This window comes from Embleya sp. NPDC059213 (assembly GCF_042754445.1).
Lineage (GTDB): Bacteria > Actinomycetota > Actinomycetes > Streptomycetales > Streptomycetaceae > Embleya.
The window spans coordinates 1-56707 of the sequence record NZ_JBHZAV010000007.1 but is presented as its reverse complement, the minus strand read 5'-3'; the positions used below and the strand labels follow the sequence as shown (position 1 = coordinate 56707).

Genomic DNA, 56707 nt, shown 5'->3' with positions numbered 1-56707 from the left:
GGACGGCGGGCGCCGCGCCCAGGTCGAGCGTGCGGTTGGTGATGTGCTCGATGATGCGTCGCCCGGTGGCGACCACGTCCTGGTGCTTCAAAGGAGTGACTCCGATGTCTGGGAGATGTCCGGGATGGGGAGATTCAGTACTCCGACCACGTCTCTGTTACACCGTTACATTGTTGGCCGGGGTCGATACCCCGTCAATGACCCCCGGGGCGATGTGGTCTCATCAGTGGGCAATCGCACGTGGAGGTCAGCACCATGCCCGGCCGGGTCGAGAACGTTGGTTATGACATCGCGGGCATGACCCTGTCGGGTCTGCTCGCCCGCCCGAAACCCGGCGTACGGCCGCGCGGACTGCTGTTCGCGCTGCACGGCGGCGGCTCGCGCGCGGACTACTGGCACCGCCCCGGCGCGGCCGAGGACTCGCTGCTCGTGCCGGCCGCGGCGCTCGGCTGGACGGTCCTGGCGATCGACCGACCCGGCTACGGCGCGTCCGTGGGCCTGGCCCGGGAGCGGCAGGGGCTGGACGCGCAGGTGGACGTGTTGTTCGCCCTGCTCGACGAACTCGGCGCGACCGAGGTCGGTGCCGAGCCGGACGGGTCGGGCCCGGCGCCGGTGTTCCTCGCCGCGCACTCGATGGGCGCGCTCGTGGCGCTGCGGATGGCGGCCGACAAGCGCGGCCGGGACCTGCTCGGGGTCGCCGTCGGCGGCGCGCCGCTGCGCTACACCCCCGAGCGGCTGGCCGAGTTCGCCGCCGTCCCCACCGAGGGCGCGTTCGTGCCGTCGATGGGCGGTGGCACGCCGGACACCTTCTTCGGGCCGCCCGGGTCCTACGATCCGGCGCTGCTCACCCGGGCCGGGCGGGTGGCGGCACCGGTGCCGATGGCCGAGTTCCTCGACGTGCGGGAGAGTCCGTACACGCTGCCCGGCGTGCTGGCGCGGGTGTCGGCGCCGGTGCACTGGACCGTGGCCGAGTTCGAGCGATCCCAGGTAGCCGGCCCCGAAGTGCCCGCCGAGGCACGTGAGTTGCTCGTCGGCGCGCGGTGGGTGGAGACGCACACCCAACGCGGCGTCGGGCACAACATCAGCCTGCACCACGCGGCGCGCGCCTACCACCTGCGCGTGCTGGCCTTCGCCGAGGAATGCCTGCTCGCCCGAGCCGCCGACGCCGACACCGCTCCGGAGGCGATCGGCCCGTCCGACGGCTGACCGCCGGTGGTCGCGGGCCGCAGCGGTCCCGGCCCGCCCGGCGGTCGGCCGTGCGGTCCTCGATCACACCGAGTCGGCCACCCGGCGTCGCTCGCACGACGCCGGTCGCGCGAAGTCGACTCCGGGGGATCGATCGCAGGAGGTCGGGCGCACGATGTCCGGCAGGGTGAACCACACCACCTTGCCCGGCGGCAGGCGGTCGGCGCCCCACGCGTGCGCCAGGCCGTCGATCATCCGCAGGCCCCGACCCGACTCCTCGTCCCACGTGCCGATCCGGGCGACCGGCAGGCGCGGTGACGAGTCGCGCACCTCCACCCGCAACAGGTCGCCGTCGTGCAGCAGGGTCAGGGCGTGCCAGGCCCCGGGCCCGACGTGGACGAGGACGTTGGTCAGCAATTCGGTCAGCAGCACCTCCGCGACGTCGACCAACTCGGCCAGGCCCCAGTCGTGCAGGACCTTGCCGGTGGCCCGGCGGACTCGCCCGACCCCCACGGTCGAGGCGGCGAGCTGAACGCAATAGTGACGGACGTCCTCCGCCATCACCGGCATGTCGACCTCCGGACGTGCGGGCAGGGGGTCGCGCGATCCGAGGCAGGCACTCAGAGCGACCCGTGAACAACAGTAAGTCATGGCCGACATGGAGCGTGCCCGGCTGTGAACGAGTGTGCAACTCCCAATCTTGGATCGACGGGAAGTTTCCGGTAGTCACCACACTTCCACCCGCAGTAGGGCACACTGTCCCCCGATCGGACGCGCCGACGTTCCGGTTCGGTGCGTGAACAGCGTGTAAGTGGAGGTGCGGCGTGGCCATGGCGCCCAATCCGACCGTCCGGCAGCGCAGGCTCGGGACCGAGCTGCGCCGGTTGCGCGAAGCGCGCGGCCTGAGTCTCGAAGATGTCGCCGTACGCCTGGAGTGCTCGGATTCCAAGGTCAGTCGGATCGAATTGGGCCGCAGCGGTGTGCGACCGGTGGACCTGCGGATTCTGCTGGATCTGTACCGGGTCGAGGACGAACAGGAGCGCGATTCGCTGCTCACCCTGGCCCGGGAGGCCAAGAAGCGCGGCTGGTGGCACAGTTACTCGTCGATCCTGCCCAGCTCCTACGCCGAACTGCTCAGCCTGGAGGCCGAGTCCTCGGGCATGCGCGGATTCGAACTCTCGCTCATCCCGGGCCTGTTGCAGACCCCGGACTACGTCCGGGCGGTGATCGCCGCGGTTCGCGAGGACATGTCCGCCGAGCAGGTGGACATGCTGGTCCGGGTCCGCCAGGAGCGGCAGGCGGTGCTCGATCGGGTCGGCCCGCACGGCGAGGCCACGTTCCGGCTCACCGTGGTCATCTCGGAGTCCGTGCTGCGCACCGTGGTGGGCGGCCGGGAGACGATGCGGGCCCAGTTGGAGCACCTGATGGCCGCCGCGGTCCGGCCACACGTGCGGCTACAGATCCTCCCGTTCTCGGCGGGCGCACACCCCGCGATCGAGGGTTCATTCGCGATCATCGGATTCCCCGCGCTTTCCGATCTGGATGTGGTCGTACTCGACACGCATACGAGTAGCCTCTATCTGGAGGAGCCCGAACACGTCAGTGTCTATGAGCGTTTGTTTGAGGACATCCGCGCTTCGGCACTGTCGTACGGTGAATCCTTGTCCATGATCGAGCTCGCAGCAAAGGAATTGTCTTGAGCAACACAAACCCGGGTTCACATTTCCGGTTCGATTCCCCGAGTATCACCGAAGATTCCCACGACGACCTCAAAGCCGCAGGTCACAGCGCTTTCGCCGGTCACGCTTGGCGGCGGAGCACATACAGCGGCGCCACCAGCAATTGCGTCGAGACGGCCCCCGTCGCGAGTGCCGTCCTGGTGCGCGACTCGAAAGTTGCCGCAGGTCCGGTGCTCCATCTGGAAGCCGGCGCGTGGCAGACGTTTATCGGTGGGATCGACTCCTGAGTCGAGTCCGTTCCGATACCGAACGGTTGATTGTTCGCGCTCCTCACTCCCACGAGTGGGAATTAATCCCACGAAAGAGTGAATTCTCCCGATGATCGTCCCGGGTTCCCGTGCCCCGGGGCGCTCCCAAAGCGCAACTCTCCGTCGCCGACCCCCTACTTCACTCCGTGCGCTGCTGCGGTTCGCTCCGGCAGCGCATCGGGGTGGAAGAGTGGTGGGGTGCAGATTTCGGTGCTTGGCCCGCTCCAGGTGTGGGACGACGATGGTCGATCCGTGACGATCGGCGGCGCGCGACTGCGTGCGCTGCTGATCCGACTCGCCCTGGACCCCGGCAGGCCGGTCTCCGCGGACCGGTTGATCGCGGCCGTATGGGGCGACGAGCCGCCTGCGGGGGCGGGCAACGCGTTGCAGTCGTTGATCTCCCGGCTGCGCCGGCAGTTGCCCGTCGAACTCGACTCGGGGCCGGCCGGCTACCTGCTCCGCGTCCGGCCCGAGGACGTGGACGCGCACCTGTTCGGCACGCTCGCGGTCCGCGGTCGCCGCCGGCTCGGCGAGGGCGACCCGGCGGGCGCCGCCGAGACCCTGGGCCGCGCGCTCGCGTTGTGGCGGGGGCCGGCGCTGGCCGACGCCGCCGACGCCTCGTTCGCGATCGGATCCGCCGCCCGGCTGGCCGAGCAGCGGCTCGGCGCGATCGAGGACCGGGCCCAGGCGCAGCTCGCGCTCGGCCGCAGCCGGGGCCTGGCCGCCGAGCTGGAACAGCTCACCCGGGAGCATCCGCTGCGCGAGCGGCTGTACGGACTGCTGATCCGCACGCTGCACGAAGAGGGCCGCCGAGCCGATGCGCTGACGCTGTATCAGGGCCTGCGCGAGCGGCTCGCGGACGAATTGGGCATCGACCCCTCGCCGGACCTGGAGGCGGCCTACCTGGCGGTGTTGCGCGGCGGCGACTCGCGCCCGGCGACCCCGGCCGAGCCGTCCGTCGACCGGGCCTCGGGCGGGGCCCGACCGACGCCGGGCAATCTGCCCGCGCGGCTGACCACCTTCGTCGGGCGCGAGGACGAGGTGGTCCGGGTGGATCGGCTGCTCGGCGAGTCGCGCCTGGTCACCGTGGTGGGCCCGGGCGGCGCGGGCAAGACCCGGCTGAGCACCGAGGCCGGTGCCCGGATAGCGGCCGCCGGCGAGGGGGTGGACGGCGGCGTCTGGTTCGTCGAACTCGCTCCCGTGCTGGACCCGTTGGACCTTCCGCAGGCGGTGCTGACGGCGCTCGGGCGGCGTGAGGTGGGCCTGCTCGACACGTACGTGCCCGGGTCCGGCCGCGACATCGTCGAGCGGATCGTCGAAGTGCTCGCCGGCCGACCCAGCGTGCTGATCCTGGACAACTGCGAGCACCTGATCGCCGCCGCGGCGGCCTTCGCCGGCCGGCTGCTCGCCCGCACGCCGACCCTGCGCATCCTGGCCACGAGCCGCGAACCGCTGGGCATCGACGGCGAGATGTTGTGCCCGCTGGGCCCGCTCGCGCTGCCGCCGGTGGGCATCGACGCGGCCCAGGGCATGCGCTACGCGTCGGTGCGGCTGTTCGCCGATCGGGCCCGCGCGGTCCGCCCGGGCCTGGCGATCGACGCCGACGTCATCGGCGCGGTCGCCGAGATCTGCCGGCGCCTGGACGGACAACCACTCGCCATCGAACTCGCCGCGGCCCGCACCCGCTCGCTCACCCCCACCCAGATCGCCGTCCGGCTCGACGATCGCTTCCGACTGCTGACCGGCGGGAGCCGGACCGCGCTGCCTCGGCACCAGACGCTGCGCGCGGTCGTGGAATGGAGCTGGGACCTGCTGGAGAAGCGCGAACGCGTCGCCCTGCGCCGACTGTCGGTGTTCGCCGGCGGCACCACCCTCGAAGCCGCCGAGGCGGTGCTGCCCGGCACCGATTTCGCCGCGGCCGACGTGCTGGATCTGCTCGCCGGGCTGGTGGACAAGTCGCTGGTGGAGGTGATCGGCACCACCGAGACCCGCTACCGGCTGCTGGAGACCATCCAGGCGTACGCGGGTGAGCGACTGGTGGACGCGGGCGAGGCGGAGGAGACCGGGACCCGTCACGCCCGGTGGTTCACCCGCTTCGCCGAGGAGGCCGACGCGCGGCTGCGCGGGCCCGAGCAGATCGAGACGATCAACCGGCTCGCCGCCGAACACGACAACCTCGCGGTGGTGCTGCGCTACGCGGTCGACCACGCGGACGCGGACCTGGCGATCCGGCTGGTCGAGGCGCTGTCCTGGTTCTGGGCGATGCGCGGCAACCACGGCGAGGCGCACGCGTGGGGCCGCGAGGCGCTCGCGGTGCCCGGACCCGCGCCGCAGGACAAGCTCGCCGGCGCGCTCGCCTTCCACGCGCTGCACGCCTTCTCGTCCGGCGAACGATGGGACGCGATCCGCGCCTACGCCCGGGCCCGGCTGATCATCCGGCGACTGGGCGCGGACGCGCCGGCGCCGCTGCCGGTGTTCATCGAGATGCTCGCCGCGGTGGTGCGCGGGGACAACCCGGCACTGCACGAGGCGCTGATCGCGGCGGACGGGATCGCCGACGGGTGGATCCAGGCGATGGCCCGGCTGATGCGTGGGCATTTCGCGGTCAACCTCGGCCACCCGGAGGAGGCGGTCCACTTCCTCACCGACGCCCGCGACCGGTTCGCCTCCATGGGCGACCGCTGGGGGCGCGCCTCCGCGATCTCGGGTCTGGCCGAACTGCTGATGTACACGGCCGACTTCGAGGGTGCGTTGGTCGCGGTGGACGAGGCGCTGGGGCTGCTGCACGAGCTCCGGGCCGAGGACGAGATTCCCCAACTCATGCTCCGCCGGGGCATGATCCACGCGCGGGCCGGCAACGTCGACCTCGCGCGCGAGGTGATGACCGATCTCGCCGCGCGCGGCGATACCCGGGCGACCCCGATGGCACACCTGTTCGCCGACCTCGGACTGGGCGAACTGGCCCGCTACCTGGGTGACTTCGAGGAGGCCGAGCGGCGCTACGAGAGCGCCTTGGCGATTCTGCCGAACGCCAGCCTGCTGCCACCGCAACTGACCGGCAGCCTGCACATCGGTCGGGCGCACGTGGCCTGCGGACGCGGCGACCTGGTGACGGCACGCGCTCATTTCGAGGCCGCCGTCCCCTACGCGTTGGACGGCAAGGACATGCCGGTGCTCGGCATGTGCATCGAGGGCTTTGCCACGCTGGCCCTGGAGACCGGCGATCTCGAACGCGCGGCACTCCTGCTCGGCGCGGCGCAGGTGGTCCGCGGCCATCCCGACCTGAGCGACATCGACGCGGACCGGGTGGCGGCCCGGTTGGGGGAGCGGATGGGAGCCGAGGAGTTCGCCCGGGCAAAGGCGATCGGGGCGGCGCTGGAGATGTCCGCGGCGATCGAGCTGATCCAGCCGCAACCGCCGGTGGCCCCGACCCCCTGAGGGTGTCGGGGCACTCCCGGCGGCCGGGTGGCGCATCGGGCGAATCCCCGGGTCAGACCCGGCGGTTGTACTGGCGCACCGTCAGCGGGATGAACACCACCATCAGGGCGAACGCCCAGATCACCACGACGAGCGCGTGGTGGGCCACCGGCCCGCCGGTGAGCAGCCCGCGCGAGGCGTTGGTCACCTCGGTGACCGGGTTGATCTTGACCCACGCCTGCAGCCAGCCGGGCATCGTCGAGGTCTTGGCGAACAGGTTCGAGCCGAAGGTCAGCGGAAACATCATCAGGAACGAGACGCCCTGCACGCTGCGCGGCTGCTTCATGGTCACCCCGAGCAGCGCCACGACCCAGCACATGGCGAACGCGAACAGCAGGACCAGGCCGACCGCCGCGAGCACCGCGAACACGTTGGTGTGGAACCGGAAGCCGATGATCGTGCCGAACACGAAGACCGACGTGACGGCCACCAGGAAGCGCAACACGTCGCCGAGCACGGTGCCCGCCAGCGGCGCGATGCGTGATATCGGCAGGCTGCGGAAGCGGTCGAACACCCCCGTGGACATGTCGGTACACAGCCCGACACCGGTGCCGACCGATGCGAACACCACGGTCTGCACCAGGATGCCGGGCAGCACGAACTGCAGGTAGTCGTGCGTGCTGCCCTCGATCGCGCCGCCGAACAGGTAGACGAACATCACGGTGAACAGGATCGGCTGAAGGGTCAGGTCGATCAGCTGTTCGCTCTGCTTCTTCAATTTCACCAGGCTGCGCCAGGTGAGGGTGAGCGTGTGCCGCACCACCGCACCCGGACCGTTGCGGTGCGGCACGTGGGCCCTGCGGTCGGGCTTGTGGGTGGTGGGGGTGTCCTCGGCGGGACGGACGGTGGTGGTGGTCATCGGGAGGCTCCTAGGACGAGGGCCAGGTGGGAGATGGTCAGCAGGACGACGGCGAGCAGCGGCAACACCCGGGTGCCGTACAGATCCGGGAGGCCGGACAGGTCCGGGAGTTCGTTCACGCCGCCTTCCCCCGGTCGGCCGACGCGTCGTCGGACTCGGACGAGTCCTGGCTGCGGTGCCCGGTGACGGTCATGAACACCTCGTCCAGGCTGGGCAGTCGCAGGGCGAACTCGGTGGCCCGGATGCCCGCCTCGTCGAGCCGGCGGACCACCACCGGCAGCAGGTCCTGATCGGTGACCGCGACGGTGACCTGACCGCGCTCGCCCTCCACGACCGGCTCCCGGTCGGTGAGCTCGCGCAACAGCGCGACCACGTCGGCCATTCGGGCCGGGTCGGCCGGGCGGATCTCCAGGCTCTGACCGCCGACCTGGGCCTTGAGTTGGTCCGAGGTGCCGCTGGCGATCACCCGGCCGTGGTCGATCACCACGATGTCACTGGCCAGTTGGTCCGCCTCGTCCAGATACTGCGTGGTCAGCAACACGGTCACCCCCTCGTCGCGGACCAGTTCGCGCAACATCTGCCACACGTCGCCCCGACTGCGCGGGTCGAGTCCGGTGGTCGGCTCGTCCAGGTAGAGGAACGCGGGACGCCCGACCAGCGAGGCGGCCAGGTCGAGTCGGCGGCGCATACCGCCCGAATAGGTGCCCGGGGTCCGGCCGCCGGCCTCGGTCAGATCGAAGCGGGCGAGCAACTCGGCGGCCCGCGCCTTGGCCTCGCGGCGGGACAGGTCCAGCAGGCGGCCGAGCAGGAGCAGGTTCTCGAAACCCGTCATCTCCTCGTCCACCGACGCGTACTGCCCGGTCAACCCGATCAGCCCGCGCACCTCGTGGGCCTGACGCACGGTGTCGAACCCGCCCACCCGGGCGATGCCCGCGTCCGGCGTGATCAAGGTGGCCAGCGCGCGGACCATGGTGGTCTTGCCCGCGCCGTTGGGGCCCAGCAGGCCCAGCACGGTGCCGGTCTCGGCCCGTAGGTCGACCCCGGCCAACGCGGTGGTGCCGCCGTACCGCTTGACCAGGCCCTCGGTCTCGATCGCGTAAGTCATCGGGTTGCTCCCCGTGGGTGTTCGTGGTCGGTGTGCGACGGGTGTTCGCCGTCCGTTGCCATCAGCTTCGATCCGCCCGCTGATATCGCGCGCACACCCGGCCGGCACCGCCGGCACCGAACTGACACGGTGTCGCGATCGACCCGGATCCAAGCACCGGTAATGTCCTGGCCCTGAGGGTCCTTGCGGGAGAACGAGGGAAGACCATCGGGAGCCACCACACGCTCGCGATAACTTCGGAGTGGGGCCGTTCACCGGATACGTCGACGGCCGGCGGACGTGGGGTCGGGCGACCGACATGGGGCACACGCGACAGTGGGGGAGGCAGAGCGTTGGCGGCAGCCGTTCCGATTTCGCAGGCACCGGGCTCGGGAGTACCCGCACGGGGCACCGGCCGTTCGAATGGGCTGTTCCGACCCCGGAACATATCCGTGCGCCGACTCGTCCGGGTCGGCGGCACCACCCCCGGTCTGATGCTCACCACCGGCGTCGCGCTGGTGCTGATCAGCCTGCTGGCCGGACTGTTCGCGGTACTCGCGGTGGGACAGCGCGCGGACTCGGCCAAGGCGGTGGCCACCGGCAGCGAACCGCTCGGGGTCAAGACCCAGGAGATCTACCGGGCCCTGGCCGACGCCGACGCGACGGCCGCGGCCGGGCTGCTCGAAGGCGGCGTCGAGTCGGCGGACGTGCGGCAGCGCTACCAGCAGGCGATCGAGACCGCGTCGAGCACGCTGATCCAGGCGACCGCGGCGGGTGCCTCCGGCAAGGTGGCCGAACAACTTTCCGTGATCGGCGTGCAACTGCCCGAGTACGCCCGCCTGGTCGAGCGCGCCCGGGCCGAGACCCGGCAGGGCAACACGGTCGGCGCCGCCTACCTGCGCTCCGCGTCCAAGAACGTGATGCGCGCCAAGATCCTGCCCGCCGCCACCGCACTGCACGAGATGGCCGAGAAGCGCCTGACCGGCGACCACCGCGATGCCACCTCGACCCCGTGGGTGCCGCTGATCCTGCTCCTGGTCAGCCTGGTCTCCTTCGGCGGCGCGCTGTGGTTCTTCGCCCGGCGCACACACCGCCGGGTCAACATCGGCCTGGCGATCGCCGGCCTGGCCACCCTGGTGTCCATCGGCTGGTTGTGGGTGGGCACCGACTCCTCGCGCACCGACCTCGACCGCAGCCGCAGCGACGGTTGGGGGCCGGTCGAGACGCTCGCCCAGGCCCGTTTCCTGACTCTGCAGGCACACGGCGACGAGAGCCTGACGCTGGTCATGCGCGGCAGCGACAACGGGCAGTACGAGAACGACTTCAAGGACGTGTGGGGCAAGCTGGTCGGTGTCCCGGCCGGCAACGGCAAGCCGGCGGTGGTGGGCATGCTGACCCGCGCCGAGCGGGTCACCTCCTCGGACCCGACCACGCTGGCCAAGGTCAAGGCCGCCCAGGCCGCCGCCGCGGACTGGGACAAGGCGCACACGGAGGTCGCCGACCTCTACCGCAATGGCGAGTTCGAGCAGGCCGTCGCCCGGGTGACCAAGGCCGACGGCGCCTCCCGGGTGGCCTTCGACCGGATCGACGAGGCATTGCGCGCCGCGGTCGCCGAGGACCAGAAGGACTTCGAGGACTCGGTGCGTTCGGGCCGACAGGCGCTGGACCACCTCGACATCGGCCTGGGCGTCCTGGCGCTGCTCGCCGCCGCCGCGACCGTGGACGGTGTCCGTCGTGAGGTCGGGAGGTACAACCGGCCATGAGCATCCGCATCGTGTTGCCCACCGTGGTGTGCGCCCTCGCGCTGACCGTGGCCGGCTGCGGTGCCGGGGTCGGCGAGCGCGACACACCGGAGCCGGCCACCATCGCCGCCGCACCGCGGGCGACCCCCGGACCCGATCCGTCCTGCCCCGACGTCACCGCGAGCCTGCGCCCGAACGGCGCCCTGCCCACGCCGACCGCGTTGCCCGCAGGCAGCACCATGGACACGCTGCGTCGGCGCGGCTTCCTGATCGCCGGCATCGACCAGAGCAGCTTCCCGTTCGGCTTCGTGGACCCGCAGAGCAACCTGCTCCGCGGCTTCGACATCGACCTGCTGCGCGAAGTGGCGAAGGCGATCTTCGGCGACGCCGGCCCCAACCGGATCCAGTTCCGGGTGGTGCGCAACGAGGACCGCGCGATCGCGGTCGCGCGCGGCGACGTGGACATCGTCGCGGAGACCATGACGATCAACTGTCAGCGCCGGCAGAGCGTGGAGTTCTCCTCGGTCTACTTCACGGCCGGCCAGCGGTTGTTGGTGCAAAAGGACGGCGTCGCCGACCGCGCCGACTACAGCGGGGGCCTGGCGGCGCTGCCGCGCGACATGCGGGTGTGCTCGGTGCCCGGTTCCACCTCGATCGGCATGCTGCGCGAGCAGGCGCCGCAGGCGAAGGTGGTCGAGAGCGACACCTGGGCGGGCTGCCTGGTGCTGCTGCAACAGGGCCAGGCGGACGCGATCACCACCGACGACACGATCCTGGCCGGCCTCCAGGCGCAGGACCACATCTTCACCGTCGTGGTCGGCCGCAACCTCACGCTGGAGCCGTACGGCATGGCGATCGCCAAGGACCGTACCGACTTCGTCCGGTTCGTCAACGCGGTGCTGGAGCGGCTGCGCCAAAACGGCCGGTGGAAGGAGCTGTACAAGCAGTACCTGGGCACCTCCTTGTCCGCCGAGGTGCCCGAACCGCCCGCGGCCGAATATCGGGACAGCGCGTGAACCGAGCCCCTCGCGTGCTCGGCCGCGACGAGATCGACGAACTGACGGCCCGTCACGAAGCCGAGTACGACGGCATCACCGCCGGTTTGATGGAGTTGGAGAACCACCCGGGCCGGCAACTCCTGGAGGGCGGCACGCTGACCGGCCGCACCGCCGAGCAGTGGGAGAGCGGCCGGCGGGCGATCGCCCTGCTGTGGGGACACCGCGAGGCGTACGGCGCGGTGCTGGACCGGGTGCGCGCGCTGCGCGGGCGGCGGGGCAAGCCGCAACGACCCGAGTTGGAGGAACTCTCCTTCCTGCTGCTCGGATCGGCCGCCGAACTCGCCGCACGCGACGTGCCGATCGGCCAACGCGCGCTGACCGATCCGGCGCTGCACGTGCGCCGGATGAGCCTGACCGACCTGGTCGCCGACATGGCGCCGGCGTGGAGCGAGGTGACCGCGGTCGTCGAGGCCGCCGACGCGGTGTGGACCCGCCTGGTGCCCACGCTGGACCGGGTGGACGCGGGCATCGGCGCCGCCGAGGCCCGGATCGCCGAACTCGGCGGCCCGGACGCGGTGCCCGAGCAGACCGCCGCGCTGGACCGGATCCGTCGCCGGCTGGAAACGGCGCGCACCCTGGTGGCGGGCGATCCGCTGGCGCTCACGAGCGGGGACGAGCGGCGGATCGGCACCGTGGACGTGCCCGCCATCGAGACGGAGCTGAACCAGGTCACCGAAGCGGTGCGGCACCTGCTGATCGTGCGCGGCCGCTTCGACGAGCGCATCGGCCGACTCGGGGCGGCGCTGGAGGAGTTGGCCTATCAGGAGGGCGACACCATTCGCCGGCGGGCGCACGTCCTGAGTCGGATCAGTGACAAGCGGGTGCCCGAGGTGCCGCTTCGGGCGGCCACCCTGCGGGAGCGACTGGGCGCGGTCACCGTGCTCGGCGGCGAGGGCGACTGGGTGCGCGTCTCGCGCGAGCTGAGCACGCTGGAAAACGACGCCGAGGGCGCCCGGGAGCGACTGACGGCCACTCGGGAGCACATCGAGGCCCCGCTGGCCCGACGCGACGAACTGCGCGGCCTGGTGCAGTCCTACCGGGCGATGGCCGCGCGCGGCGGACACGGCGAGGAAGCCGTGCTGGAGTCGCTGTACAACCACGCCAAGGAGTTGTTGTGGCGAGCACCGTGTGAACTCGAGGTGGCGGTACGGGTGGTGACCTCCTATCAGGAGGCGGTGATCGCCGCGCACCGCAAGGATCGTCCGGACGACAAGGGGGAACAGAGATGATCAAGTGCAATCGTCCGCCTTGCCAGGGCGAGATCGACGACGGGTTCTGCACCGATTGCGGCCAGGAGCCGCTCGCCGCCGGCGCACCGGTGCCGGCCGCACCCGAGCCGCAGCGCAGCGGCCGATCCGGCGTGTCCGGGACCGCGGGCTCCGCGGGCGCCTCGTCCGCGCGCAGCGCTTCCGGGCGCAGCTCGCGCCGCTCGGGCCGGACCGGCGGCACCAGCCGGCGACTCGGCGGCGGTCTGGTCGAGATGCCGAACGTGCCCCGGCGCAATCCGGAGACGGCGCTCGCCCGCAACCCGGTGATCCCCGAGGAGAAGCGCTTCTGCCGCAAGTGCGACCAGCCGGTCGGCCGCGGTCGCGGCGGCCGACCCGGCGTCGCGAACGGGTTCTGCCCGCGCGACCGTACGCCGTTCTCGTTCGCACCCAAGCTTCAGCGCGACGACATGGTCGGCCAGTACCGGATCATCGGCTGCCTCGCCCGCGGCGGCTTCGGCTGGGTCTACCTCGCCCAGGACACCGCCGCGCACAACATGTGGGTCGTGCTCAAGGGCCTGCTCGGCAGCGACGACGCCGACTCGCGCGCGGCGGCTCTGGCCGAGCAGCGCATCCTCACCCAGATCCAGCACGCCAACATCGTGCACATCCAGACCGTCGTGCAGTACCCGGACCCGCTCACCGGCCAGGACGAGACCTACCTGGTGATGGAGTACGTCGGCGGCCTGTCGTTGATGGACCGGCTCAAGTCGATGCGCGAGAGCGACCCCAAGGCGGTGCTGCCCGTCGAGCAGGTGCTGGCCTACGCCATCGACATCCTGCCCGCGTTCGGCTACCTGCACCAACAGAACCTGGTCTACTGCGACTTCAAGCCGGACAACGTGATCCAGACCGAGGACCAGCTCAAGCTGATCGACCTCGGCGCGGTGACCGACCTGGCCCGGCCCGGCAAGTTCACCTACGGCACGGTCGGCTATCAGGCACCCGAGATCGAGGCCGGGCGGGCCGAACCCTCGGTGGAATCCGACCTGTTCACCATCGGCCGCACGATGGCGGTGCTCAGCTTCTACTTCGCCGGATACACCCGCAAGCACAAGGCCGCGCTGCCCGCCGCGAGCGAGGTGCCGCTCTTCACCGAATTCGAGTCGTACCACCGGCTGTTGCTGCGTGCCACGCACCCCGACCCGAACCAGCGCTTCGCCTCCGCGGCGGACATGGCCGAACAGTGCGTCGCGGTGCTGCGCGAGGTGGTGGCGGTCCGCACCGGCGAGCCGCGACCGGGCGTGTCCGGCCTGTTCGGCCCGGAGACCCGGGTCGTGCACGCCGAGGTGGCCGCGCGCAACACCGACCCGGGCCTGCTCGCGCCCGCGCCCGACCCGGCGGTGATCGCCGGCGCGCTGCCGGTGCCCCGGGTGGACCCCGCCGACCCGGCCGCGAACCTGCTGGCCACCGTGGCCACCACCGACCCCGACGAACTGCTCTCCGCGCTCACCGCCGCGGGTATCTCCTCGCCGGAGGGCACGCTGCGGTTGGTCCGGATGTGCATCGAACACGGGGACGTGGTGCGGGCCCGGGCGTTCCTGGCCGACCTCGACGCCGACGACTGGCGGCTGCCCTGGTTCGAGGGTTTGGCCGCGCTGTCCGAGCACGACCTCGCGCGCGCCCACGAGTGCTTCGACGGGGTGCGCGGCGCGCTGCCCGGCGAGCCCGCGCCGCGGATCGCACTCGGCGCGTGCCGCGAGGCGATGGGCCGCTACGACGAGGCCGCCGCCGAGTATCGCGGCGTCTGGGCCACCGACCGCGCCTACGTCGCGGCGGCCTTCGGGCTGGCCCGGTGCCAACTGGCCACCGGAGACCGGGCGGGCGCGGTACGGACCCTGGAGAGCGTGCCGGACACCTCGGCCAACCACATCGCGGCGCAGACCGCGGCGCTGCGCACCCGGATCAGCGGTCGGGGCGCGGGCGAGGCGTTGGGCCCCGACCTGACCGCGGCCTCCGATCGGCTCGGCGCGCTGCGGCTGGAGGGCGAGGCGCACGATCGGCTCGCGGTCGAACTGCTGGAGACGGCGCTGGAGTGGGTCAAGGCAGGCGCGAAGGGTGGGAATTCGGGCACCGGGGACGCGGGTGGAACCGCCGGGGTGCTCGGTAGCGAGTTGAAGGAAAAGCCTCTGCGGTTCGCCCTGGAAAAGTGTTACCGCGATCTGGCCCGGCATGTGACGACGCATGCGGAGCGCATCGCGCTCGTCGACCGGGCGAACGAGGTGCGACCGTGGACGTGGGTGTGATCAGAGTGGCTGGATATGGACGACTGGACGCGACCGGGCCCGGGGGCGCCACGGACGGGGACGAGGCAGCCCCGCCCGAGCCGCCGACGGCCGCCGGCGCGGCGTGTCCGTCGTGTGGGCTCGCCAGTGACGCGGACGACCGGTATTGCGAGTCCTGCGGCTACGACCTGGACATCCCGGTGCCGCCGGTGGCCGAACGGCCGCCGCCGCGGCGGGTGGCGGCGCCCAGTGGGCATGGCCCGGTGTGTTCCGCGTGCGGCACCGCGACGATCGGCTCGGACGGGTGGTGCGACGCCTGCGGGCGGCCGTTCAACCCGCGCGATCACGTGGAGAGCGACCTGGGCCTGGTGGCGATGGTCAGCAACCGGGGCCTGCGGCACCGCCGCAACGAGGACTCCGCCGCGCTGCGGGTGTTGCGGATGCCGGACGGCAGCGACCACGTGGTCGCGGTGGTGTGCGACGGGGTGTCCTCCTCGCCGCGTCCCGACGAGGCGTCCGCGACCGCGGCCGAGACCGCGTGCGCGACGATGGCCGCCACCCTGATCGAGGGCTGCGCGCCGGCCAAGGCCACCAGCGCGGGGGTCGCCGCCGCCGCGAGCGCGGTGGCCCGGATGCCCGGGGCCGAGGACGCGGGCAACGCGCCCGCGTGCACCCTGGTCTCGGCGATCATGACGCCCGGCGAGATCACCGTGGGCTGGGTCGGCGACAGCCGCGCCTACTGGCTGGCCGATCCGGACAGCGGGGCGGACGATCCGGCGGACGGCGACGACACCCTGCCCGGTGCGAGCACGCTGCCCCGCGGGGCGGCCGGCGAGCCGTACGCGCCCGAGGACGAGGAGAACGGGATCCGGCGCACCCCCTCCGCGCTGCTGACCGAGGACGACTCCTGGGCGACCCGGATGATCGCGCTCGGCGCGATGACCGAGGCCGAGGCGTACGCCGACCGGCGCGCGCACGCGATCGTGTCCTGGCTGGGCGCCGACGCGGGCGAGGTGCGGCCGCGGGTGACCAGCGTGCGGCCGTCCGGCCCCGGGGTGCTGCTGCTGTGCAGCGACGGACTGTGGAACTACCTCTCGGTCGCACCGACGTTGGCCGCGATGGTGCTGCCCGGAGCGCTCGACCGGCCGTTGGACGCCGCGCGCCTGCTCACCGGCTTCGCCCTCGACCGCGGTGGTGCGGACAACATCACGGTCGCGCTGATCCCGTTCAACCCGCCCGGGGATCCGGTGCGCGGACCCGACCACGACTGACCCGGAAACAAAGGAGTCGGATTCATGTCAGGCGCCCCCGAATTCACCATCGAGGTCAACCAGAACCCCTACCTCCCGATGGGAGGTCACGAGGTCCACGCCGTCGCGCACATCCGCGCGTCCGGACCGCCGACCGGGGTGCGCAGCAGCGCGCACGGGGCCGAGGTGATCATGGTCGACTGCTCGGGCTCGATGGACTTCCCGTCCACCAAGCTCAAGGCCGCCAAGCAGGCCACCAAGGCCGCGATCGACACGCTGCGCGACGGCACGCTGTTCGCGGTGGTCTCCGGTACCGGCATGGCGTCGATGGTGTACCCGTTCGGGGAGACCCTGGTCCCCGCCGACGACCGCACCCGCAAGGAGGCCAAGCGCGAGGTGGACAAGCTCCGCGCGCGCGGCGGCACCGCGATGGGGCAGTGGTTGCTGATGGCCCGTCGCCTCCTGGAGCCGCACACGGACGCGATCCGGCACGCGATCCTGCTCACCGACGGCAAGAACGAGAGCGAGCGCGAGCAGGACCTGGCCGAGGCGATCGCCTACTGCGAGGGCGTGTTCGTCTGCGACTGTCGGGGCATCGGCCTGGACTGGCGGGTGGAGGAGGTGCGCAAGATCTCCACCGCGCTGCTCGGGGACATCGGCTTGGTGAGCGAACCGGCGGATCTGGTCGCCGACTTCACCAAGATGATGGAGAACGCGATGGGCAAGGCGGTGGCCGACGTCGCGCTGCGGGTGCGCACGATCAGCAACGCCCGGGTGAAGTACGTCAAGCAGACCTACCCGGTGATCGACGACCTGACCGCGCGGCGGACCGAGGTCGGGCCCAACGTCGGGGACTACCCGACCGGTTCGTGGGGTGGCGAGAGCAAGCACTACCACGTGTGCCTGGAGGTCGAGCCGGACGAGGTCAACCCGGGTGGCAAGCGCCGCCCGTGTCAGATCTCGGTGGTGCTCCCGGACGGCTCCGGCGGCCTGGAACTGGCCAAGGCCGGCGTGTTCGCGCAGTGGACCGACGACGAGGAACTCTCCACCCGGATCAACCCGGAGGTGGCCGAGGTCACCGGCCGGGCGAAGCTGGCCCAGGCCGTACAGGAGGGCCTGCAGGCCCGCCGGGACGGTGACGAGACGACGGCGACCGCGCGCTTGGTCCAAGCCCTGGAACTGGCCAACGAGGCGGGCGACGAGCACACCGCGCGGCTGCTCGGCCGGGTCGTGGAGGTCGAGGCGGACGGGACCAGCAGGTTGCGCAACAACGAAGAGGACTTGATGGTCATCGACATCGAGTCGCACAAGACGGCCCGAGTGGGACCGCCGCGCGAGGGCTGAGGTTGGTTCGGCACACGCCTGGGGTTGGGTACGGGAACACGAAGGAGGTCCGCTCATGCACACTTGTCCGGTCGGCCATCCGTCCACCGCCGCGGACTACTGCGACGAGTGCGGGCGCACGATGCCCGGTGCGGGGGGTTCGCCCTTCGAACCCGAGGGTTCGGAACCGGAGCGGGAGCTGCCGGGCGGTGTGCTGACCTGTCGGTTCTGTGCGACCGCGTACACGGCGGACGACCAGTTCTGTGAGGGCTGCGGGCACGAGGTGTCGAAGGGCGATCCGGGGCCGGTCGTCGGTGTGGGCCCGGGAACGGGCACGGTGCCGACGTCGACCGTCACGTCGCCGGTCGGTACGTTCACGTCGGGTACGTCCACGTCCGACACGTCCTCGTCCGGTTCGGTGCCCTCGGGCCAGGAGACCGGCACGGTGTGGACGGTGCGGGTGGTGCCCGACCACGACTACTTCCTGCGGGTGCTCGAATGGGACGGACCGGACGCGCACAGCATGCGGTTCCCGCACGAACAGGAGCCGCGGACCCTCGCGTTGACCGGCGAGTCGATGCGGATCGGGCGGCGCAACCCCAGCACGAGTTCGGCCCCGCCGGAGATCTCGCTCGACGATCCGGGGGTCTCCCGTCGGCATGCGATGTTGCTGCGCTGCGGGGACGGCACGTGGGAGGTGATGGACCTGGGCGCGGCCAACGGGACAACCATCAACGCGGGCTTCGACCGGGTCCGCCGCGACCCGGTGCACCTCAAGGACGGTGACCGGGTGCACGTGGGGGCCTGGACGACGCTGGAGTTCCGGCGCGTGGGTCAGTGAGGCCGATCGCCCGCGGCGCTTGTTCCGGGTAGGCCCTAGCCGACGGTGGCCACGCCCGGGGCCAGCGCGGCCAGGATCGGGCCCGGGTCGGCGGCGGCCTCGGCCGCGGTCAGCCGGGCGGTGACGCGTCCGGTGGACAACACCGTCAGGTGGTCCGCGATGCCCTGGACGAAGCCCAGTTGCGGTGCGGCGATCAGGATGGTCAGGCCCTCGTCGGCGAGGGTGGTGATCAGCCCGCGGATCTGCTCGGCGATCACCGGGGACAGGCCCTCGGTCGGCTCGTCCAGCAGGACCAGGCGCGGACCGCCGAGCAGGGCCCGGGCGATGGCGAGCATCTGCTGTTCGCCGCCGGAGAGTTGCGATCCCCGGTTGCCGGCCCGCTCGCCCAGGCGGGGCAGCAGTTCCAACACCCGTGCCGGCGTCCACGCTGCGTGTTTGCGGTGGGCCAGTTTGAGGTGTTCGGCCACGGTCAGGCTCGCGAACACCCGGCGGCCCTGCGGCACCAGGCCGATGCCCGCGAGCGAAACCCGGTGCGCGGGGCGGCCGGTCAGGTCGGTGCCGGACAGTTCGACGCGTCCGCCCGAGGGCTTGAGCAGCCCCGCGACGGTATGGATGAGGGTGGACTTGCCCGCTCCGTTGGCGCCCAGAAGCGCGTGCACCGTGCCCTCGGGGATGCTCAGGTCGACCCCGTGCAGCACCGAGCCGCCCTGGTAACCCGCCGTCAGTTCGCCGATCTCCAGCACGATTCAGCCCACTTCCTGGTGCTCGGGCTCGGACGCGCCCAGATACGTGTCGCGGACCGCCTGATCCGCCGCGATCTCGTCCGGCGTGCCGGTGGCCAGCAGTTGTCCGGAGGCCAGCACCGTGACCGTGTCGGTGACCTCGCGCACCAGCGCGAAGTTGTGCTCGACCAGCACCATGGTCACCTCGGCCGGCAGCGCCTTGAGCACAGTGGCCAGCCGGACGATGTCGGTATCGGTCAGACCCGCGGCCGGCTCGTCCAGCAGCAGCAGCGTGGGATGCCCGGCGAGCGCCATCGCGATGTCGAGCAACCGCCGTGAGCCGTGCGAGAGTTCGCCGGCGATCTCGTCGGCGCGATCGGTCAGGCCGACCGTCTCCAGATGCGTCGCCGCCTCGCCCGCCAGGGCCCGGTAGCGCACCGGTCGCCAGGCCGCGCCGGTGATCCTCGCGTGCCGCCAGGCGGCCAGGGCCACGTTGTCCAGGACGGACAGCGAGGGCACCACCGCGGGTTGTTGGAAGGCGCGCGCGATACCGATCCGGGAACGACGCGCCGGAGCGAGCCGGGTGATGTCGCGACCGGCGAACACGATGGTGCCCGAGGTCACCGGGGTCGCGCCCGCGATCATGCCGAGCACGGTCGACTTGCCCGCGCCGTTGGGGCCGAGCAGCGCGTGTCGGGCGCCGCGCCGCACGGTCAGGTCCAGCCCGTCCACGGCGGCCAGTGCGCCGTATCTGCGGGTCAGCCCGGTGATGGTGAGCAGCGCGTCCGGATCGGCCGCGGGTGGCGCCGCCTGCTCCGTCGTCGCCGGTTTCTCCGCTTTCCCTTCCTCGGCTTTCTCGGCCGTCTCGGCCTTCTCCGGGTCCGCCGGCTCGTCCGGCAGGTCCGGAGTGCCGGTGGCCCGGCCCAGGGCCCGCCAGGCGGCCCGCGGACCGCCCGCCGTCAGGCCGACCAGGCCGCCCGGCAGCGTGTACACCGCGATCAGGAACAGCGCGCCGAGCAGCAGCGGACCGTGCCCGGGCCAGGGACCGGAGAGCCAGTCCCGGGTGAACACGATCAGCCCCGCGCCGATCATCGCGCCGACAAGCGAGGCGCCACCGCCGATGACCACCGCGAGCAGCACCAGCGAGGAGGTGTCGAAGCCGATGTGCGCCGGCGAGATGTAGCGCTGTACCGAGATCAGCAGCGCGCCCGCGACGCCCGCGAGCGCGCCGACGCCGATGTAGGTGACCGAGAGGTATCGGGTCACCGGGTGGCCGGTCGCGCGCATCCGGGTCTCGTTCTCGCGCGCACCGTCCAGCAGCAGGCCGGCGGGCGAGCGCAGCACCACCGCGGTGATGCCGATCACCACGAGCGTGGTCAGCAGCACGTACCAGTAGGTGTCCACGTCGTCGACGAGGTCGCCCATGCCCCAGAAGGGCTGGATGGGCGGCACACCCGACTTGCCGTCGGTACCGCCGGTGACCGACTTCCACTTCTCCGCGGCGGTGCGCACCAGTTCGCCGACGGCCAGCGTGATCATCAGCACCGTGACGCCGCGCGTGCGCACCACGATCGGTGCGGTGAGCGCGTTGAACAGGGCGCCCGCGGCGGCGGCGACCAGGGTGTGTACGACCCCGATCCGCATGCCGTGTTCGGCCAGGATCGCCGCCGTGTAGCCGCCCACCGCGTACGGCGCGACCTGGCCGAGCGAGGGCAGCCCGGCGCCGCCGCCGAGCACCGCGACACTGGCCGCGAGCACGCCCAGGGACAACGCCTGGGACAGCAGGATGAGGGTGAACAGGCCGACCAGGTACGGCGCCGCGAACAACCACACGATCGCGGCGACGGCCAGGACGCGGCCCACCAGGCGCGCACGCGGCGAATGCAGCGCGGTCCGTGCGCGCAGGGCGAGGGTGGTCATACTCGGCTCCCCGTCGGGCCGAAGCGCGCGGTGCGCGCGATCAGCATCACGGCCATCGTGGCGAACAGCAGATACGGCGCGAGGTCGGGCATCAGCGTGACGCCGAGCGTCTGTACCTCGCCGACCAGGATCGCGGCGAGCAACGCGCCGCCGACCGAGCCCAGTCCGCCGATCACCACGACCAGCAGGGACTGCAACAGCACGGTGTTGGCCACCGACGTGGACGGGCCGATGATCGGCGCGCCCAGACCGCCCGCGAGGCCCGCCAGGGCACCCGCGGCGACCAGTACGCCGGTGCGCACCCGGGCCGGCGAGATGCCGCCCGCCGCGAGCATCTCGGGGTCGTCCACCGAGGCGCGCACGGCCGCGCCGATCCGGGTCCGGGCCAGCACGTACCAGCCGCCGACCCCGAGCACGATCGCGACCACGATGAACGCGAGCCGGTAGCCCGGGTAGTTGTGGCCCAGGATCGACACCGGCTTCTCCAGCGCGCCGGGCACCAGGACCTGGGGGTCGTCCTTGCCGAACCAGGTGGTCAGCAGATCGCCGCCGACCAGGGCGACGCCGAAGGTCAACATCGCCTGCGCCATGTGTCCTCGGCCGGCGATCGGCGCGGTCAGCGCCGCCAGCACCCCGCCGCCGGCCGCGCCCGCCCCGATGCCCGCGAGCACCGCCAGTGCCAGGCCCACCCAGGAGCCGTCGGCGACCGCGGTCGCGGTGTACGCGGCGAACGCGTAGAGCGTGCCGTGCGCCAGGTTGAGGACTCCGCCCGAGCCGAAGGCCAGGGTCAGGCCCGCGGCCACGACGAACAGCAGCAGCCCGTAGGCCACCCCGTCCACGGCCGGGATGAAATTGTCGTCGAACCAGCCCACGGCACGCTCCCTTTCGCTTCCGAAGCCGCCGCTAGCCGAGCGTGCCGAGTTCGCGGACCATGACGTTGCTCAGCGCGGTGCCGTCCTGCTTGACCTCACGCAGGTACCACTTCTGCACCGGCGCGTGCGTGCTCGGGTTGAACTCCCAGGAACCGCGCGGGCTGTCGACCTTGCCGGTCTTGGAGATCGCGGCGTTGACGGTCTCCGGGGTGACCTTGTCACCCGCGGCGGCGATCGCCTTGTCCAGCACGGCGGCCGCGTCGTACATGGTCGCCGACATCATCGTCGGCAGCGCGTTGTACTTGCCCTGGTAGGCCGCGACGAACGAGCGGTTCGCCGGGATGTCCAGGGTGGGCGTGTAGTTGAGCGAGGTGAACACGCCCTTGGCCGCGTCGCCCTCGGCGCCCAGGACCGCACCCTCGGTCAGGAAGCCCGCCGCGTACAGCGGGATGTCCTTGACGTCGGACTGCTTGTACTGCTTGACGAAGTTCACCGCGGCGGTGCCCGCGTAGAACGTGTAGACCGCCTTGGCGCCCGAGTTCTTGATCTCGGTGAAGTACGGCTGGAAGTTGGTGGTGCCCGGGAACGGGGTGAACTTGGTCTTGCCGTCCGGGTTCGCCAGCTTGCCGCCGGCCTTGTCGTACGTCTCGGTGAAGCCGCGGAGCTGGTCCCAACCACCCTGGTAGTCCGGGCCGATCGCGTAGACCGCGCCGGGCACGTTCTCCTTGATGTACGGCGCCGCCGCCACACCCGGCTCCTCGGAGAGGTAGCTGGTGTGCCAGACGTAGTCCGGCTTGTCGATCTTGCCGGGACGACCGACCGCGCCGATCATCGGCACCTTGTTGTCGTTCACGACCTGCACGTTGGCCGCCACCGTGGCCGCGTTGGTCAGTCCCACCACGGCGGTGACCTTGTCCTGCTTGATCAGCTTGGTGACCGAGGGCACCGAGGTCGCCGGACCGTCGCCCTCGTCGGTGATCACCAGTTCGATCTTGTGCCCGCCCAGCTTGCCGCCGTGCTGGTCCAGGTAGGTCTGGAAGCCGTTCTGCAGGTCCGGGCCGAGCGCGGCGTAGACACCGGTCAGCGGGATCGTCAGGCCGATCTTGAGCGTGCCCGAGGACGACCCGCCCTTCTTGTCGTCCGCCGCGCTGCCGCTGCACGCGGCGGTGAACGCGAGCGCACCGGCGAGCAGGCCGGCCGAGGTGACGCGGAACGAGCGTCGGGATATGGGACTTGCCGGGGTCATGACGTGCTCCAGGGTTTGGGCGGGTACAGCGTCGAGCGGTCGAAATGGGCCGCGTCGGGAGGGACGCGAGGGCGCTTCGGTCAGCCCAGCGCCCCTCGCTGTACGTGCAGGAAGCGTTCGCGGGCGGCGGGGGTCAGGGCCGGGCCGACCTGGTTGATCAGCTCGGCCATCTCGAACGAGACCTGACCGATGTCGCATTCACGCGAGGCCAGTACCAACAGCGAGGCGCCGTCGCTGACCTGCATCGAGAACATGAACGCGCCGTTCATCTCGGTCAGGTTGCTCGCCACCGGGTCGGTGCCGAACAGGCGCGCGGCGCCGGCCAGCAGGCTGACCAGGCCGGAGGCGACCGCACCGAGCTGGTCCGCCCGGTCCTGCGGCAGCGAGCTGGTGTTGGCCACCACGAGGCCGTCCGCGGAGACCGCGACGGCATGCAGTACCTCGGGCACCCGGGTGGCGAAATCGTTGAGCAGCCAACTGAGATCGGCTGCGGTGGGGTGGGTCACGATCTCTCCTTGTGATCCGGATCGCCGCCGCCGGGGCGGGGCGAGGGGGCGCGGCGGGACCGGCTGTGCCCGATGCCCTGCGCGAAGGCGGACATCGCCGCGGACACCTGGCGGGCGTCGCGACGGTCCGGCGTGGTGTTCGCCCTGGGGGGCGTCCCGGTCGTGTCGACCAGCGGTGCGGCGGGCGCCGGGGGAGTGCCCGGGTGCACGCTGGGAGTGTCCCGACGAACGCGCAGCGGCAGGCCCGTGTTCGTGGTGCGGGTGGGCAGTGCCGACTCCGGGGTCGGACCGGCGGGCGCCTGCGGTTGCACCGGGCGCTCGGCGGGTTCGGCCGAGCTCATCGGGGCGAGTGCGGGCGGGGTCGGGGCGGCGGGCGCGGGCGGCCGTTCGCCGGTGAAGCGCAGTCCCGAGGGCGCGGGTTCGCGCGGTCCGGGGGCGCTCGCGTCGCTGACCGGTTGGGGTCGGGTCGGCGTGAACACGTTCGCCACCGGCTCGAACGGGCCCGGGTCCGGGTGGCCACCGGCCCGTACGCCCACGTCCAGTGCCCGGCCGGAGGCCGGTACCGGAGCGACCTCGGGCTTGGGCACCCCGCGGTGCCGGCCGGGGCGATCGCGGAAGACCACGATGTCCTCGGGCAGGCCCACCTCGGCGACGGTGCCGCCCTGTGGTCCCTGGCTCAAGGTGATCGTGATGCCGTAGCGCGTGGCCAGGTGGCCGGCCACGGTCAGACCCATCGCGCGCACCGCGTGCACGTCCAACTGGGCCGGAGCCGCCAGGCGTTCGTTGAATCCGGCGATCCGCTCCGGGGTGATGCCCACGCCGGAGTCGGTCACGGTGAGCACCGCGCCGTCGCCGCGTCGGTTCGCCTGGAGTACCACCCAGGTCTCCGGGCGGCTGAACTTGGTCGCGTTGTCCAACAGTTCGGCGAGCAGGTGCGCGACATCGTCGCGGGCCCGACCGGCGATCAGGATGCGCGGATCCACCGCGCCGGGGTCCACCCGGGTGAACCGCTCGATGCGGCCGATCGCCGCGCGTGCGACGTCCAGCAGCAGCGCGTCCTCGCGCACGCGGGCGGTGCCCTCGCCGCCGAGTACCAGCAGACTGGTGTTGTTGCGGCCCATGCGCTGGACCAGGTGGTCGAGCGAGTACAGCCGCTTGAGCCGGTCCGGGTCGTGCTCGTGCGCCTCGGCCTCGTCGAGGACCTTGACCAGGCCGTCGGTGAGGCGCTGGTTGCGGCGCGCGAGGGCGACCAGCACGGTGGCGATACCGGCACGCAGCACCGCCTGTTCGGCGGCGATCCGGACGGCGGCGGTGAAGACGGTGTTGAACGCCGAGCCCACCTCGGCGATCTCGTCCTTGCCGCGCACCTCGATGGGGGTGCCCGCGCGTTCGGCGATCTCGTCGGCGGTCGCGCCGTCGAGGGAGCGGCCCTGCTGGAGCTTGGCCACCGCGTCCGGCAGGCCGGTGTAGGCCACCTCGTGCGCGGTGTCGCGCAGGCGCAGCAGTTCGCGGGTCATCGGTCGACCCAGCCGCAGCACCAGGAGTACCGCGGCGGCCAGCGCGAGCAGCACCGCGGCGGCCTGCCCGATCGCCCACCAACGACGGTCGTCGCGTTCGTCGCTGACCGAGGACAGCACCGAGGCGTCCACGCGTCGTTCGACGTCGCTGATCCGGGCGATCCGGTCCGCGGTCGCCTTGGTCCACACGTCCTGACTGATCAGGATGGGCGTGTCCACCTTGGCTCGGGACACCGCGTCCTCGAGCTGGTGCACGGCCAGGATCTCCGGGCCGGTCTGGGCCAGTTCCAGCCAACCCAGCCACTCCGAGTCGGCGAGCGACTCGAAGGACGTCTCGCTCTCGTCGTAGCCGGTACGGGTGGCCAGGATGTCCTGCTGTTGGGACGGCGAGATCCGGCTGGACGCCAACGCGCGCAGGACCGCCGTCTGTTGTTGTCCCAGCCACTCCGTGGCGTGCGACAGGGCCGCGGCGGCGCGCAGGCGGTCCGAGTTGTCCGGGCCGGCGCCGCCGGCCTGGGCCACGCTGTCGCGGTAGTCGAGCGCGTCCGCGATCAGGATGCGGTAGCGGAAGACGACGGCGGTCAGCGAGGTGCCCTTGGGCGCCTGGACCTGTTCGCGCAGCGCGGTCAGGTCGGTCAGACCCGCGTCCAGCCTGCGCAGTCGTTCCTTGGTGTTGCCGGGGATCGAGCCCAGGTCCTTGCGCAGTTTGCGGTAGCGCGTGGCGCTTTCGTCCGTCGCGGCGGTGCGCTGGTGGTACGTGACCAGGGCGCCGCTGCCGGCCTCCGGCCACAGGACCGCGGCGGCGGCGGCGCGTTCGCTCTGCAGGCGGTGCGCGAGTTCGCCGGCCTCGCCGGAGACCTGGGTCAGCGAGCGCAGGCGGTTCGCGTCCAGGGCCTCGCCGGTCGTGGTGGACACGGCGAGTCCCGCGGACCCCACCATCACGGTGAGCGGCACGGCGACGAGCAGGACGAGTTTCCGAGTGATGTTCAGGTCGTCCACCACCAGATCGTTGCCGGGGTGGAGCGAGGCAGGGATACGGAGTCGAGTATTCCGCTTGTCAAGTACGTCATTTTCCCGATGATTCGCACTTTCCGGTCTTGCGCTTTCGGTGACGCGGATCGCGTCCTATTCCGTGCACGACGGGCAGAGCCTAGCGGCATTCGCACGTGTGCTCGCAGTGGCAGGTGGGTAAGGGGCCGGGAGTCCCGCATACGCCCCCGAATGTTGACATGCGTAAGTTAACCCCGCGAAGGAAGATCGATTGCGGGGCATGCCCGTACACACCGGGATATCAAGACATTTGAGCCCCACCGTCGTTGCTCGGACCCCTATATCCGTATTTCCACCCCCGCCCTCCGGTGCCCGTTTGCCAACCATTCGTTGGGATATACCGGATCGTTGCCTTCCGTTTATCGGTGTGTCGACCAACCGGATCGTCGCCGACGGCTGCCTAGACTGGGTCGAAGACCGATCCCGGCGGAGCGAATTGGGAGAGTCACATGTTGCGGCGACGCGCCCTGGCTTTTTTCCTCACCGTCCCGATCGCCGCCGCGGGGGCGGCCGTGTGGATCACCGACGCCTCCTCCTCCTCGGGGGGCCCGCCGAAGGCCGACCCGAAGGGGACCGGCGACCCCGGCCGGCCCGCCGCCGGCGAGGCCGAGGCCCGGGTGTTGCCGAGCGGACCGTTGGCGGCCGACGCGCGGGGACTCGTGCCGATCCCGGTCGAGGCGCTCGGCGGACCGGGCCGCCCCTGGACACCGGGGCGGGACACCCGGGTGCGGGCCGCGACCGAGGCCGCGCGGGCGGTCGCCGAATCGGTCGCCGCCGAACTGCGCGCCGCCACCGGCCTGCCGCTGCCCGTGCTGGTCGACGCCCGGTCCGGCACCGGCGCGGACCTCGCCCTGGTCCTGGATCCGGACCCGGCCGGCCGACCCGACGGCGACGAGGCGTACGAGCTGATCGTCACCGAGCACGGCGCCACGATCCGCGCGGGCGTGCCGGTCGGCCTCTACCGGGGCGCCCAGACGCTGCGCCAACTGGTGCCGGTCGAGCCGCCGTTCGAACTGCGCCCGGCCGTGGTGCGGGACGCGCCCAGGTATCCGTACCGGGGCATCATGATCGACCTGGCCCGGCACTTCTATCCGCCCGCCGAGATGCGCCGGCTGATCGATCACCTCGCCGCCTACAAGTTCAACCACCTGCATCTGCATCTGACCGACGACCAGGGCTGGCGGATCGCCATCGAGGGGCGGCCCGAACTCACCGGGATCGGCGCGTCCACCCAGGTGGGCGGCGGGCCGGGCGGGTTCTGGACGGCGGCCGACTACCGCGCGGTGATCGACTACGCGGGCGAGCGCTTCATCACCGTGGTGCCCGAGATCGACATGCCCGGACACACCAACGCGGCGATCGTCGCCTACCCGGAACTGGCCTGCGACGGCAAGCAGTACACCCCCTATACCGGCACCCGGGTCGGCTTCTCCTCGTTGTGCGTCGACGGCGAGGCCACCTATACGTTCCTGGACGAGGTGCTCGGCCGGCTCGCCGAACTCACCCCCGGCCCCTACCTGCACATCGGCGGAGACGAGACGCACACGCTCAAGCCCGCGCAGTACCGGGCCTTCATGGCCCGCGCCCAACCCCTGGTGGCCAAGCACGGCAAGCAGACCATGGCCTGGCACCAACTCGCCTCCGGCGACCCGCTGCCCGGCGCGATCCTGGAGTACTGGGGCGCGTCCCGGCAGGACGCGGCCGAGGTCGCCGCCGCCGCGCGGGCCGGCCACAAGGTGGTGCTGGCGCCGGCCGACCACGCCTACCTGGACATGAAGTACAGCGCCGGCGAGCGGCTCGGGGTGACCTGGGCCGGCACCGTCGACGTGCGGCAGTCCTATGACTGGGAACCCTCGACGCACCTGCCCGGACTGCCCGCGGACGCGGTGCTCGGGGTCGAGGGCGCGTTGTGGGGCGAGACGATCAAGACCATCGCGGACGCCGAGTACCTGCTCTTCCCGCGGATCGCCTCGGTCGCCGAGGCCGCCTGGTCCCGCCCGGAACGGCGCGACTGGGCGGACTTTCGCACCCGGGCCGCGGCGCACGAGGCGCGCTGGGACGCGCAGGGCATCAACCACGCGGACCGGCTGACCTGACGCGGGGCCGCGTCCTCGGGCGCGGGGCTGCGCCCGAGGACGGGCCGGGTCAGCGGCGGACCGCGCCCGCGGTCAGGGCGATGATCGCGACCAGCACCGCCGGAATCGCCAATGCCGTGGTCAGGCTGGTGTGGTGGGCGATGAAGCCGATCACCGGCGGGCCCGCGAGCAGCCCGATGTAGGCGATGCCGGTCACCCGCGAGATGGCCCACGCGGCGGGCACCCCCGGGGTGTTGCCGGCGGCGCTGAACGTCACCGGGGCGACCGGGGCCACTCCGACGCCGAACAGCGTGAAGCCCAGCACCGACACCGCCGGCCACGGTGTGACCAGCGCGAGCGCCATGCCCAGCGCCGCGATCAGCGCGCCCGTCCGCAACACCCGTACCGGGCCGAAGCGTTCCACGACCCGATCGCCCGCGAACCGGCCGGCCGCCATCGCCACCGACATGCCCGCGAAGCCCAGCCCGGCGACCCCCGCCGAACTGTCCAGCGTCTCGCGCAGATGCACCCCGCTCCAGTCCGCTACCGCGCCCTCGCCGACGAAGGAGCACAGCCCGATCAGCGCGAGCAGGACCACCGCGCGGTAGCCGGCGAGCAGCCGGACCAGACCGCCCGCGGCCGCCGCAGGTGCTTCACCCGATTCCGATTCCGACGCCGACTTCGAGTCCGACTTCGAGTCCGACGCTGCCGGGGTGTGAACGTGCGGATCGTCCGCGACGCCCAGCAGCGCCCGCGAACCGGCCCACGCCCCGACCGCGAGCACGAGCGCCATCACCGACAGATGCACCCGGGGAGTGACCCCCAGGGCCGCCGCTCCGGAGCCGACCAGCGCGCCGAACAGCCCGCCGAGGCTGTAGCCGCCGTGCAGCCCGTTCATGATCGGCCGGCCCAACTGCTGCTCGATCGCGACACCCTGCGCGTTCGCCGCGACATCGGTGAAACCCATCAGCGCGCCCAGGATCAGCAGGCCGACCGCCAACGAGGGCAGGTTCCAGGCGAACGCGGGCAGGAACAGCGCCAGACACCCGCCGATCACCGACACCCGCGCGACCCGCCTGCTGCCCCAGCGCCCGGCGGCGGTGCCCGCGAGCTGGACCGCCACCAGGGCGCCCACCGGCGAGCCGAGCAGGGCCAGTCCCAGTTGGGCGTCGTCGAGGTCCAGATCCTCCTTGAACTGCGGGATCCGGGCCAGGAAATCCGCCACCGCGGCGCTGAACGCGAAGAACACCCACAGCGCGGCCCACCGGGCCCGCTGTAGACGTTCGATGGACAACCGCCCGGTCGTTTCCCCCGGGGCGCTCACACCGCGCAGGAACCGTCGGCGCACGCGTCGCCGTCGGTCGCCGGCCGGGCGGACTCGCCGCTCTGCTCGCGCACCTGGTCGCGCACCTGCTCCAGGACCTGGAGGAACGTGGACGCCTCCTGGGCGCCCTGCACCGCCCAGGTGCCCTCGAACACGAACGTCGGCACGGCGGTGACGCCCATCTCCTGCGCCTCGGCGATCTCGCGCCGGACCTCGTCGGTGCCCTCGTCGGAGGCGAGGAAGGCGACCACCCGATCCCGGTCCAGCCCGGCCTCGACGGCGAACTCGGTCAACCGCACGTGGTCGGCGACGTTCTCGCCCTCGGTGAAGTAGGCCGCGAGCAGCCGATCCTTGAGCGCGGCCTGGGCCGCCGGGCCGAACTCGGTCAGGGCGAGCCACAACATCCGGTGCGCGGTCAGCGTGTTCACCGACAGCGCCCGGGTGAAGTCGAAGGTGATGCCCTCGGCGGTGCCCACGTCGGCGAGCCGCGCGTTCATTCCGTCGAGGTTGGCCGCGCCGAACTTCTCGGCCAGCCGCTCGCGCAGCGGCGACGGCTCGGTGGGTGTGCTCGGGTCCAATTGGTAGGGGCGATACGTGACCTGGATGTCCTCGGCGCCCGGGAACGCCGCGAGCGCGCGCTCGAAGCGGCGCTTCCCGACGTAGCACCACGGGCACGCGATATCGCTGTAGATCTCGACCTTCACTTGCTCTCCGGCTTTCTTGCTCGGTGGTCGCGGGCACTGGCCGCACAGCGGCTGCGGCGTCCCGGGACACGGGGCGATGTACAGGACGGACGTACCGACGGTCACGGCGGCGGACGCACCGAAAAGGAAACATACGTGCGACCGCCAAACATTCCCCAACCGGCTGTATCCGCGGCCCGAGCCCAGGCGTAGCCTGACCGCTGCCCGTCGTGCGTCACCGGTCGAGCACGCCGTGTCGACGCGGCGTCGGCACTCGACAACGCTCGACTTCACTTGTTCGACATGACTCGACATCACTCGAAGGAGCCCTCGTGGACCAGATGACCCAGTACCGGCGTGCGGTCGACGCCTTCCGCCCGCTGCTCGCCGAGGTCGACGACGCCAAGCTCGGACTCGCGTGTCCGTGCGACGAATGGGACGTCAAGGGCCTGCTCGCCCACGCCACCGGCGCCCAGCGCGGTCTCGCGGCGGCCCTGACCGGGCCGTCCGAGCCGGTCTCCGAGGACCCCAGGGAGGACTTCGAGGCGGTGGTCGAGACGATGCTGGCGACCTTCACGCCGGAGCGGATCGCCGCGTCGATCAAGACCCCGTTCGGCGAGCAGACCGGCGGTTTCCTGCTCGGCCTGGCCACCGGCGACATCTTCGTGCACGCGTGGGACCTGGCCCGGGCGCTGGGCAGGCCGACCGACCTGGACCCCGAGCTCGCCGAGACGCTCCTGGAGCGCATGCGCAGCACCCTTCCGGACGCCGCGCGCGGCGAGGGGCGTGCGTTCGGCCCGGAGCAGCCGGTCGCCGCGGACGCGCCGGCCGCGGACCGGCTCGCCGCGTTCACCGGTCGTGCGGTGAACTGAGCCCGAACGAGCCGCCGGGCCCCCGGACATCCCGGGACAAGCCCTACCGGACTCGGCAACTGACGGGTCGTCAGGCTGCGCGCCGGGTGGTCGGCGGTGTATGCACGTCAACGCACACCCCCAGTCGATCGGGAGTATCGATGAGCACGTCGCAGCACGATCACGGCCGGATGGATCCCCCTCGCGTCCAGGAGGTGGCCGACGGAGCGTTCGCGTACATCCAGCCGGACGGCACCTGGTGGATCAACAACACCGGCTTCCTGGTCGGCCCGGAGGGCGTCGTCGCGATCGACGGTTGCGCCACCGAGGCCCGGACCCGGATGTTCCAGGAGACGATCGCCAAGCACACCGACGCGCCGGTGCGCACGCTGATCAACACGCACCACCACGGCGACCACACGAACGGGAACTACCTGTTCGAGTCGGCCACCATCGTGGCGCACGAGAACACCCGGGCCGAGATCCTCAATCTGGGCATCATGGAGGTCGAGGCGATCTGGCCGGGGGTCGGCTGGGGCGGACTGCGCGCGGCACCGCCGTTCCTGACCTTCACCGACAGCGTCACCGTGTACGCGGGCGAACTGCGGGCGCAGGTGCGGCACTTCGGGCCGGCACACACCTCGAACGACTCGGTGGTGTGGTTGGAGGAGCAGGGCGTCCTCTACACGGGCGACCTGATCTTCAACGGCGGTACCCCGTTCCTGCTGATGGGTTCGCCCGCCGGCTACCTCGAAGTGCTGGAGCGCATCAAGGGGTTGGGCGCGACCACGCTGGTCCCCGGGCACGGCGAGGTGTGTGGCCCGGAGCAGATCGACTATGCGATCGGGTACACGAACTTCCTCCTGGAGACGGCCCGCAAGGGTCTGGAGGCCGGGCTGGACCCGCTGAGCGTGGCGCGGGAGACGGACCTGGGCGAGTACGCGGTGCTGTCCGACTCGGAGCGGATCGTCGGCAACCTGCACCGGGCATATGCCGAGTTGAACGGGGCGGAGCGGGCCGCGTCGATCGACATCTACGGCGCGCTCGGCGACATGGTCGTGTTCAACGACGGCAAGCCGCTTTCCTGCTACGCGTGACGAGTGGTGCGGCCTGCGGCCCGGCCGGCCTCGAACGCGGGCCGGGCTGATCGGCCATGGGCGCCGGCCGGGCCGTTGACGGCCCGGCCGGCGCTTTTGGTCGGGGTTGGGGGCGGTGTGATCATTTAGCGATACCGACGCACCGTCGCCGGTCCTCGGCACGTACGGAACAAGGAGCACAATCGTGAAGTTCGCGACCTTCGACCTGAATGGCTCGATCCACTCCGGGGTGTTGTCGAGCGGTGGCGATACCGTGCACCCGCTGCCGGCGGGCGAAACGTTGCTCTCGTTGATCGAGCGGGGCGGGCAGGCGTTGCGCGCGGCGGGTGAGCAGGCCCTGTCGCAGCCCTCGGTCGCGCTCGCCGACGTGCGCCTGCTGCCGCCGCTGCAGCCGCCCACCGTGCGTGACTTCGTGGCGTTCGAGGAGCACGTCGAGGGCGTCGCGATCACCGTGCAGGGGCCGGACGCCACGGTGGTGCCCGAGTGGTACGAGCTGCCCACCTTCTACTTCACCAACCCCTACGCGATCATCGGCCCCGACGACGTGGTGCCGATGCCGCCGGGGTCGAGCGTGCTCGACTTCGAACTGGAGGTCGGCATCGTGATCGGCCGCGCGGGCAAGGACCTGACGGTCGAGCAGGCCGCGGAACACATCGTCGGCTACACCATCTTCAACGACTGGTCGGCGCGCGACCTCCAGGCCCGGGAGATGCGGGTCGGTCTGGGTCCGTGCAAGGGCAAGGACACCGCGACCACGCTCGGCCCGTGGCTGGTGACCGCCGACGAGTTCGAGGAGTACCGGGACGCGGACGGCTTCCTGGACATCGCGCTGCGGGCGTCGGTCAACGGTGTCGAGATCGGCCGCGACTCGCTGGTCAACATGGGCTGGCCGCCCGCCGAGTTGGTCGCCTACGCCTCGCGTGGCACCTGGATCCGTCCCGGCGACGTACTCGGCACCGGCACCTGCGGCAACGGCGGTTGCCTCGGCGAACTGTGGGGCCTGGGGCGGGAGTTGTCGCCGCTGAAGCCGGGTGACACGGTGGCGCTCACGGTCGAGGGCATCGGGACGCTGACCAACACGGTGGTCGAGGGCGCCGCCCCGCAGCCGATCCCGGCCGCGCGCAAGCGTCCGCGCACCCGCCGGGACGCCTTCGACGCGTGAGGCGCGCGGGCAGGCGGCCGGGCACCCGGCCGCCTGCCCGCGATCGCTCAACCGTTCAGATAGGCGAGTACGGCCAACACCCGTCGATGTCCCACGTCGTCGGGTGCCAGGCCGAGCTTCGCGAAGATGTTGCGGATGTGCTTGTTGACGGCGCCTTCGCTGATCACCAGCAGCCGGCCGATGTCCGTGTTCGAGCGACCCTCGGCCATCAGCCCGAGCACCTCGCGCTCACGCGGGGTCAACTCGCGCAACGGGTCGTCCGAGCGGCGGCGGACCAGGAGTTGGGCGACCACCTCCGGGTCCATCACCGTGCCGCCCGCCGCCACCCGGCGCAGCGCGTCGGCGAACTCCGCGACGTCGCCCACCCGTTGCTTGAGCAGGTAGCCGGTCGCGCCCTTGCCGTCGGCGAGCAACTCGGCCGCGTAGCGGTCCTCGACATACGCGGACAACACCAGCACGGGCAGCCCCGGTCGACGCCGCCGGGCCTCGATCGCGGCCCGCAACCCCTCGTCGCGAAAATCCGGTGGCAGTCGTACGTCGACCACGGTGACGTCCGGCTCGTGGGTTGCCACGGCGGCCAGGAAATCCGTGCCGTTGTCCACCGCCGCCGGCACCTCGAAGCCCTCGCCGGCCAGGAGCAGGGTGAGCCCCTCGCGCAGCAGCGCGTCGTCCTCGGCGATCACCACCCGCACGGCAACTCCGCACGCAGTCGGGTCGGCCCGCCCACCGGGCTGTGCACCGTCAGCCGGCCGCCCAGGGCGAGCGCGCGCCGCCGGAGGCCGATCAGGCCGCTGCCCGGGTGCCCGTCCGCGCCGCCGCGCCCGTCGTCCTCGACCTCGATCACCAGCGTGTCCTCCTCCTGCGCCAACGTGACCACGACGTGGTCGGCGTGGCTGTGCTTGGCCACATTGTTCAACGCCTCGGCGACGACGAAGTACGCGGCGGTCTCCACGGCGGCCGGGGCCCGGGTCAGGCCGACGGTCCGCACGACGCAGGGCACCGGGCAGCGGGCGGCCAGGGCGGAGACGGCGCCGTCCAGACCGCGTTCGGCCAGGATCGGCGGGTGGATGCCGCGGACCACGTCGCGCAGTTCGTCCAGCGCGTCGTTGGCGGCTCGCCGAGCGCGCAGGACCAGCGGCAGCGCCTGCTCCGGATCGCGTTCCAGAGCCCGTTCGATCAGCCCGAGGTGCAGCACCACGGCAAGCAGTCGATTCTGCGTACCGTCGTGCAAGTCCCTTTCGATGCGCCGCAGTTCGGCGCCGTGTGCGTCCAATGCGGCGGCTCGGCCGGCGGTCGCCTCGGCCAGTTGCTCGACCAGGTGGGGGGTGGACGAGGGGGTGAGCAGCGGGCGGGTCGGTCGAGCCTGACCGCGGAGCAGGATCGGGACCAGGGTGGCCGTGAGCATCGCGAGGGCCGCACCGATCGGCACCATCGCCGCGGCCGTCCACCACGAGTCGACCGGGAATCCGGCCCCGGAGGGCGGCCGGCCCGGGACGGCCCACCACCACAGCGGCATGGTGAGGTTGTTGACGGCGCTCAGGCCCAGGCCCAGGCCGAGCACGGCGGCGAGCAGGCCGGTCAACCCGTGTACCGGGAGCCACAGCAGGTCCCGCCGGCCGGCCGGGTCGGTGAGCGCGATCCGGGCTCGGCCGAGCAGGGAGCCCTCCAGGGGGCGGTAGTGCTCGGGTATCGGCGGGCCGCCGAGCACGCCGGCGACCCGGCGGCGTTCGATCCCGGCCAGTCGGCGCACCGTGCGCAGCAGCGGGGCCGCGAGGGGCAGGCCGACGCCCACGACGCACAGCGCGGCGACCAGCACGACCGCGGGCAGGGCGAGCAGCGCGAGCAGTGCGGTGCCGCCGGCCTCGGCGAGCAGCAGCAGCCGGCCGGGCAGACGGCGCAGCGCCGCGAGCGTTCGGGACAGGCCGGACCTCGCGGACATCGCTCGACCCCTTTCCCGGATTGGTTCGATGCTCTCCGGCGCGGCACCCGACCGACAGCCGGGCCGGGCCCCCTCGCGGGGTGGTGCGCACACCACCCCACAAACGCCCGTGGCCGGGATGCCGGGCGACCGCCTCGGGATCCTACGTTCGTGGGGGTCGGCGGCTCGTCCGGGAGCGGTCGACACCCACGACGAAGGAGTCGACCATGACCCGACGACCACCGCGATCTCGGTCGGCGGAGCGCCCGGTGTGGTCCTGGGTGATCCTGCTGCTCGTCGTCGGCGTGATCGTGAACGTACTGGTCACGGTGTGACGGTCGGCGCGGACGCACCGGCGCGCTCCCGGGGCCCGCGGCGTGCGTCCACCGCCCACACCACCAGGGCCAGGGCCCCGAAGCCCGCGCCGAGCAGGCAGACCGCCGACCAGCCGGCCGCCGCGTACAAGGTGGTGGAGGCGATCGCCCCGACGGCGCTGCCGATCGAGTAGAAGATCATGTAGCCGCCGATCAGTCGGCTGCCGGCGTCCGGCCGCAGCGGGTGGATCAGCGTCTGGTTGCTCACGTGTACCGCCTGGACCGCGAGATCGAGCATGATCGTGCCCACCACCAGCGCCCACAGCGACTGGCGGGTGAAGGCCAGCGGCAGCCAGGACAGGGTGAGCAGGACCAGCGCGATCCCGGTGACCCGGTTCGCGTGGCCCCGATCGCTCAGTCGGCCGGCCGGGATCGCGCCGAGCGCGCCGGCGGCGCCGGCCAGGCCGAAGGCGCCGATCGCGGTGTGCGACAGGGACAGCGGCGGCTCGCTCAGCGGGAGCGCGATGCTGCTCCACAGGGTGCTGAAGGCGGCGAAGATCAGCAGCGCGAACAGGGCCCGGACCCGGAAGAGGCGTTCCGCCGCGAACAGGGTCGGCATCGAGACGAGCAGCTTGCGGTAGGACAGCCGGTCGCCGCCGGTCGCCGCGGGCCGGTCGTCCCGCCCGCGAGGCAATACCCGGTACAGGGTGTGGGCCAGGAGCAGGCTCAGCGCGGCGGAGCCGAGGTACACCGCGCGCCAGCCCGCCAGGTCGGCCACCGTGCCGGAGACGGTCCGGGCGAGCAGGATGCCCAGGACCACGCCGCCGGTGACCGCCCCGACGACGCGACCGCGTTCGGCCGGGGCGGCGAGCGAGGCGGCGTGCGCGACGACCACCTGGGTGACCACGGCGAGCAGGCCGACGCAGATCATCGCGACCAGCAGCAGGGCGGCGTGACCGGCCAGGCCGACGGCGGCGGAGGCGGCGGCCAGGAGCGCGAATTGGCCCACGATCAGCCGGCGGCGGTCGAGCAGGTCGCCGAGCGGGACGAGCAGGAACAGGCCGAGTGCGTAGCCGACCTGGGTGAGCGTGACCACCACGCCGACGGTGCCCGGGGCCAGGCCCAGGTCGTGGCCCATGGTCACCAGCAGCGGTTGGGCGAGGTAGACGCCGGCCACGGCGACGCCGGCGGCGACCGCGAACAGGAGGGTGTGGGCGCGGGAGAGCGAGGCGGCCTCCGGGTTTCCCGCCTCGGCCTCGATCCGCCTCGGACCGCCCTGTTGCTCGACCGCCATGTCACGCTCTCCCTCGAATCCGGTGGCAAGTTGCTACCGGATGCACGCTAGACGAGCTTGGTAGCATGTTGCAACCAGGGTGGCGGCGAGTGGCCACCCGATCCGAGGACGAGGAGACGACCCGCATGGTGCAGCGCACCCGGTTCGACGAGAGCACCTGCCCGGTGGCGCGCTCGGTGGACGCGATCGGCGATTGGTGGTCGTTGCTGATCGTGCGCGACGCGTTCGACGGGAGCCGACGATTCGGCGAGTTCCAGCGCAGCCTGGGCGTGGCCAAGAACATCCTGACCGCCCGACTGCGCGCGCTGGTGGCCGGCGGGATCCTGGAGGTGGTCCCGGCATCCGACGGCAGTGCCTACAACGAGTACGTGTTGACCGCCAAGGGCCGCGACCTGTTCACCGTGATCGTGGCCCTGCGCCAGTGGGGCGAGGCGCACTGGTTCGAGCCGGCCGAGCCGCAGTCCCGGCTGCTGGATCGGCGTCAGGGCCGCCCGCTGCGGACGCTGGAGGTACGCGCTGCGGACGGCCGCCCGATCGGGCCGCAGGACACGGAGGTGGAGAAGGTGCCGGAGGGCGTCGAGGTGGCGGGGGCCGAGTGAGTCGGGCCCGCCCGATCACCGCTCCGGGAGCGACACCAGCCCCAGGCACGTGAGCAGTTCGAAGAACAGGTGCTGCACGAACGGGTCCCGCTGCAGGCTCAGCAACTCCAGGATCGGCTCGGGAGGTACGCGGTATCCGGCCGCCGCGGCCCACCGCACGGCCGCCTCTGCGACGCGCGGCCGATCCTCCTCCAGCCACGCCGCGGCCTCGTCCCGGAAACGGCCGAAGTCGCCCTGCTGCCCGGCCCGGTTCCACCGATTCCCGGCCAACTGCGTGGCGGCGCTGCCCGGATCGAGCCAGCCCTCCCAGAAGTCCGTGCCGCTCAGCCCCTGGACGTGCGCGACATCGCTCTCGAACACCCCGCAGACCAACACGGGCGAACCGGTGCGCGCCGCCAGGTCGGTGAGCCAGGGGCCCTGGAAGGCGTACGGGTCCTCGAAGTGGCGCACGTGCACCGCGCGCCAGCCGTCCGCGTAGGTCCACTCGCCGTAGACCGGATGTCCGTTTCCGCCGACGTAGGGCGCCAGGTCCGCCAACGGCGTCCGTGCGCGTAATACGACGATGTCCCCGTTGAATCCCATGGCCCACCCCTTCGGTCGCGATGTCCGTTGGGGTTCAACGTAGATACCGCGTCCGACAACCGACCGGGTGTCGGGTTCAGGAGCCCGGGACCTGCTCCACGGCGCTGGTACCGCTGCCCTCCCGGGACTCCCACTCCCATGTCTCCTCCAGCCGGAGCCGACCGTCCGGCAACACCACGACGGCGCTCACGCAGTGCCCGGACGCGGTGGCGCCGGACCGGTTGAGCTGCGTGTAGCGAAAGTCCAGGGTGTCCCCGTCGCGGGTGCCGATCAGGTGGCCGCGGACGATGTCGCCGCCGCGGTAGTCGGCCCAGACCACCCCGTCGGCCTCGTGGTACGCGAAGAACGTGGACGCGTCCACCTCGCCGTGCTCGGGACGATCGAGCGGGGCGAAACCGAGTCCATCCAGGGACGGTGCGGGCACGGGGGTTCCTTCCGAGTCGGGGTACGAGGCGTGCCTCGGGGCGGTCCGGTAGTTGTCTCGGCCCTACGCGTCGGGCAGGCCCCGCCAGCGCCACTTGCCGACCCGACGCGGGTGGCCCGGGAGTTCGGTACGGCCGGTGCACCACAGCAGGGTGGGCCACGGGGCGAAGCCGGCGGGGGCGTCGGGGAACATCCGGGTCAGTACCCGGGCGCAGACCTGCCGATCGGGCTCGTAGGCCAGGTCGAGACCGGCGGCCAAGTCGTGCATGTGGACCATCACCTCGATGATGCCCATTCCGGCGAAGCCGTCCGGATCGGAGATCCCGTACGGGTGGAACGCGCGAGCCGAGTCGGGGCGGGTGGCCACCATGGTCGCGAGCAGCGCGCCGCCCGCGCGGACCGCGTGCAACATCGTGCTCGGCGTCGCGTCGTCGTCCGCCTGGATGTCCACCGGGACGTAGTCGTCCATCCGAGCGGACGCGACCTGGCCCGCGTACGCGTACAGATCGCCGACCACGTGCACCAGCGTGTACCAACAGTCCCATTCCAACCCGCCCGCCGGGCGCGACCAGTCACGCTCGCCCTCGGTGGCCTCGGTCAATACCGCGACGGCGTGTGCGACCGTCGATTCCACGTCCTGTGCCGCCTGTGATCCCATCCGGCGATTTATACCGGGGGCGGGTGCGGGGCGCATGTGCATTTGCGTCGGGATGGGACTTCCGTCGGCCGCCGCGTCCCCGGAGCGAGCGCCATGTCCACTGGCGCCGTCACCGCCGTGACGATCGCGCCGATGCGTCCCGAGCATGCCGGCCAGGTGCTCACGATCCATCAACTCGGCATCGACACCGGGAACGCCACGTTTCGGGAGCGGGCGCCGGGATGGGCGGAACTCGACGCGGGCAAACTGCCCGGGCACCGCTTCGCCGCGCTCGACGAGTCGACCGGCGCGGCACCGGGTCGGGACGCGCGGCGCGGGGCCGGTCCTCGGGGAAGCGGGGCCGTCGGATCCCGGCGTTGGTATGCCTTGACCTCTTGGGCACTCGGTGAATAATCGAGATCGTTGTAGTGATCAAGGATGTGGAAGTTCGGCTTGGGGTGGGCCGGTCCGGTGCGCGGCGAACACACCTCGCGGCGGGCCGTCCGCCCGGAACGAGGAGACGGTACATGCGCGCGATCCTGCACACCGCCACGGGCGCCGAGATCCGGGACGATGTCACCGTACGTGACCCGGAGGCCGGTGAGGTCCTGGTCCGGATCGTCGCGACCGGGGTCTGCCACAGCGATGTCAGCGTGCTGGAGGGCGTCATCGAGTGGCCCACGCCGTCCGTGCTCGGGCACGAGGGCGCCGGCATCGTGGAGAAGGTCGGCGCGGGGGTCGGTTCGGTGGTGCCGGGCGACCACGTGGTGATCACCACGATCGCCGCGTGCGGGATGTGTCGGCACTGCCAGACCGGACACCCCAACCGCTGTCGCCAGACGCTGGGCAACCGGGGCACGCCGTTCGCCATCGGCGACGAGCCGGTGTGGAACTTCGCGGGGGCGTCCACCTTCGCCGAGTTGACCCTGGTCAAGGAAATCCAGTGCGTGACCATCCCGAAGGACGTGCCGCTGACCTCCGCGTGCCTGGTGCCGTGCGGCGTGGTCACCGGCGCGGGCGCGGTGCTCAACAGGGCGAACGTGCTGCCCGGCCAGACCGCGGCCGTGATCGGCCTCGGCGGGGTCGGCCTGTCCGCCGTCCAGGCGTTGCGGCTCAAGGGCGCCGGCCGCGTGGTCGGCATCGACACCGTGCCCGGCAAGTTCGAGTTGGCCGGCAAGTTCGGTGCGACCGACTTCGTCAAGTCGGGCAAGGACGTGGACGTCGCGGACGAGATCCGCACGCTCTTCCCGTACAGCGACGAGGTCAAGGTCGGCGTGTTCGGCGCGGGCGGCGTGGACTGGATCTTCGAGTGCACCGGCATCCCGGCCGTGCTGGAGAACGCCATGGAGGCGCTGGACTGGGGAGGCACGCTGATCGCCGTCGGCCAGCCCGCGCAGACCGCGACCGCCAACATCCGGATCGCCAACCTGCTCCAGTGCGACCGGGGCCTCCTGGGCACCCGCGCCGGCGGCGTGCGTCCGCACGAGGACATCCGGGCGATCGTCGAGCTGTACCGCCAAGGCAAGTTCGACCTGGACGCGCTGGTGTCCAAGGTCTATCCGGCCGACGGCTTCCACGACGTGCTCGACGACATGCACAACGGACGGATCGCGCGCGGCGTCATCGCGTTCTGAGGCCCGCCCGGACCGGACCGCCCGACGCATGACGGACGACACCCGAGCCGGTACGGACCTGCCCGCACTCGACCCGGACCCCGAGTCCACGCCGCCGCCCGCCGCCGGCAACTGGGGCCGCTGGGGCGCCGAGGACGAACGCGGGGCGCTCAACCTGATCGAGCCCGCCGGGGTCCGGACCGCCGCGCACGAGATCCGGACCGGGCGCTCGTACTCGCTCGCCCTTCCCATCGTGCGCGGCAACCAACCCGCCTTCGACTTCCGCGGCACGCCACAACGGCTGACGCTGGTCAGTCAGACCGACGCGATGTACGAGGGGTTCGAGGGCGGCGACGACGTCGGCTCGAACGAGGACGTGCTGATCATCCCGTCGCACAACCTCACGCACATGGACGCGCTGTGCCACGTGCAGGCCAAGGGACGGTTCTACAACGGCTTTCCGGCCGACAGCTTCCGCTCGCACACCGGCGCCGGCCGCTGCGGGATCGACAAGCTCGGCGCGTTCGCGACCCGGGCGGTGCTGCTCGACCTGCCGCGGCACTTCGACAGGCCGTATCTGGAGGGCGGATACAAGATCACCGGCGCCGATCTGGCCGGGTGCGCCGAGCGGCAGGGCGTCGAGGTGCGCGCCGGCGACGCGCTGTTGGTTCGTACCGGCTACCTGGACGAGTACCGGGCCACGGTCGCCGCCGGCCGCGAGCCCTCGTTCGCACAGCCCGGTCTGTCGCTCGACGCGGTGGACTACGTCCGGGAACACGACATCAGTGTGGTCGGCGCGGACAACAGCGCGATCGAGTGCATTCCGTTCGATGATCGGTTCTTGTCGGTCCACATCGCGTTGCTCGTCGAATCCGGTGTGCCACTGCTCGAACATCTATGGCTGAGCGAGCTTGCCGAGGCGATGGCGGAAGCCGGCGCCTATTCGTGTCTGTTGTGTGTGGCCCCGCTTCCGGTCACCGGTGCAACGGGGAGCCCCATCAATCCGGTTGCCATTGTCTGATCGTCTGACGACTGACATAGTCCATGGGCAGGTCGTCTCGGTCTCGTTTCCTCCGTCGGGACCGAGGCGACCGCTTGACGGCCGCTCGGCTGCGGATAACAAACAAGTGTGATCACACATGATCGCGAGTGCGTCGGTGGGCGCGCCGCGGACCCCGCCGCGCGGTATTTTCCGGAGTCGAAGCCCTGTTCGTTCGCCCGGCCGCCCGCTGTCCGCCTGTTCGCCAAGGCCGCCTTCGGCCGCGATGTGCGGCGGGCTCGGAATCCGCTCCGAGTTATGCACGTTATCGCACAGTATTAAATTGACGCAGTCAAGGACTGCTATCATGGCCGGGTGAACTCCACCGAAAACGTCGAAGCGATCCAGCGGGCGCTGGAGGCACTGCTTCGGCGCCACGCCAGCCGCCGAGTATACGCGGGCCAGGCCGCCGCGGCGGGCGCGACCATTTCGCAGCCCGCCTATGTGCTGCTGCGCCGCATCGAGAAGCAAGGCCCGCTCCCCATGGGGGAGTTGGCGCGCATGACGAACATGGACCCGGGCGCCACCGCGCGCCAGGTCGGCCAACTGGAGCGGGAGGGCTACGTCCGGCGTTCGCCCAGCCCGGACGACGGGCGGGTCAGCCTCGTCTCGCTCACCCCGCGCGGCGACTCGGTCCGGCGCCGGCTCAACGACGTCATGGACCGGCGGATGAGCGAGATGCTCGACCGCTGGAGCGACGCGGACCGCGAGACGTTCGCCGCGCTGTTGCAGCGATTCGTCGAGGAGATGGCCGAGGGCGAGATCCCCGCAGCCGTCGAGGACCCCGCCGTCTGAGCACACCTCGACCCGCCTGACTATTCGTCATATCCCAAATTGCCAGGGCTCCTTGTCGGTGACATTCGACAAGGAGCCCTGGCAATTCGCCGGCCGGCCGCCGCACGAATGACCGCGCGGATCACCCGACGGTCGCCGATTTATCGGCGCCTATTGCCGAAACCGACCCCTGCCGCGCCGAGCCGGGAACTTGAGGATCGGACCGCCTGTTCGACGCGAATCCGCAGCCCGACTTCACCGCCGCAACCCGAGCTTCCCGTTGAGACGATCCTCTTCGGCCCCACTCTGCCGCCCCCGGGCCTGGAGGCCGGCTCGAGGTCGCCGACCGGGCGGAACTGCGCCTTGCCCGTGGAGCCGATCCGGGTTCCGATTTCGGACGAGCATTCGGATTGGTCGGGGCCCGGGGTTGGCGACGCGTTGCCCCTTCCGTCGTTTGCGTCGCGGAGCGCTTCACGAAAGGCGTCCGAGAATGCAAACTGTATGTAGTCGGACCGTCACTCATATCGAAGGACGCCTGTGGACGAGCGCGATGAGCACGAGCACGAGGACGGACCGGAGCCCGACGGGCGGAAGTTCCGAAGTTGGGTCGACGACGAACTGATCGAGACCCCGGCCACGATCGCGGGCATCCGCGAGGCGCTGCCGGCCGACCAACGGGACGCATTCACCAAAGAGATCGAGGACACGCCCGCGCGGGACATGCCTTTGGTGATGCTCAGGTGGGCAACGAGCACCCGACCCGAGATCGACGCCGCTACTCGGCAGGCACACGACCGAGTAGAAGCCCTGGCCCGGCAAGCCGAGACGGAGCTGATCATGGGGGAGGACCTGCATGTCGTACAGGATCGCTTTCACGCCGGCCTGCGAGAGGGCCTATAGGCGCCTGTCGTCCACGCAACAGCGCGACTTGGACAACGGCATGGCCCGCGTGGCGAACGACCCCTACGGATGCGGTAGTTCGCAGACCTACCACAAGGACCGGCGCGTCGTGACCTGCGGCTCGGTGTTCGCCGAGTACCAGGTGGCGAACGAAGCCATCACGGTCACGGTGGTAGGCATACACGGCTAGACGCAAGGAAGTCCCTGAGCCCCGTATGCGAGGGTGCAACGGGGTTCGTCCTTGGTTGTTCGCGGATGGCAAGGGCGGCTACACGGCGCCGGTCGAGTGATCGCCCTCGTTCGATGCATCCGGTGTGGGATCGTGCGGGGGGTTCGCCCACTCCCAGACGGGGCCCGTGGGGCAGTCGGCTCGTTCGAGGTCTGCCAGGAGGGCGAACCATGCGTGACCGTTCGGTGGTTGCACGACGGCCAATGTGCCCTTGTCCACAGCCCACATCTCCATGAGCGTGCCGTCCGGTCGCTTCGTGGCGTCTTCCGCCCCGACGTAGGCGACGCGCGCGTGCAGGACCGGGGGAGGGGGTCGGAGGATGACCAAGTCCCGCATTTGGCACACGAATTCGATGCCGACTCGCAGGCGTAGGTAGACCTGCCGACCCTGCACGTCCATCAGCACGCCCTCGCGGCCCGAGTACGCGTCGCGACACCACGCGTGCCGGTAGCGCTCGAAGAACGCGCGGCCCTTGTCGAGATCCTCCTGCGTACTCCCCGAGACTCGCTCCTGGGTGCTCATCGCGATCCCCGCCCACCCGAGTACGGCGCGCGAGACCGCACCGACAACCGCCAGGCCCGCCACAGCCGACGCGAACGCAGCCGCCGAAGCAGCGTCGGGCGCGAGGCAGGTGGGCGCGGGGGAGCCTCGGCGTCCGGTCCGTCGACCCACTTCCGGACCAGCAGGAGCAGTTGCTCGTCCTGCGCATCGCGATCCAGCGTCGACACGCGTGCCGAGCTTCGCTGGGTCCAGCCGATTCGATCTGTCATCGTGATGACGTGTCCCTTCTCGTCCTGGGGCACGCAGGGGGCGAGACGCTGTCCAGGCATTCACTCGCCCCCTGCTTCCCATGTCTCGCGCCGCCGTTCGACCAATGAACGGATATGCCGACCTCCTCGCTCCGCACGGTCGGCGGGAGAGCGAGGACGAGAACCGCGGCATGCCCGAGTATTCGATCGCCGTATGTGGTGGAGCAGCTACTCTGCGAACAAGCATCGACCGCGCGCCCAGGCTGCAAAAGAGTCGGGAGCATTACTCTTCGAGACTTAAAGGACGACCGCCTTGGCTGCCGAGATGGACCCCAGCAGCTCCTTCGCTGCCTTGTTCGGTAAACGTCTGGCGCGCCTTCGGAAAGCCAAGGGGATGACTCAGCAGGAGTTGGCCGCCGATCTGCACGTTCACTTCACCCGCGTGAGTCAGATCGAACGTGCACTGAGCACCCCGCCAACTCTGAGACAGGCACAGGCCCTTGACGAGGTACTGGAGGCCGATGGCCTATTTGTGGACCTGTGGGACTACGTGTACCGAGAGCGTTTCCCCGATTGGTCCAGGGCGTTCATGAGCCTTGCCGAACTCGCGTCAGTCATACGGGAATACACCGCCCATCACGTGCCCGGACTGCTGCAGACGGAGGCGTATGCGCGGGCCATCCTTCGCACAGCTCGGTCGCTGAAGAGCGAGGCGCAGCTTGAAAAGCGTCTCGCTGCACGACTGAGCCGACAGGACCGCCTCGTCGGACCGGACGCACCATGGCTTGAAGTGGTCTTGGACGAAGCTGTCCTGCAGCGAATCGTGGGCGGCCGTGATGTCATGCTCGAACAGCTCGATCACGTTGCGACGATGGCCAGGCGGCCGAATATCTCGGTGCAGGTGCTTTGCTTCGTGGACGGCGAACATGAGGCAATGGGCGGGAGTCTTACCGTGCTCACGCTCCCCGACGGCACGGAAGCGGCTTACACGGAAGGCGCTGACTACGGGCGACTTGTCGAAGAGCAGGACGATGTCGCCGAGTACTTCAGGGCCTACGATCGAGTGAAGGGCCTTGCCCTGCCGCCGCGCATGTCACTGGACATGATCGAAACGACGATGGAGTGCATCTAGTGCGTCTCAACCTCAGCGCCATCACTTGGCGCAAGAGCACGTACAGCAACGCCGAGGGCGGCAACTGTGTGGAGGTTGCCGACGTTCCGAGCGCCGTCTCCGTCCGTGACAGCAAGGACCCGGGTCTCGGGTTCCTGGTCGTGCCTGCTGCTTCGTGGGGTGTACTCACGACGTCGTTGCGCGGCTGACGGCGGGGTGCTTCGGGTTCACCGGTCGAGGGGGCGGGTGGGGTCGGCGAGGGTTTTGCGGATGTCGGCGGGTGGGCGCCCTGCCATCCGTGCATGGCACGACGCAGGGCCCGCGCGTCGCTGAATCCGGTGCGGGCGGCGACGACGCGCACGGGGAGGGTGCCGTCGCGGAGCAGGTCCGGGGCGAGTTGTTCGCGGGCGGCCCGGACTTCGTCGCGCCAGGTCGTTCCGTGCTCGCCGAGCCGGCGTTGCAGGGATCGGGGGCTGGTGGCCATCCGGCGGGCGACGGTGGCCGGCGAGAGGTCGGCGTCGCGCAACGCCGCCTCCAGCGCGATACGAAGGACCGCGTGCCAGGTCAGGACGGATTTCGCGGAGGCGATGGACAGTTCCGCGTGATGGCGCAGGACCTCGTGCAGGCCGGGCTGCGTGTGCGGGAGCGGGGCGTGGGCGTCGTCGGCGAGGAACGTGATCGTGTTCGCGGGGGCGCCGAATTCGATGCTGCGGGTGCCCGGGAGATCGGCCGGAGCGCGCGCGTCGGCGGGTGTGCCGTGTCGGAAGGCGGCGTGCACGGGGGCGACGGGGCGGCACAGCGCCTCGGTCGCGCGCCGGGTGAAGAGCACGGCCGCGAACTGCTCCATCGCGGCGACCACATCGGCTCCGGCCGGGCCGGTGGTGTGGGACAGGGTCAGCAGGCGGCCGTCGTCGACGACGGATATGCGCTCGGCGTCCGGGTCGCCGATGACCGTGACGTAGCCGCCCGCGCTCGCCAGTGATTCGGCGAGCGTCGCGCCCGAGGTGAACAGGTAGTCCCAGACGCCGAAGGATCCCAACGGGGCCATCGCGGCGGCGTGCAGTCCGGCGCCCGGGGCAGGGCGGCCGGCGATGATTTCCTCCCACAGCACCAGCGCGGCGGTGGTCGGCACCCGGACGAAGTCGTCCGCGAGCACGCCGTCCTCGAACCCGGGCAGGCGTTCGAGCCGCTTGGGTGGCATTCCGGCCCGGCGGGCGACCTGCACCATGAAGCGGCCCATACGGGCGGAGAAGGTTCCGTTGAGCACGGTTTCCCAGGCTAGGTCATCCGAGCCGCCCCTCCGTTGGTGCGTCGGAGCCCCTGTTTGGCGCGTTCGGCCCCTCGTCGGCGGTACGCGGCGCCCATACGTTCGAGGTAGAGCCGAAGCGCGGATATCCGCCCGGCCGGGCCGGCGCACCCCTGCGAACGGAAACGGAACTCTGCCATGAACGACGCCGGCGCGCCGAGCGCGAACACCCCGGCCGTAGCGGTGACGGCAGTTCGCGTTCCTCGACCCGGACGCCATCCGCCCGGAGATCCACACGCCGTCCGAGTGTCGACCCCGTCGATGCCCCGACCTGCGGCTTCTTCCAAACGGCGGTCCCCGGGCCGCCACCCATCCGCCCACCACCGCCACCCCGCCGGGGTCCTCGCCGGGCCGACCCGGGTCGCCGTGATCGCCGTCGAGCCGGCCGGCACTCGCGCTTCGCCCCGCCGGTCGCCTGACATCCGCCAAAGAAAGGAAGTTCGATGATGCGCATCACCGTGGACATGAACCTGTGCGAGAGCCACGGCCAGTGCGTTTTCGCCGCGCCGGACGTCTTCGCCTTCGACGACGACGACTACCTCGTCTACGAAGCGGAGCCGTCCGATGCCCGTCTCGACGAGGTCCGCACCGCGGCGGCGATGTGCCCGGTCCGTGCCATCGGCATCCTCGGCACCCTGGGAGCCGCGGCGTGAAGCGCGTCGTGGTGGCCGGCGCGTCGCTGGCCGGCCTCCGGGCCGCGCAGACGCTGCGCGCCGAAGGATTCGCCGGCGAGCTGGTCCTGGTCGGCGCCGAGTCCCATCTGCCCTACGACCGGCCTCCGTTGTCGAAGAAGCAGCTCACGGATGCTCTGCCGGTGTCCGCGACGGATCTTCCGGTGCCCGGGGACCTCGACGCCACCTGGATCCTCGGCACGCGTGCCGACGGCCTCGACGCGTACGGCCGGACCGTGCGGCTGTCCGACGGACGCGACCTCCCGTACGACGGACTGGTCATCGCCACCGGTGCCGCCGCGTGCGTGCCGGCCGCATTCCTCCCGCTGCCGTCCGGCGTGCACACGCTGCGTACCCGGGAGGACGCCGCGTCGTTGCGCGTCGATCTGCGGCCCGGCCGCAGAGCCGTCGTCGTGGGTGGCGGTTTCCTCGGCAGCGAGATCGCGGCCGCCGCTCGGGCCTGCGGCCTCGACGTCACGCTGGTGGTCCCGGAAAGCCGACCGCTGGTGCGGCAAGTAGGCTCCGCCGCCGGTGAGTTCATCACCCGTCTGCACGACTCGGCCGGCATCCGAGTGCTCCCCGGGTACCGGGTCAAGGCGCTGGTCGGCGGTCGGCGGCTGACCGCGGTCGGTCTCGACGACGGCACCGAACTCGCGGCGGACATCGCGGTTCTCGCCCTCGGCGCGGTCCCGAACGTCGCGTGGCTGGCCGGGTCCGGCATCGCACTGGCCGGCGGCGTCCGGTGCGACGAGCGACTGCGCGTGTTGTCGATCGACGGGACGCCCATGCCGGGCGTCGTCGCGGCCGGCGACGTCGCGGTCGTTCCGCACCCGCACCCACCGAACTCGGACTCGCGTTCCGCGTCGCGCGCGGCGGTCTACGACGGGAACCGCAGCTCGCTCGGGCACTGGAGCAACGCCGTGGAACAGGCGGCCGTCGCGGCGCGCACGCTCGTGCACGGCGATGCCGCGCGCCCCCTGACCGCCATCCCGTCCTTCTGGTGCGACCTGCACGGCATCACGCTCCGCGGGGTCGGCCTGCCGGCCTCGGCGGACGAGGAGCGCACCCTCGAACGCAACCTGGTCGACCGCACGTTGGAAGTCACCTACCACCGTGAGGGCCGCTTCGTCGGCGCGGTCGCCATCGGCCGCAACAGTCGCATCGCCGCGCACCGCCGGGTGCTGGCCGAGGCCGAACTCGCCCGGGTCTGAAGCCGCTTCGGCCGCCCCCGCGGGCAGCCGCACGGTCCCATCCCACAAGGAGCAGCAGATGAGCATCCACATCGCCGACATCGCCATCCCGGACAGCAGGCTCGCCGCCGAGGCGACCGAACTCGTCCGCGAAGCCACCGACGACCTTCTCTACCACCACTCGCGACGCGTGTACCTGTGGGGCGCGCTGCACGGGCGCCGCCTCGGTGTCGAAGCCGACCCTGAACTCCTTTACATCGCGGCCATGTTCCACGACATCGGGCTCACCGAACCGCACCGGGCCTCGGGCCGCCGCTTCGAGATCGACGGAGCCGACGAGGCCCGGGCCTTCCTCGTCGCGCACGGCATCGCCGACGAGGACGCCCGCCTGGTCTGGGAGGCGATCGCCCTGCACACCACGCCGGAGATCCCCACCCACATGGATCCCGTCATCGCGCTGACCACCGCGGGTGTCGAACTGGACGTCCTCGGCATCGGCTACCACGACGTCTCGGCCGAGGAGCGCGCCGCGGTGGTCGCCGCGCATCCGCGCCCCGACTTCAAGCGGCGCATCCTCCGGGCGTTCACCGACGGGATCGCCCCCAAGCCCGCCACCACCTTCGGCAACATCAAGGCCGACGTCCTCGACCGGTTCTCCCCCGGCTACGTGCGCCCGAACTTCGTCGGCATCGTGGAGGACTCCGACTGGCCGGAGTGACCCCAGGAGCGCTGCGGATGCCCCGGGTGGCCGAGGGGCATCCGCAGGACACGCTCGTGGAGCGCGACCGGAGTACCTCATGGAGCGAAGTACTAGGCCAGGCCGGAGAAGTCGATGTTGCCGACGGTGAGTCCGGCGTTGAAGCCGCCGTCCAGGTTGATGTTGACGCCGTTGAGGAAGCCGGAGGCGTCCGCGCCCAGGAAGGCCAGAGCGAGGGCGACGTCGCGCCCGGTGGCGAGGCGGCCGTTGCCCTGGGAGATGTTCCAGTCGATCACCTTGTCGGAGATCGTCTTGCGGAAGTCCGGCAGCAGCGGAGTGTCGATCGGCGACGGGCACACGCTGTTGATCCGCAGGCCCTTGGCGGCGGCCGTGCGGGCGTAGTGCATCGTGTAAACCTGGACGATTTCCTTGCTGTAGCTGTAGGCGTCGCTGCCGAGTTCGTTGCCCGCGAGCCACTCCTGCGCGGCGTCCCAGTCCTCGATCGCGAGCAGTTGCTTGATCGCCTCCAGGTGGGCCGGCCAGGAAATGCCGGCGATCGACGCGGTGTTCACGATCGCGGCACCCTCGGGCAGCGCGCCCTTGGCGACCAGCGCCTCGGTCAACCGGCGCAACGAGAGGTAGTTGATCGCGAACACCGTCGGTGCGGGCAGCGTGCCGGCCACACCCGCGTTGTTGAACAGCGCGTGCACCGGGCCGTCGATCGCGGCGACGGCGGCGTCCACCGACGCGGCGTCCGACAGGTCGGTCCGGACGAACGTGTGCGCCGAGCCGGTCGGCTCCTTGAGGTCGAGCACGGTGATGTGCTCGGCGCCCTGCTCGGCCAGCACCTCGACCAGGGCGGCCCCCACACCCGAGAAGCCCCCCGTGACGACAACGCGCTTACCCTCGAACCCGAACGGGTTGGTCATGGTGAGAAGTCCCCTCGTGACAATGGTTGGTCAGACCCTAGGATCACTCCTTGATCTGGTCAACAATCCGCTCGGCGCACGCCCCGCGAAGCGTCAGGCCGGGCGTCGTGACAGTGCCAGCGAGGCCAGGAACCCGCCCGCCGCGCAGATCGCCGCCGCGCCGAACGCCGTGGCGATCCCGTGGGTCAACAGGTGTTCGGCGGATTCGCCCGCCGACCGGTCGCGGGTCGCGGCGCCGAACACCGTGACCCAGACCGCGAGTCCGAGCGTGCCGCCGATCCACTGCATGGTCTGCATCAGGCCCGAGGCGGCGCCGGACTCGCGGGGGTCGATGCCCGACATGCCGTAGGTGCTCATCGTCGGCATCGCGGCACCGACGCCGGCCCCGATCAGCAGGAGCGGTCCCAGGACGCCGCCGACGTAGGTGTCGTGCTCGCCGAGCCGGCCGAGCCAGGCCAGACCCACCGCCACCATCCCCACGCCGACCGCCGCGGGCCAGGCCGGACCGACTCGGCGGACCAGCGCCGGCGACAGGCGCGCCACGGTGAACTGCGGGCCCATCAGGGGAAGGAAGGCCAGGCCCGCCTCGACCGGGCTGAAGCCGCGCGCCTCCTGGAAGTACTGCGCCAACAGGAACAGCACGCTGAACATCGCGGCGCCCACCAGCGTGATCGCGGGCAGCACCCGCGCGAGGGTGCCGCGCGTGGCCAGGCGCAGCGGCGTGAGCGGTTCGTCGGTGCGCTTCTCGACGAGCACGAACGCGGCCAGCAGCAGCGCGGCGGCGACCAGCGAGGCGATGGTCTGCGGATCGCGCCAACCGTCCGAGGCGGCGCGGATGAACGCGTACACCAGCGCGCCGATGCCCGCCGTCCCGGTCAGCGCGCCCGCGAGGTCGAACCGCCGCGGCCGATCCGTGCGGACCCGCGCGGGCTCGGTGATCAGCCGCGACGCGAGCACGATCAGCAGCACGCCGAGCGGCACGTTGATCAGGAACACCCAACGCCACGAGGCGAGATCGGTGAGCGCACCGCCGAGCACCAGCCCGACGGACGCGCCGCCGCCGAGGACGGCGGAGTACCAGGAGATGGCCCGCGCGCGAGCCTGCCCCTCGAACGTACTGACGATCAGTGCCATCGTGCTCGGCCCGGCGAGCGCGCCGCCCAGACCCTGGAGTACACGCGCCGCGATCAGCCACCACGCCCACGGCGCACACCCGGCGAGCAGTGAGGCGAGCGTGAAGAGTCCGGCGCCGGCGATGAACGCGCGTTTGCGGCCGAAGACGTCGCCCAGTCGGCCGGCGAGGAGCAGGAAGCCGCCGAAGGCCAGCGTGTACGCGTTGAGCACCCATGACGTGGAGGCGCGTGACATGTCGAGGGCGTCCCCCATTCGGGGCAGTGCGAGGTTGACCACCGTGACGTCGATGCCGATCAGCAACATGCAACCGGTGATGACGGCCAGGACCAGCCCGGGGCGCGGTGCGGCCGAAGCCGACCCGCTCGATGGTGGCCCGATTTTGGGCGTGGCGGCGGATGTGGACATGGCGAGACCCCCGAGGTACGAAGCTGGGATTCGGGCAGCGCGAATCGGCGCGCCCGGCGGCGCGCGGACGAGTGCCGGAACGGCAGGAACGGCCGAAACCAAGAGACGAGAACGTCTCTTATGGCGAGCTTAGGAGACTCTGGAGTCTCTTACAAGCGTTCGGGGATAATCGGGGTACGACCTGAAAGAGGTGACCCGCGTTGGGCTCCCGTACCGACCGCCAGAGTGCCGACGAGCCGTTTGCCCGGGACGCGACACCCGTCCGGCGGCGCGGACGTGCCCTCGAACAGGCCATCTACCAGGCGGTGTTCGACCAGATCCTGGAGGTCGGATACGCGGGCCTGACGATGGACGGCGTGGCCGCGGCGGCCGGTACGGGCAAAGCGCCGCTCTATCGCCGCTGGTCCGACAAGCAGGCCCTGCTCCTGGACGCGTTCCGCGACCGGCTGCCCGTCGCCGAGGACGTCGAGTTCGTCGGCGACCTGCGCGGCGACGTGCTCTCGATCCTGCGTTTCATGTTCGGTGCCTGCACGGTCGGCGCGGACACCGGCTTCCGGCAGGCCAAGCAGGATTTCGCCCAGGCCCACGAGCTGATCCGCGAGCGGGTGTCCGCACCGGCCCGAAACATGATGCTCGACGTCCTGCGGGCCGGGGAGGCCCGCGGCGACGTGCGCCCCGGGGCGGCGACCCCGTTGGTCGCCCGCGTCGGGATCGCCGTCCTCGTCCATCAGAACCTCACGGCCCCGGAGGAGTTGGACGACGCCTTCCTGGAACGCATCGTCGACGAGGTGGTCCTGCCGCTGGTCCGCCCGGTCCGGTGACGGCGTCGACTCCGGGCATCGTCACTTGATTTAGTCAAGGACTCGACCTACCTTCGCAGGGTGATCCAGTTCGCCATGCACGACGGGGTTGCCGTCGTCACGCTCGACCGGCCCGACCGGCTCAATGTGTTCTCCGGCGGGATGGGTGCCGCCCTCGGCGACGCGTACGCGCGCTGCGACGCCGACGACGCGGTGCGGGCGGTGGTGCTGACCGGCGCCGGGCGGGCGTTCTGCGCGGGGGCCGACATGTCGCCGGCCGCGGACAGTTTCGCCGGGCCGGGGGAACGGTCGGGCGCCGGTCCGCGCGCGTTCAGCGCCTCGCCCGTACAGCCGCCCGCCTGGGCCGTGCGCAAGCCGGTGATCGCGGCGATCAACGGGCACGCGATCGGCATCGGGTTCACCCTGGCGATGCAGTGCGACATCAGGATCGTGGCCGAGGACGCCAAGTTGGCGATTCCCCAGGTCCGGCGCGGCATGGTGCCCGACGCCCAGTCGCACTGGACGGTGCCGACCGCCACGTCCCGGGCGGTGGCCGCCGACATCCTGTTGACAGGGCGTACGTTCCGCGGCGGCGAGGCGCTCGCGCTGGGGCTCGCGTCGCGTGCGCTGCCCGCCGACGAGGTGTTGCCCGCCGCGATGGAGATCGCCCACGACATCGCCACCAACGTGCACCCGGTATCGGCCGCGCTGACCAAGCGCCTGTTGTGGGCGGACGCCGGCCCGGACGAGGTGGAACGGCTGGAAACCGCCTATCACCGCATTCTGATGGGCACCGAAGACGCGCGCGAGGGCCCGCGCGCCTGGTCGCAACGGCGCGCACCGCGCTGGACCGGCACGGTCACCGGCGCGTGGGACCGTGTACGCGCGGCGGAAGCGGAATCCGCCGAATCCTCGGTACAGGAGAACAAGTGACGCCCCCTCAGCTCGATGTCATGGCAGCCGGCCTCACCCTGCGCGGCATGCAACGCGCCGCAGCCGCCACCGAGCGGGCCGGCTTCGACGGGCTATGGCTCACCGAAGGTGGTCGCACCGCGTACACCGCCGCGACCGCCGCGGCGTTGGCGACCGAGAGCCTGACCGTCGGCACCGGCATCGCGGTCGCGTTCGCGCGCAGCCCGATGGTCACCGCGTCGGCGGCCTGGGAGTTGTCCGAGGCCACCGGCGGCCGCTTCGTGCTGGGCCTGGGCACCCAGGTACGACCGCACATCGAGCGGCGCTATTCGGCCGAGTTCGACCGGCCGGGACCGCGACTGCGCGAGTACGTCGGCGCGTTGCGGGCGATCTGGGCGGCCTTCCGGGGCGAGGAACGGCTGCGCTTCAAGGGCGACTTCTATCAATTCACCCTGATGACGCCGGAATGGACGCCGGGCGGCTCGATCGCCGACCCGCCGATCTACCTGGCCGGGGTCAATCCGTGGATGTTGCGGATGATCGGCGAGGTGGCCGACGGCCTGCACATCCACCCGCTGCACAGCGTGCGCTACATCCACGAGGTGGTCCGTCCCGAACTCGCCGCCGGCGGCGCGGCGGATGACTTCGCGCTGGTCTGCCCGGTGATGACCGCGACCGGCGACACCGAGGAGGAGATCGAGGCCGAGCGCGCCAAGCTGCGCATGCGGCTGGCCTTCTACGGCTCGACGCCCGGCTACGCCAAGGTCTTCGAGACGCACGGCTGGGACGACCTCCAGCCCCGACTGCACCGCCTCTTCGGCGCCAAGGACCGGGCCGGCATGGCCGCCGCGATCGACGACGAGGTGCTGGACACGCTGACGGTGACCGCGCCCTGGGACGGCTTGGCGCAGGCCCTGATGAGCCGATACCGCGGGGTCGCCACGCGCGTCGTCGCGTACTCGGCGGTGAGCACGTGGCGCGAGGACACCGAGTCGGTCGAACGCTGGACCGAGGTCGCCGCGGCTTTCCACGACCTGGGCTGAGGAAAACGCAGGGACACGGAATCGGGAACGGAGGGCGGGGGAGCGGTCGGGGTCCGACCACGACAGTGAGCTGACGGGTCGTCAGGGATTTTCTACCCCATATCGGGATCGAATACCCGTCGACCCGGTCATTGCTCTTCCCCGCGCCTCCGCGCCGTGCTAAACACTGTCAAACAGTTCGGCTGGAGAGCACCGATCCGGTTGGCAGCGTCCACGAGATGCACGCCCGCCCCATCGAGGCCGAGCGGCGCTTTGCCCCCAAAAATTCCGTACAAAACCGGACGTGTCGCAGTGGTGACACGTGTCCGGCGCGCGCCCCTGCACAGAACGGAAAGTACCGGTATGTCTGCGACCGTTGAAGTATCCGCGAAGCCGCCGGAGCCCGAATCCGACCCATCCTCGGTCGACACCGGTCGACTGGAGGGGGTGTCCAAGGGCCGAGTCTTCGCCGTCCTGGCCGTCGTGGTCATGTTCTCCGAGGTCGTGCCGCTCCAGTACGCGATGATCTCCTCCGCCGTGCCGGAGATCGCCCCGTCCTTCCGGTCCGTCGGCGAGAGCATCTCGTGGATGGTGGTGATCCTGGGCCTGGTCGGCGGCGCGGTCAGCCCGCTGATCGGCAAGCTCTCCGACGTCTACGGCAAGAAGCGGCTGCTGCTCGCGACCAGCGTGTCGTTCCTGCTCGGTTCGCTGATCTGCGCGCTGACCAGCTCGTGGCCGCTGTTCCTGGTCGGCCGCGCGCTCCAGGCGGTCGCGTTCGGCATGACCGCAGTCGTATACGGGCTCATCCGCGACCTGATGCCGCGCAAGTTCATCCCGGTCGCGATCGGCGTCTCGGCCACCGGGCTCGGCCTCTCCGCCGCGCTCGCGCCGGTCGTCGGCGGGCTGCTCACCGAGCACTACTCCTGGCGCTCGCTGTTCTGGTTCCTGGTCGTCTACATGCTCGTGCTGATCCCGCTGCTGCTGGTCGTGGTGCCGGAGTCCAAGCTGCGCGTGCCGCAGAAGGTGGACTACGTCGGCGGTGTCATCCTCGGTGTCGGGCTCGCGCTGATCCTGCTCTACATCAGCCAGGGTCAGGCGTGGGGCTGGGGCAAGCCGTCCGCGTTCGGATACGCGATCCTCGGCGTCCTGGTGATCGGCGCGTGGGTGTTGTGGGAGAAGCGGGTCGAGAACCCGATCATCGACCTCAAGCTGCTGACCGCCCCGCGGGTGGCGCTCGTGCTCGGGATCGCGTTCCTGGCGAACATGATCATCGGCATCCAGAACTACCTCACCAGCTACATGGGCCTGACCCCGGACGACGTCAAGCAGAGCACCCTGGACAAGTACGGCGACGGCGCCGTCCAGGGCGCCAAGGCGATGGGCGCGCCCGAGGCGATGTGGGCCGGCATCGCCGACCAGGTCAAGGCGGCCGTCTCGTTCAACGACTCGCTCGACTACGCGCTCGGCTTCACCCTGCTCGGCCTCGCCCTGCACGTGCTGATCTGGCAGTCCATGTCCAGCATGATCGCCGGCCCGCTGGCCGGTCTGTGGGGGCAGCGCCGCGGACTGCGGATGCCGATGATCGTCGGTGTCGGCACGCTGACCGTCGCGGGCTTCATGTACCTGTTCCTGCACGACTCGTGGCAGCTCATGCTGCTCTGCGGCGTGGTCTACGGCATCGGCTTCGGGATGTACTACGCCGCCGCGCCGAACCTGATCATCGAGGCCGTACCGCAGGAACAGCAGGGCATCTCGTCCAGCATGCTGGTGGTCGCCCAGTCGTTCGGCGCCTCGGTCGGCGTCGCGCTGCTGTCCCCGATCTTCACCAACAACCGCCTGCGGATCACCGGTCCCTCGCCGACCGGCCAGGGCACCGCCACCAACGACGCGTGCGACGTACGAGGCTGCACGTACACCACGGACGCCTTCACCACCGGCTTCTGGATCCTGATCGCGTGCGGCGTGCTGGCGCTGGTGATCGCACTGGTGATGAAGCACGGCCGCAAGCCCGCCACGGGCGGCCTGCTGCACTGAGCGGCGGCCGCGATCCGGCGCCGCGGTGGGCGCCGGATCGGTCGGTCGCCCGCCGCGCGCGATCCGACACGGCGTCAGGGCCCGGGTATCCGAGGGGGATACCC

54 protein-coding genes and 1 pseudogene (1 of these 55 cut by a window edge) are annotated in these 56707 nt (G+C 71.2%); 31 read left to right on the top strand and 24 right to left on the bottom strand.

The window, feature by feature from the left end; translation table 11 throughout:
- Positions 1-91, bottom strand: the start of a protein-coding gene (locus tag ACFXMF_RS04850) for an aromatic ring-hydroxylating dioxygenase subunit alpha (protein WP_360317772.1). It extends 1076 nt beyond the left edge of the window; only the first 91 of its 1167 coding nucleotides appear in the window; the start codon lies at positions 89-91; its stop codon lies beyond the left edge, outside the window.
- Between the two features lie 206 nt (positions 92-297).
- Between ACFXMF_RS04850 and ACFXMF_RS04845 the strand changes: the two genes are divergently transcribed.
- Entirely contained in the window at positions 298-1206 is a 909-nt protein-coding gene (locus ACFXMF_RS04845) for an alpha/beta hydrolase (RefSeq protein WP_379988741.1), read from the top strand.
- Between the two features lie 63 nt (positions 1207-1269).
- On the opposite strand, the gene ACFXMF_RS04840 is transcribed toward ACFXMF_RS04845, so the two are convergent.
- Positions 1270-1755 carry an ATP-binding protein gene (locus ACFXMF_RS04840; RefSeq protein WP_360317778.1) on the bottom strand — a complete coding sequence of 162 codons (486 nt, stop codon included), beginning with the start codon at positions 1753-1755 and terminating at the stop codon, positions 1270-1272.
- A gap of 260 nt (positions 1756-2015) precedes the next feature.
- Between ACFXMF_RS04840 and ACFXMF_RS04835 the strand changes: the two genes are divergently transcribed.
- The 3 genes from ACFXMF_RS04835 to ACFXMF_RS04825 all read left to right on the top strand — a co-directional run bounded on the left by ACFXMF_RS04835 (position 2016) and on the right by ACFXMF_RS04825 (position 6610).
- Entirely contained in the window at positions 2016-2885 is an 870-nt protein-coding gene (locus ACFXMF_RS04835; protein ID WP_360317780.1) for a helix-turn-helix transcriptional regulator, read from the top strand.
- Positions 2882-3151: a DUF397 domain-containing protein gene (locus ACFXMF_RS04830; protein ID WP_360317782.1), complete on the top strand. Its 270-nt coding sequence runs from the start codon at positions 2882-2884 to the stop codon at positions 3149-3151. The genes ACFXMF_RS04835 and ACFXMF_RS04830 overlap by 4 nt, the downstream gene beginning before the upstream one ends.
- A gap of 273 nt (positions 3152-3424) precedes the next feature.
- Positions 3425-6610, top strand: coding sequence for a BTAD domain-containing putative transcriptional regulator (locus ACFXMF_RS04825; RefSeq protein WP_379988743.1), 3186 nt, complete (start codon positions 3425-3427; stop codon positions 6608-6610).
- 52 nt (positions 6611-6662) lie between these two features.
- Here the strand turns inward: ACFXMF_RS04825 and ACFXMF_RS04820 are convergent, their stop codons facing one another.
- The 3 genes from ACFXMF_RS04820 to ACFXMF_RS04810 are packed head-to-tail and all read right to left on the bottom strand — an operon-like array spanning position 6663 to position 8613.
- On the bottom strand, positions 6663-7508 hold the full coding sequence (locus ACFXMF_RS04820; RefSeq protein ID WP_360317786.1) for an ABC transporter permease: 846 nt from the start codon (positions 7506-7508) through the stop codon (positions 6663-6665).
- Entirely contained in the window at positions 7505-7627 is a 123-nt protein-coding gene (locus ACFXMF_RS04815; RefSeq protein ID WP_360317788.1) for a hypothetical protein, read from the bottom strand. The genes ACFXMF_RS04820 and ACFXMF_RS04815 overlap by 4 nt, the downstream gene beginning before the upstream one ends.
- Positions 7624-8613: an ATP-binding cassette domain-containing protein gene (locus ACFXMF_RS04810; RefSeq protein WP_379988745.1), complete on the bottom strand. Its 990-nt coding sequence runs from the start codon at positions 8611-8613 to the stop codon at positions 7624-7626. Before ACFXMF_RS04810 ends, ACFXMF_RS04815 begins: the two co-directional genes overlap by 4 nt.
- A 431-nt stretch (positions 8614-9044) precedes the next feature.
- On the opposite strand from ACFXMF_RS04810, the gene ACFXMF_RS04805 reads away from it, so the two are divergent.
- Genes ACFXMF_RS04805 through ACFXMF_RS04775 form a run of 7 tightly spaced genes read left to right on the top strand, consistent with a single transcriptional unit; the run spans position 9045 to position 18296 of the window.
- The gene (locus tag ACFXMF_RS04805) at positions 9045-10355 is read left to right on the top strand and encodes a hypothetical protein (protein WP_360317792.1); all 1311 of its coding nucleotides are present in this window, start codon (positions 9045-9047) and stop codon (positions 10353-10355) included.
- Positions 10352-11350 carry a glutamate ABC transporter substrate-binding protein gene (locus ACFXMF_RS04800; protein ID WP_360317794.1) on the top strand — a complete coding sequence of 333 codons (999 nt, stop codon included), beginning with the start codon at positions 10352-10354 and terminating at the stop codon, positions 11348-11350. Before ACFXMF_RS04805 ends, ACFXMF_RS04800 begins: the two co-directional genes overlap by 4 nt.
- Positions 11347-12621: a hypothetical protein gene (locus ACFXMF_RS04795; RefSeq protein WP_360317796.1), complete on the top strand. Its 1275-nt coding sequence runs from the start codon at positions 11347-11349 to the stop codon at positions 12619-12621. The genes ACFXMF_RS04800 and ACFXMF_RS04795 overlap by 4 nt, the downstream gene beginning before the upstream one ends.
- Positions 12618-14903, top strand: a complete 2286-nt coding sequence (locus ACFXMF_RS04790) for a tetratricopeptide repeat protein (RefSeq protein WP_360317798.1) — start codon at positions 12618-12620, stop codon at positions 14901-14903. The genes ACFXMF_RS04795 and ACFXMF_RS04790 overlap by 4 nt, the downstream gene beginning before the upstream one ends.
- Positions 14904-14908: 5 nt before the next feature.
- Positions 14909-16153, top strand: a complete 1245-nt coding sequence (locus ACFXMF_RS04785; RefSeq protein WP_360317800.1) for a protein phosphatase 2C domain-containing protein — start codon at positions 14909-14911, stop codon at positions 16151-16153.
- 24 nt (positions 16154-16177) lie between these two features.
- Positions 16178-17476: a vWA domain-containing protein gene (locus ACFXMF_RS04780; RefSeq protein WP_360317802.1), complete on the top strand. Its 1299-nt coding sequence runs from the start codon at positions 16178-16180 to the stop codon at positions 17474-17476.
- Positions 17477-17531: 55 nt separating this feature from the next.
- Positions 17532-18296 carry an FHA domain-containing protein gene (locus ACFXMF_RS04775; protein WP_360317804.1) on the top strand — a complete coding sequence of 255 codons (765 nt, stop codon included), beginning with the start codon at positions 17532-17534 and terminating at the stop codon, positions 18294-18296.
- Positions 18297-18331: 35 nt separating this feature from the next.
- Here ACFXMF_RS04775 and ACFXMF_RS04770 read toward each other — a convergent pair whose 3' ends face one another.
- The 6 genes from ACFXMF_RS04770 to ACFXMF_RS04745 all read right to left on the bottom strand — a co-directional run bounded on the left by ACFXMF_RS04770 (position 18332) and on the right by ACFXMF_RS04745 (position 26078).
- Complete coding sequence (locus ACFXMF_RS04770; RefSeq protein WP_360314304.1) at positions 18332-19039, bottom strand: ABC transporter ATP-binding protein; 708 nt, start codon at positions 19037-19039, stop codon at positions 18332-18334.
- Between the two features lie 3 nt (positions 19040-19042).
- On the bottom strand, positions 19043-20938 hold the full coding sequence (locus ACFXMF_RS04765) for a branched-chain amino acid ABC transporter ATP-binding protein/permease (protein WP_360314306.1): 1896 nt from the start codon (positions 20936-20938) through the stop codon (positions 19043-19045).
- On the bottom strand, positions 20935-21810 hold the full coding sequence (locus ACFXMF_RS04760) for a branched-chain amino acid ABC transporter permease (protein WP_360314308.1): 876 nt from the start codon (positions 21808-21810) through the stop codon (positions 20935-20937). Before ACFXMF_RS04760 ends, ACFXMF_RS04765 begins: the two co-directional genes overlap by 4 nt.
- Before the next feature lie 31 nt (positions 21811-21841).
- Positions 21842-23056: an ABC transporter substrate-binding protein gene (locus tag ACFXMF_RS04755; RefSeq protein WP_360314310.1), complete on the bottom strand. Its 1215-nt coding sequence runs from the start codon at positions 23054-23056 to the stop codon at positions 21842-21844.
- 80 nt (positions 23057-23136) lie between these two features.
- Entirely contained in the window at positions 23137-23562 is a 426-nt protein-coding gene (locus ACFXMF_RS04750; protein WP_360314312.1) for a roadblock/LC7 domain-containing protein, read from the bottom strand.
- Positions 23559-26078 (bottom strand): nitrate- and nitrite sensing domain-containing protein, encoded by a 2520-nt coding sequence (locus ACFXMF_RS04745; RefSeq protein WP_360314313.1) that lies wholly within the window; start codon positions 26076-26078, stop codon positions 23559-23561. Before ACFXMF_RS04745 ends, ACFXMF_RS04750 begins: the two co-directional genes overlap by 4 nt.
- Positions 26079-26578: 500 nt before the next feature.
- Between ACFXMF_RS04745 and ACFXMF_RS04740 the strand changes: the two genes are divergently transcribed.
- Positions 26579-28225, top strand: a complete 1647-nt coding sequence (locus ACFXMF_RS04740) for a family 20 glycosylhydrolase (protein ID WP_379991497.1) — start codon at positions 26579-26581, stop codon at positions 28223-28225.
- A 49-nt stretch (positions 28226-28274) separates the two neighbouring features.
- Here ACFXMF_RS04740 and ACFXMF_RS04735 read toward each other — a convergent pair whose 3' ends face one another.
- Together ACFXMF_RS04735 and ACFXMF_RS04730 are read right to left on the bottom strand one after the other, a co-directional pair.
- Complete coding sequence (locus ACFXMF_RS04735) at positions 28275-29498, bottom strand: MFS transporter (protein WP_379991498.1); 1224 nt, start codon at positions 29496-29498, stop codon at positions 28275-28277.
- Positions 29499-29524: 26 nt separating this feature from the next.
- Entirely contained in the window at positions 29525-30232 is a 708-nt protein-coding gene (locus tag ACFXMF_RS04730; RefSeq protein WP_360314319.1) for a DsbA family oxidoreductase, read from the bottom strand.
- A 320-nt stretch (positions 30233-30552) separates the two neighbouring features.
- Between ACFXMF_RS04730 and ACFXMF_RS04725 the strand changes: the two genes are divergently transcribed.
- The 3 genes from ACFXMF_RS04725 (at position 30553) to ACFXMF_RS04715 (ending at position 33321) form a co-directional block, all read left to right on the top strand.
- Entirely contained in the window at positions 30553-31083 is a 531-nt protein-coding gene (locus ACFXMF_RS04725) for a TIGR03086 family metal-binding protein (RefSeq protein ID WP_360314501.1), read from the top strand.
- A 140-nt stretch (positions 31084-31223) separates the two neighbouring features.
- The gene (locus tag ACFXMF_RS04720; RefSeq protein ID WP_360314321.1) at positions 31224-32159 is read left to right on the top strand and encodes an MBL fold metallo-hydrolase; all 936 of its coding nucleotides are present in this window, start codon (positions 31224-31226) and stop codon (positions 32157-32159) included.
- Between the two features lie 184 nt (positions 32160-32343).
- A complete protein-coding gene (locus ACFXMF_RS04715; RefSeq protein ID WP_360314323.1) occupies positions 32344-33321 on the top strand; it encodes a fumarylacetoacetate hydrolase family protein in 978 nt (325 codons plus the stop codon).
- Positions 33322-33368: 47 nt separating this feature from the next.
- Here ACFXMF_RS04715 and ACFXMF_RS04710 read toward each other — a convergent pair whose 3' ends face one another.
- The 3 genes from ACFXMF_RS04710 to ACFXMF_RS04700 form a co-directional block, all read right to left on the bottom strand.
- The gene (locus ACFXMF_RS04710; protein WP_360314325.1) at positions 33369-34013 is read right to left on the bottom strand and encodes a response regulator transcription factor; all 645 of its coding nucleotides are present in this window, start codon (positions 34011-34013) and stop codon (positions 33369-33371) included.
- The gene (locus ACFXMF_RS04705; protein ID WP_360314327.1) at positions 34001-35260 is read right to left on the bottom strand and encodes a sensor histidine kinase; all 1260 of its coding nucleotides are present in this window, start codon (positions 35258-35260) and stop codon (positions 34001-34003) included. Before ACFXMF_RS04705 ends, ACFXMF_RS04710 begins: the two co-directional genes overlap by 13 nt.
- 303 nt (positions 35261-35563) lie before the next feature.
- Entirely contained in the window at positions 35564-36847 is a 1284-nt protein-coding gene (locus ACFXMF_RS04700; protein ID WP_360314329.1) for an MFS transporter, read from the bottom strand.
- Between the two features lie 125 nt (positions 36848-36972).
- On the opposite strand from ACFXMF_RS04700, the gene ACFXMF_RS04695 reads away from it, so the two are divergent.
- Positions 36973-37446 (top strand): winged helix-turn-helix transcriptional regulator, encoded by a 474-nt coding sequence (locus ACFXMF_RS04695; protein WP_379992323.1) that lies wholly within the window; start codon positions 36973-36975, stop codon positions 37444-37446.
- A gap of 15 nt (positions 37447-37461) precedes the next feature.
- Here the strand turns inward: ACFXMF_RS04695 and ACFXMF_RS04690 are convergent, their stop codons facing one another.
- The 3 genes from ACFXMF_RS04690 to ACFXMF_RS04680 all read right to left on the bottom strand — a co-directional run bounded on the left by ACFXMF_RS04690 (position 37462) and on the right by ACFXMF_RS04680 (position 39109).
- Positions 37462-38028 (bottom strand): hypothetical protein, encoded by a 567-nt coding sequence (locus ACFXMF_RS04690; protein ID WP_379992320.1) that lies wholly within the window; start codon positions 38026-38028, stop codon positions 37462-37464.
- Positions 38029-38104: 76 nt separating this feature from the next.
- The gene (locus tag ACFXMF_RS04685; protein WP_360314333.1) at positions 38105-38452 is read right to left on the bottom strand and encodes a hypothetical protein; all 348 of its coding nucleotides are present in this window, start codon (positions 38450-38452) and stop codon (positions 38105-38107) included.
- Positions 38453-38515: 63 nt separating this feature from the next.
- Positions 38516-39109 (bottom strand): hypothetical protein, encoded by a 594-nt coding sequence (locus ACFXMF_RS04680; protein WP_360314335.1) that lies wholly within the window; start codon positions 39107-39109, stop codon positions 38516-38518.
- A 93-nt stretch (positions 39110-39202) separates the two neighbouring features.
- On the opposite strand from ACFXMF_RS04680, the gene ACFXMF_RS04675 reads away from it, so the two are divergent.
- From ACFXMF_RS04675 to ACFXMF_RS04650, 6 genes are all read left to right on the top strand, one after another.
- Positions 39203-39502 (top strand): hypothetical protein, encoded by a 300-nt coding sequence (locus ACFXMF_RS04675; protein WP_379992322.1) that lies wholly within the window; start codon positions 39203-39205, stop codon positions 39500-39502.
- Positions 39503-39615: 113 nt separating this feature from the next.
- Positions 39616-40722 carry an alcohol dehydrogenase catalytic domain-containing protein gene (locus tag ACFXMF_RS04670; RefSeq protein ID WP_360314337.1) on the top strand — a complete coding sequence of 369 codons (1107 nt, stop codon included), beginning with the start codon at positions 39616-39618 and terminating at the stop codon, positions 40720-40722.
- 28 nt (positions 40723-40750) lie between these two features.
- Positions 40751-41722, top strand: a complete 972-nt coding sequence (locus ACFXMF_RS04665) for a cyclase family protein (RefSeq protein ID WP_380020522.1) — start codon at positions 40751-40753, stop codon at positions 41720-41722.
- A 333-nt stretch (positions 41723-42055) separates the two neighbouring features.
- Positions 42056-42535: a MarR family transcriptional regulator gene (locus ACFXMF_RS04660; protein WP_360314341.1), complete on the top strand. Its 480-nt coding sequence runs from the start codon at positions 42056-42058 to the stop codon at positions 42533-42535.
- A gap of 516 nt (positions 42536-43051) precedes the next feature.
- Positions 43052-43414 carry a hypothetical protein gene (locus ACFXMF_RS04655; protein ID WP_379990908.1) on the top strand — a complete coding sequence of 121 codons (363 nt, stop codon included), beginning with the start codon at positions 43052-43054 and terminating at the stop codon, positions 43412-43414.
- Between the two features lie 40 nt (positions 43415-43454).
- Positions 43455-43604: a hypothetical protein gene (locus ACFXMF_RS04650; RefSeq protein WP_379990907.1), complete on the top strand. Its 150-nt coding sequence runs from the start codon at positions 43455-43457 to the stop codon at positions 43602-43604.
- A 78-nt stretch (positions 43605-43682) separates the two neighbouring features.
- Here the strand turns inward: ACFXMF_RS04650 and ACFXMF_RS04645 are convergent, their stop codons facing one another.
- Both ACFXMF_RS04645 and ACFXMF_RS04640 read right to left on the bottom strand, forming a co-directional pair.
- Positions 43683-44165 (bottom strand): hypothetical protein, encoded by a 483-nt coding sequence (locus ACFXMF_RS04645; protein WP_379990906.1) that lies wholly within the window; start codon positions 44163-44165, stop codon positions 43683-43685.
- Positions 44162-44413, bottom strand: a complete 252-nt coding sequence (locus tag ACFXMF_RS04640) for a hypothetical protein (protein ID WP_380020519.1) — start codon at positions 44411-44413, stop codon at positions 44162-44164. The genes ACFXMF_RS04645 and ACFXMF_RS04640 overlap by 4 nt, the downstream gene beginning before the upstream one ends.
- Before the next feature lie 292 nt (positions 44414-44705).
- Here ACFXMF_RS04640 and ACFXMF_RS04635 point away from each other — a divergent pair, with 292 nt between their 5' ends.
- Entirely contained in the window at positions 44706-45524 is an 819-nt protein-coding gene (locus ACFXMF_RS04635) for a helix-turn-helix domain-containing protein (RefSeq protein WP_379990904.1), read from the top strand.
- Positions 45515-45712 carry a DUF397 domain-containing protein gene (locus tag ACFXMF_RS04630; RefSeq protein ID WP_379990909.1) on the top strand — a complete coding sequence of 66 codons (198 nt, stop codon included), beginning with the start codon at positions 45515-45517 and terminating at the stop codon, positions 45710-45712. Before ACFXMF_RS04635 ends, ACFXMF_RS04630 begins: the two co-directional genes overlap by 10 nt.
- 80 nt (positions 45713-45792) lie before the next feature.
- Here the strand turns inward: ACFXMF_RS04630 and ACFXMF_RS04625 are convergent.
- Positions 45793-46704, bottom strand: a pseudogene (locus ACFXMF_RS04625) (AraC family transcriptional regulator ligand-binding domain-containing protein); the annotation flags it as partial.
- 551 nt (positions 46705-47255) lie between these two features.
- Between ACFXMF_RS04625 and ACFXMF_RS04620 the strand changes: the two are divergent.
- The 3 genes from ACFXMF_RS04620 to ACFXMF_RS04610 are packed head-to-tail and all read left to right on the top strand — an operon-like array spanning position 47256 to position 49388.
- Positions 47256-47462: a ferredoxin gene (locus tag ACFXMF_RS04620; protein WP_360314505.1), complete on the top strand. Its 207-nt coding sequence runs from the start codon at positions 47256-47258 to the stop codon at positions 47460-47462.
- Entirely contained in the window at positions 47459-48691 is a 1233-nt protein-coding gene (locus ACFXMF_RS04615; RefSeq protein ID WP_379990903.1) for an NAD(P)/FAD-dependent oxidoreductase, read from the top strand. The genes ACFXMF_RS04620 and ACFXMF_RS04615 overlap by 4 nt, the downstream gene beginning before the upstream one ends.
- 58 nt (positions 48692-48749) lie before the next feature.
- Positions 48750-49388, top strand: a complete 639-nt coding sequence (locus ACFXMF_RS04610; RefSeq protein WP_379990902.1) for an HD domain-containing protein — start codon at positions 48750-48752, stop codon at positions 49386-49388.
- Between the two features lie 92 nt (positions 49389-49480).
- Here ACFXMF_RS04610 and ACFXMF_RS04605 read toward each other — a convergent pair whose 3' ends face one another.
- Both ACFXMF_RS04605 and ACFXMF_RS04600 read right to left on the bottom strand, forming a co-directional pair.
- Entirely contained in the window at positions 49481-50296 is an 816-nt protein-coding gene (locus ACFXMF_RS04605) for a coniferyl-alcohol dehydrogenase (protein WP_360314357.1), read from the bottom strand.
- 93 nt (positions 50297-50389) lie between these two features.
- Complete coding sequence (locus tag ACFXMF_RS04600) at positions 50390-51835, bottom strand: MFS transporter (protein WP_360314359.1); 1446 nt, start codon at positions 51833-51835, stop codon at positions 50390-50392.
- A gap of 200 nt (positions 51836-52035) precedes the next feature.
- Here ACFXMF_RS04600 and ACFXMF_RS04595 point away from each other — a divergent pair, with 200 nt between their 5' ends.
- The 4 genes from ACFXMF_RS04595 (at position 52036) to ACFXMF_RS04580 (ending at position 56603) form a co-directional block, all read left to right on the top strand.
- Positions 52036-52656, top strand: coding sequence for a TetR/AcrR family transcriptional regulator (locus ACFXMF_RS04595; RefSeq protein WP_360314361.1), 621 nt, complete (start codon positions 52036-52038; stop codon positions 52654-52656).
- 60 nt (positions 52657-52716) lie between these two features.
- Entirely contained in the window at positions 52717-53568 is an 852-nt protein-coding gene (locus ACFXMF_RS04590; RefSeq protein WP_360314363.1) for an enoyl-CoA hydratase-related protein, read from the top strand.
- Positions 53565-54590 carry a TIGR03617 family F420-dependent LLM class oxidoreductase gene (locus ACFXMF_RS04585; RefSeq protein ID WP_379990901.1) on the top strand — a complete coding sequence of 342 codons (1026 nt, stop codon included), beginning with the start codon at positions 53565-53567 and terminating at the stop codon, positions 54588-54590. Before ACFXMF_RS04590 ends, ACFXMF_RS04585 begins: the two co-directional genes overlap by 4 nt.
- Before the next feature lie 342 nt (positions 54591-54932).
- Positions 54933-56603 (top strand): MFS transporter, encoded by a 1671-nt coding sequence (locus tag ACFXMF_RS04580; RefSeq protein WP_379990900.1) that lies wholly within the window; start codon positions 54933-54935, stop codon positions 56601-56603.
- Positions 56604-56707: the final 104 nt, after the last annotated feature.

What these genes read in the sequence shown, in the direction of transcription:
- ACFXMF_RS04675 (WP_379992322.1), top strand. Translation starts at nt 39,203, where the DNA reads ATGTCCACTGGCGCCGTCACCGCCGTGACGATCGCGCCGATGCGTCCC.
- ACFXMF_RS04775 (WP_360317804.1), top strand. Translation starts at nt 17,532, where the DNA reads ATGCACACTTGTCCGGTCGGCCATCCGTCCACCGCCGCGGACTACTGC.
- ACFXMF_RS04810 (WP_379988745.1), bottom strand. Translation starts at nt 8,613, where the DNA reads ATGACTTACGCGATCGAGACCGAGGGCCTGGTCAAGCGGTACGGCGGC.
- ACFXMF_RS04600 (WP_360314359.1), bottom strand. Translation starts at nt 51,835, where the DNA reads ATGTCCACATCCGCCGCCACGCCCAAAATCGGGCCACCATCGAGCGGG.
- ACFXMF_RS04670 (WP_360314337.1), top strand. Translation starts at nt 39,616, where the DNA reads ATGCGCGCGATCCTGCACACCGCCACGGGCGCCGAGATCCGGGACGAT.
- ACFXMF_RS04740 (WP_379991497.1), top strand. Translation starts at nt 26,579, where the DNA reads ATGTTGCGGCGACGCGCCCTGGCTTTTTTCCTCACCGTCCCGATCGCC.
- ACFXMF_RS04690 (WP_379992320.1), bottom strand. Translation starts at nt 38,028, where the DNA reads ATGGGATTCAACGGGGACATCGTCGTATTACGCGCACGGACGCCGTTG.
- ACFXMF_RS04665 (WP_380020522.1), top strand. Translation starts at nt 40,751, where the DNA reads ATGACGGACGACACCCGAGCCGGTACGGACCTGCCCGCACTCGACCCG.
- ACFXMF_RS04650 (WP_379990907.1), top strand. Translation starts at nt 43,455, where the DNA reads ATGGCCCGCGTGGCGAACGACCCCTACGGATGCGGTAGTTCGCAGACC.
- ACFXMF_RS04700 (WP_360314329.1), bottom strand. Translation starts at nt 36,847, where the DNA reads ATGGCGGTCGAGCAACAGGGCGGTCCGAGGCGGATCGAGGCCGAGGCG.
- ACFXMF_RS04755 (WP_360314310.1), bottom strand. Translation starts at nt 23,056, where the DNA reads ATGACCCCGGCAAGTCCCATATCCCGACGCTCGTTCCGCGTCACCTCG.
- ACFXMF_RS04640 (WP_380020519.1), bottom strand. Translation starts at nt 44,413, where the DNA reads ATGACAGATCGAATCGGCTGGACCCAGCGAAGCTCGGCACGCGTGTCG.
- ACFXMF_RS04780 (WP_360317802.1), top strand. Translation starts at nt 16,178, where the DNA reads ATGTCAGGCGCCCCCGAATTCACCATCGAGGTCAACCAGAACCCCTAC.
- ACFXMF_RS04845 (WP_379988741.1), top strand. Translation starts at nt 298, where the DNA reads ATGACCCTGTCGGGTCTGCTCGCCCGCCCGAAACCCGGCGTACGGCCG.
- ACFXMF_RS04605 (WP_360314357.1), bottom strand. Translation starts at nt 50,296, where the DNA reads ATGACCAACCCGTTCGGGTTCGAGGGTAAGCGCGTTGTCGTCACGGGG.
- ACFXMF_RS04725 (WP_360314501.1), top strand. Translation starts at nt 30,553, where the DNA reads ATGACCCAGTACCGGCGTGCGGTCGACGCCTTCCGCCCGCTGCTCGCC.
- ACFXMF_RS04695 (WP_379992323.1), top strand. Translation starts at nt 36,973, where the DNA reads ATGGTGCAGCGCACCCGGTTCGACGAGAGCACCTGCCCGGTGGCGCGC.
- ACFXMF_RS04620 (WP_360314505.1), top strand. Translation starts at nt 47,256, where the DNA reads ATGCGCATCACCGTGGACATGAACCTGTGCGAGAGCCACGGCCAGTGC.
- ACFXMF_RS04835 (WP_360317780.1), top strand. Translation starts at nt 2,016, where the DNA reads ATGGCGCCCAATCCGACCGTCCGGCAGCGCAGGCTCGGGACCGAGCTG.
- ACFXMF_RS04645 (WP_379990906.1), bottom strand. Translation starts at nt 44,165, where the DNA reads ATGAGCACCCAGGAGCGAGTCTCGGGGAGTACGCAGGAGGATCTCGAC.
- ACFXMF_RS04765 (WP_360314306.1), bottom strand. Translation starts at nt 20,938, where the DNA reads ATGACCACCCTCGCCCTGCGCGCACGGACCGCGCTGCATTCGCCGCGT.
- ACFXMF_RS04610 (WP_379990902.1), top strand. Translation starts at nt 48,750, where the DNA reads ATGAGCATCCACATCGCCGACATCGCCATCCCGGACAGCAGGCTCGCC.
- ACFXMF_RS04800 (WP_360317794.1), top strand. Translation starts at nt 10,352, where the DNA reads ATGAGCATCCGCATCGTGTTGCCCACCGTGGTGTGCGCCCTCGCGCTG.
- ACFXMF_RS04705 (WP_360314327.1), bottom strand. Translation starts at nt 35,260, where the DNA reads ATGTCCGCGAGGTCCGGCCTGTCCCGAACGCTCGCGGCGCTGCGCCGT.
- ACFXMF_RS04580 (WP_379990900.1), top strand. Translation starts at nt 54,933, where the DNA reads ATGTCTGCGACCGTTGAAGTATCCGCGAAGCCGCCGGAGCCCGAATCC.
- ACFXMF_RS04680 (WP_360314335.1), bottom strand. Translation starts at nt 39,109, where the DNA reads ATGGGATCACAGGCGGCACAGGACGTGGAATCGACGGTCGCACACGCC.
- ACFXMF_RS04790 (WP_360317798.1), top strand. Translation starts at nt 12,618, where the DNA reads ATGATCAAGTGCAATCGTCCGCCTTGCCAGGGCGAGATCGACGACGGG.
- ACFXMF_RS04720 (WP_360314321.1), top strand. Translation starts at nt 31,224, where the DNA reads ATGAGCACGTCGCAGCACGATCACGGCCGGATGGATCCCCCTCGCGTC.
- ACFXMF_RS04840 (WP_360317778.1), bottom strand. Translation starts at nt 1,755, where the DNA reads ATGCCGGTGATGGCGGAGGACGTCCGTCACTATTGCGTTCAGCTCGCC.
- ACFXMF_RS04820 (WP_360317786.1), bottom strand. Translation starts at nt 7,508, where the DNA reads ATGACCACCACCACCGTCCGTCCCGCCGAGGACACCCCCACCACCCAC.